Source organism: Treponema sp. J25, from assembly GCF_004343725.1.
Taxonomy (GTDB): Bacteria; Spirochaetota; Spirochaetia; order Treponematales; family Breznakiellaceae; genus J25.
The window spans coordinates 1-41707 of record NZ_PTQW01000028.1; the positions used below are offsets into that span (position 1 = coordinate 1).

The 41707-nt window shown below is 52.7% G+C and carries 32 protein-coding genes and 1 pseudogene; 13 read left to right on the plus strand and 20 right to left on the minus strand.

Annotated features, from left to right (window positions below; translation table 11 throughout):
• Window positions 1-418 precede the first annotated feature (418 nt).
• The 4 genes from C5O22_RS08775 to C5O22_RS08785 form a co-directional block, all read right to left on the minus strand.
• The gene (locus C5O22_RS08775; protein WP_132780996.1) at window positions 419-1864 is read right to left on the minus strand and encodes a GH39 family glycosyl hydrolase; all 1446 of its coding nucleotides are present in this window, start codon (window positions 1862-1864) and stop codon (window positions 419-421) included.
• Between the two features lie 96 nt (window positions 1865-1960).
• A complete protein-coding gene (locus tag C5O22_RS08780; RefSeq protein WP_132780998.1) occupies window positions 1961-2983 on the minus strand; it encodes an acetylxylan esterase in 1023 nt (340 codons plus the stop codon).
• 67 nt (window positions 2984-3050) lie between these two features.
• Window positions 3051-3323, minus strand: coding sequence for a DUF6171 family protein (locus C5O22_RS13815; protein ID WP_486389496.1), 273 nt, complete (start codon window positions 3321-3323; stop codon window positions 3051-3053).
• Window position 3324: 1 nt separating this feature from the next.
• On the minus strand, window positions 3325-4806 hold the full coding sequence (locus tag C5O22_RS08785) for an alpha-N-arabinofuranosidase (protein ID WP_132780999.1): 1482 nt from the start codon (window positions 4804-4806) through the stop codon (window positions 3325-3327).
• Window positions 4807-5090: 284 nt separating this feature from the next.
• On the opposite strand from C5O22_RS08785, the gene C5O22_RS08790 reads away from it, so the two are divergent.
• Entirely contained in the window at window positions 5091-6014 is a 924-nt protein-coding gene (locus C5O22_RS08790) for an ArsR/SmtB family transcription factor (RefSeq protein ID WP_132781001.1), read from the plus strand.
• 432 nt (window positions 6015-6446) lie between these two features.
• On the opposite strand, the gene C5O22_RS08795 is transcribed toward C5O22_RS08790, so the two are convergent.
• Window positions 6447-7820: a glycine--tRNA ligase gene (locus tag C5O22_RS08795; protein ID WP_207895370.1), complete on the minus strand. Its 1374-nt coding sequence runs from the start codon at window positions 7818-7820 to the stop codon at window positions 6447-6449.
• Window positions 7821-8031: 211 nt separating this feature from the next.
• Between C5O22_RS08795 and C5O22_RS08800 the strand changes: the two genes are divergently transcribed.
• Window positions 8032-8805 (plus strand): hypothetical protein, encoded by a 774-nt coding sequence (locus C5O22_RS08800; protein ID WP_132781003.1) that lies wholly within the window; start codon window positions 8032-8034, stop codon window positions 8803-8805.
• Between the two features lie 177 nt (window positions 8806-8982).
• Here the strand turns inward: C5O22_RS08800 and C5O22_RS08805 are convergent, their stop codons facing one another.
• From C5O22_RS08805 to C5O22_RS08815, 3 genes are read right to left on the minus strand one after another with little or no spacing between them, the layout of a single operon-like run.
• Window positions 8983-9858: an RluA family pseudouridine synthase gene (locus C5O22_RS08805; protein WP_243692916.1), complete on the minus strand. Its 876-nt coding sequence runs from the start codon at window positions 9856-9858 to the stop codon at window positions 8983-8985.
• Window positions 9855-10766 carry an HAD-IIB family hydrolase gene (locus C5O22_RS08810; RefSeq protein WP_132781005.1) on the minus strand — a complete coding sequence of 304 codons (912 nt, stop codon included), beginning with the start codon at window positions 10764-10766 and terminating at the stop codon, window positions 9855-9857. Before C5O22_RS08810 ends, C5O22_RS08805 begins: the two co-directional genes overlap by 4 nt.
• A gap of 10 nt (window positions 10767-10776) precedes the next feature.
• Window positions 10777-12045: a M48 family metallopeptidase gene (locus C5O22_RS08815; RefSeq protein WP_165910469.1), complete on the minus strand. Its 1269-nt coding sequence runs from the start codon at window positions 12043-12045 to the stop codon at window positions 10777-10779.
• 103 nt (window positions 12046-12148) lie between these two features.
• Here C5O22_RS08815 and C5O22_RS08820 point away from each other — a divergent pair, with 103 nt between their 5' ends.
• Window positions 12149-13042, plus strand: a complete 894-nt coding sequence (locus C5O22_RS08820; RefSeq protein ID WP_243692917.1) for a hypothetical protein — start codon at window positions 12149-12151, stop codon at window positions 13040-13042.
• Window positions 13043-13184: 142 nt separating this feature from the next.
• Here C5O22_RS08820 and ilvB read toward each other — a convergent pair whose 3' ends face one another.
• The 9 genes and pseudogenes from ilvB to C5O22_RS08865 form a co-directional block, all read right to left on the minus strand.
• A complete protein-coding gene (ilvB, locus tag C5O22_RS08825) occupies window positions 13185-14906 on the minus strand; it encodes a biosynthetic-type acetolactate synthase large subunit (RefSeq protein ID WP_132781009.1) in 1722 nt (573 codons plus the stop codon).
• A gap of 2 nt (window positions 14907-14908) precedes the next feature.
• Entirely contained in the window at window positions 14909-16651 is a 1743-nt protein-coding gene (gene ilvD / locus C5O22_RS08830; RefSeq protein WP_132781011.1) for a dihydroxy-acid dehydratase, read from the minus strand.
• A 36-nt stretch (window positions 16652-16687) separates the two neighbouring features.
• Window positions 16688-17836 (minus strand): 3-isopropylmalate dehydrogenase, encoded by a 1149-nt coding sequence (gene leuB, locus C5O22_RS08835; RefSeq protein WP_132781012.1) that lies wholly within the window; start codon window positions 17834-17836, stop codon window positions 16688-16690.
• Between the two features lie 20 nt (window positions 17837-17856).
• On the minus strand, window positions 17857-19539 hold the full coding sequence (cimA, locus tag C5O22_RS08840; RefSeq protein WP_132781014.1) for a citramalate synthase: 1683 nt from the start codon (window positions 19537-19539) through the stop codon (window positions 17857-17859).
• The gene (locus C5O22_RS08845) at window positions 19532-21094 is read right to left on the minus strand and encodes a 2-isopropylmalate synthase (RefSeq protein WP_132781016.1); all 1563 of its coding nucleotides are present in this window, start codon (window positions 21092-21094) and stop codon (window positions 19532-19534) included. Before C5O22_RS08845 ends, cimA begins: the two co-directional genes overlap by 8 nt.
• Before the next feature lie 14 nt (window positions 21095-21108).
• Window positions 21109-22110, minus strand: coding sequence for a ketol-acid reductoisomerase (gene ilvC, locus C5O22_RS08850; protein ID WP_132781018.1), 1002 nt, complete (start codon window positions 22108-22110; stop codon window positions 21109-21111).
• Between the two features lie 187 nt (window positions 22111-22297).
• Window positions 22298-22798, minus strand: a complete 501-nt coding sequence (gene ilvN, locus C5O22_RS08855; RefSeq protein ID WP_132781020.1) for an acetolactate synthase small subunit — start codon at window positions 22796-22798, stop codon at window positions 22298-22300.
• Window positions 22799-22817: 19 nt separating this feature from the next.
• On the minus strand, window positions 22818-24869 hold the full coding sequence (aroF, locus tag C5O22_RS08860; RefSeq protein WP_132781022.1) for a 3-deoxy-7-phosphoheptulonate synthase: 2052 nt from the start codon (window positions 24867-24869) through the stop codon (window positions 22818-22820).
• 298 nt (window positions 24870-25167) lie between these two features.
• A pseudogene (locus tag C5O22_RS08865) lies at window positions 25168-25583 on the minus strand (DDE-type integrase/transposase/recombinase); the annotation flags it as partial.
• 423 nt (window positions 25584-26006) lie between these two features.
• On the opposite strand from C5O22_RS08865, the gene C5O22_RS08870 reads away from it, so the two are divergent.
• The 7 genes from C5O22_RS08870 to C5O22_RS08900 are packed head-to-tail and all read left to right on the plus strand — an operon-like array spanning window position 26007 to window position 34236.
• Entirely contained in the window at window positions 26007-27416 is a 1410-nt protein-coding gene (locus C5O22_RS08870) for a PTS mannitol transporter subunit IIBC (protein WP_132781024.1), read from the plus strand.
• Window positions 27417-27460: 44 nt separating this feature from the next.
• Window positions 27461-29575 carry a BglG family transcription antiterminator gene (locus C5O22_RS08875; protein WP_132781026.1) on the plus strand — a complete coding sequence of 705 codons (2115 nt, stop codon included), beginning with the start codon at window positions 27461-27463 and terminating at the stop codon, window positions 29573-29575.
• The gene (locus tag C5O22_RS08880; RefSeq protein ID WP_132781028.1) at window positions 29553-29996 is read left to right on the plus strand and encodes a PTS mannitol transporter subunit IIA; all 444 of its coding nucleotides are present in this window, start codon (window positions 29553-29555) and stop codon (window positions 29994-29996) included. The genes C5O22_RS08875 and C5O22_RS08880 overlap by 23 nt, the downstream gene beginning before the upstream one ends.
• Window positions 29996-31717, plus strand: a complete 1722-nt coding sequence (gene ptsP, locus C5O22_RS08885; protein WP_132781030.1) for a phosphoenolpyruvate--protein phosphotransferase — start codon at window positions 29996-29998, stop codon at window positions 31715-31717. Before C5O22_RS08880 ends, ptsP begins: the two co-directional genes overlap by 1 nt.
• On the plus strand, window positions 31714-31983 hold the full coding sequence (locus tag C5O22_RS08890; RefSeq protein ID WP_132781032.1) for an HPr family phosphocarrier protein: 270 nt from the start codon (window positions 31714-31716) through the stop codon (window positions 31981-31983). Before ptsP ends, C5O22_RS08890 begins: the two co-directional genes overlap by 4 nt.
• A complete protein-coding gene (gene pfkB, locus C5O22_RS08895; RefSeq protein ID WP_132781034.1) occupies window positions 31976-32965 on the plus strand; it encodes a 1-phosphofructokinase in 990 nt (329 codons plus the stop codon). Before C5O22_RS08890 ends, pfkB begins: the two co-directional genes overlap by 8 nt.
• Before the next feature lie 8 nt (window positions 32966-32973).
• A complete protein-coding gene (locus tag C5O22_RS08900; RefSeq protein WP_132781036.1) occupies window positions 32974-34236 on the plus strand; it encodes a zinc-binding dehydrogenase in 1263 nt (420 codons plus the stop codon).
• Window positions 34237-34652: 416 nt separating this feature from the next.
• Here the strand turns inward: C5O22_RS08900 and C5O22_RS08905 are convergent, their stop codons facing one another.
• From C5O22_RS08905 to C5O22_RS08915, 3 genes are all read right to left on the minus strand, one after another.
• Window positions 34653-35330 carry a hypothetical protein gene (locus tag C5O22_RS08905; protein WP_132781037.1) on the minus strand — a complete coding sequence of 226 codons (678 nt, stop codon included), beginning with the start codon at window positions 35328-35330 and terminating at the stop codon, window positions 34653-34655.
• A 259-nt stretch (window positions 35331-35589) separates the two neighbouring features.
• Window positions 35590-37518, minus strand: a complete 1929-nt coding sequence (locus C5O22_RS08910; protein ID WP_132781039.1) for a histidine kinase dimerization/phosphoacceptor domain -containing protein — start codon at window positions 37516-37518, stop codon at window positions 35590-35592.
• Between the two features lie 20 nt (window positions 37519-37538).
• Window positions 37539-38444, minus strand: a complete 906-nt coding sequence (locus tag C5O22_RS08915) for a prenyltransferase (RefSeq protein WP_132781041.1) — start codon at window positions 38442-38444, stop codon at window positions 37539-37541.
• 65 nt (window positions 38445-38509) lie between these two features.
• Between C5O22_RS08915 and C5O22_RS08920 the strand changes: the two genes are divergently transcribed.
• From C5O22_RS08920 to C5O22_RS08930, 3 genes are read left to right on the plus strand one after another with little or no spacing between them, the layout of a single operon-like run.
• Window positions 38510-40216, plus strand: coding sequence for a cache domain-containing protein (locus C5O22_RS08920; protein ID WP_165910470.1), 1707 nt, complete (start codon window positions 38510-38512; stop codon window positions 40214-40216).
• Between the two features lie 33 nt (window positions 40217-40249).
• A complete protein-coding gene (locus C5O22_RS08925) occupies window positions 40250-40927 on the plus strand; it encodes a chromate transporter (protein WP_132781045.1) in 678 nt (225 codons plus the stop codon).
• Complete coding sequence (locus C5O22_RS08930) at window positions 40909-41421, plus strand: chromate transporter (protein WP_132781047.1); 513 nt, start codon at window positions 40909-40911, stop codon at window positions 41419-41421. Before C5O22_RS08925 ends, C5O22_RS08930 begins: the two co-directional genes overlap by 19 nt.
• Window positions 41422-41707: the final 286 nt, after the last annotated feature.

Here is a 41707-nt window from a genome sequence, read left to right on the forward strand (position 1 = left end):
CCGCAGCCTGGCCCCCCTTCCCTTTCGGCTGGCACCCCAACAGGAGTACCAGGCCCATACCCACCAGCACCAGCCCTAATCGCCAGCGCTGCCCTGCACTTCGTTTCATACATATCCTCCTTAAAAGTCTCTTTATATAGTATCCCGCCTTCTTCGCGAGGATTACTACCTGATGATACAAAACCATTTTTCTATCAATTTATTCGCTACATATTATTCTTCCCTGGTTTCCCTCAATTATACACCGGAGAATTTAAATCTGGCAAGTTTTTTTATCATAAAAAATGTAGTATATCAGAACAAAAAACATAAAACCCCCTAGAAAATTAGGGGGTAAATTAGGGCTATATTAAGTAATATGATGGAAAACAAGAGGAAAAATTCTTTACCCCCGAGGGGTAGAAAAACAGATAAACTACTATTTTTTTATCCGCAACGAAATAGCCACCACCGAATGGGGTGGTAAGGTCACTTTAAAAGTAAGATCACCCTTATTTTCCTGCCATGAAATAGATTCTTGGGATAGCGTCGAAGCATTTATAAGGGTTTGCACTTGTTCATCGGTGAGATACACGGGTTTCCCCATGGCTTCCCATGTTTTCCGAGGATTCCCATGGTTTTCATCGATCCGTTCTACAAGGATTTTTTCTATTTTTTGAACTCCTTTTATAGTGATAACAACTTTTTCTGATTCGATGGGAGAAAGGGGAATCTGATGATTTGTAAGAAGGATCATCAAACCTTCCTCGTTTTTTGTCGCCACCCAATCAACGGTGGAACTGGGACTCTGCACTTCCCCCCAAAGCCGGATTTTCCCAAGCCGAGAAAGGAACTGAAAGGCCCTATAGGAGGGCTTGGGGATCCCATGAATAGTCAACAGGCCAAAACCACCATGGAAGGGCAAAGAACTGAAACCACACTCTTCGAAGATATCGGAAAAAGTCCAGAAAGAATAACAGCCCAGGGGTAAATCCATTATGTCTATCAGGGTCTTTACAATAAAAGCCGCATTATAGGGAATGTCATGGTAGTAATCCCGAGGACTGGGCGAATTATTCCATTCGGTATAATACACCGTCAGGGGCGTCGCATCTTCCACTACCTTTTTGGCCCGCCAGGCCAGCTCTCCCCGTTGTGCTTTGGCCATGCGCTCTTCCATATTGGTCCCCAGACTAAAGGCCAAATCGGTAGGATAATGATGGGTGGAAATAAAATCGAGGGGCACATTTTTGGTTGCGCAAAAGGCTTTTAATTCAGGCACCCAGGCGTCAATGGCGGTAGCAGGCCCTCCCACCTTAAGTTGACTATCCACCTCTTTTATTGCCCGGGCCGCATATTCATAGAGCTTAAAATAGTCTTCCTGCGTACCGGTCCAGAACATATCCAGGTTTGGTTCGTTCCAGACCTCGAAAAACCAGGTCCGAACCTCTTCTTGTCCATAGCGTTCAACCAGATGTTGGGCCAGGGCCTTTATAAGGTGCCCCCATTCTTCATACGAACGGGGGGGAGTGATATTCCCTTTATAATGAAAGACCGTGGTAGAACCGGAAGCCAGGGCGCTTGGCATAAAACTCAGCTCTACAAAGGGCTTCATGCCTATGCTCAGCAAAAAATCAAAGATAGAATCGATGTTGAAAAACGAATATTCAAAGGTTCCCTCTTCGGTGCGGAGACAGACACTCATATCATCGTTTAAGAGTCCGTGGAAACGAACATAGGTAAAGCCCAGTTCTTCTCGGCACTTTTTTAACTGGGCCCGCCAATCTGCCCGGAGGGCCGTAGCCGCATGACAACTACCTACACAACTAAACCAAAACGGATGTAGTATCCCCTGTTTTTTATCAGCAAAGATAGTAAGATTCATGGATAGAGCCCTCCCTTAGGAAAATCTTTTCTTTTACGCTGCCGGGGAAGATCCCCGGCAATTTTTTAACTGTTTTTATATAGCTGGAGGAAATCTTTAGAGCCCCAGCATGAATTCCAAAATGCGATCGTGAAGTCCAGGAAGGTCCTCGTGACCAAAATCGGGGTAAAGGACCACCTGTTTTTTACTTTTTATCTTGTTATACGCCGCATACTGGGTAGAAGGCGGACAAATGGTGTCCATCAGACCTGTTCCCATAAGGACCTCTGCTTTAATACGCGGGGCAAGGTGCTGCACATCAATATACCCAAGGGAAGTAAATACGGCCTGTTCTTTTTCATGGCAGGGATCAAAACGCCGGAACCAGTCCCGCAGTTCCTGGTAGGCATCCTTCGCTAAATCCATCTGCCATACCCGCTGGTAATCCGTCAGGAAGGGATATACCGGCGCAGCCCGGGCGATCCGGGGTTCCAGGGCGGCGCAGGCAAGGGTTAAACCGCCTCCCTGGCTCCAGCCGGTGACCCCGATACGATCCGCATCCACCCATTCCAATGCCATGACCACCCGCACCAGCTGCACCGTATCAAGAAATTGGGACCGGTAATACAGTTTTTCAGGCCTTCCTTCCAGGGCATCGGTAAGCCCCCGCACAATATGGCCACTGAGTGTATTTCCGCGAACTCCCCCTACATCTTCTGATAAGCCCCCCTGGCCCCGACAATCGAGGGCCGCTACAGTAAAGCCCGCCGCTGCAAGCCCGAGGCGAGATTGCCAGTCCCCGCTGCTCCCTGAGTAACCATGGAACTGAACGATGGCGGGGCCCTTTTTGTTTGCCCCCTGCCGACGAAGCAGGGCGGTCCCCACCGGTTTTACCAGTTTAGCATACAGTCGGGCTCCGCCCACACCGGTAAACCAGAGGTCATAATATTCTGCAAAATCCGGTTCTGTTCCCAGGCCGTGGGGAGCTTTTAGAGAAGCGGGCTTAAGTTCGGGATTTGGGTTGGTAGCCGCAAGTTCCTGCAAGGCCCTGGTCCAGTAGTGATCAAAATCGGCCGGTTTTGGGTTTATACCCTGATACTTCTGCAGGGCTTCAAAGCTCATATCAAAGGTTAGTGGCATGATACATCCTCCTTAACCCCACCTTACCAGAGAAAGGGGGAATCAGTAAACAGAAAAGAAAACCGCCCTAAAAAAGCCCAGACCATTTATTTTCTCCCGGATAGGGACAGGAAGCGTCTTTCTTAAGCGCCCGAATATGCACAAAACAGCCACAATATCCACAGGTTTCAGAAGGAAGAAGCCCCTCGCAGGAGTTGCATACCCTAAGTCGCCCGGAATATGCCTTTTCGGAGCAGCATTCAGACGGCGACAATAGGGAACGGCTTTGTCTTACCAGGGCATCCCGCTCCTCTTTTGACATCCCCGTTTTTTCGCAGGATGGACAGAGGGGATCCCTCATTTCATTCGACCTCTACCTTCAGAAGCACCACCGAATGGGCGGGCAAAGAAACCGTCAGACTATTCCCGGAAAACCGTATATCCTTGTATTCAGTGGGAACCACCGCATTGGGTTGCTGGAAGGTGTTATGGGCCTGAAGAGATGGCGCCGTAAGGATGGTCCCCGTACAAAGCCGAAGCGGAGAGCTCTCCAGGGCGATCGTAAGCGGTACAGCCTCTTTTGCGTGGAGATTCGCCACCGTGATATGGATAGTCCCATCGTTCTGCTGGGAAGCGGAAACCGTGAGGGCCGGGACCTTCTCTCCATTCCATTCAAGTACCGGGCCTTCCACGTAACTATCAAGCAAGGTGGCTCCCTGGTGCACCTGATACATGTCGAACACATGATAGGTAGGCGTTTTTACGAGTTTTGCCCCTTCGGTAAGCAGTGGGGCCTGAAGGACGTTCACCAACTGGGCAATGTTGGCCATCTTTACCCGTCCTGCGTGGTTGTTAAAAATATTGAGATGAATTGCCGCAACCAGGGCATCCCGGAGCGTGTTTTGTTGATACAAGAAGCCCGGATTAGTTCCTGGTTCCACCTCATACCAGGTGCCCCATTCGTCTACAATAAGACCTACTTTCCCCTCTGGATCATACCGATCCATGATGGTACTGTGTCGCTGGACCAGTTGTTCCATGTAGAGGGCCTTTTGCATGGTTTCGTACCAGTCATCTTCAGAGAATTGGGTGGCCGAGTTCTTCTTAGCCCAACCTCCCGGTACGGTATAATAATGAAGGGAAAGGCCCTGCATAAAACGGCCCGCTTCCCGCATCAATACCTCTGTCCAGTGATAATCGTCTCCCGCCGGTCCACAGGCTATTTTGTAAATGGGGTTGGGCCCATACTGTCGAACGTAGGTTTGGTAACGTCGATAGAGGTCTGCATAGTATTCGGCGCGCATATTGCCACCACATCCCCAGTTTTCATTACCCACCCCAAAATAGGGAAGTCTCCAGGGCTTTTCTCGGCCATTTGAACGGCGCCAATTGGCCATCGGGGACTCCCCTTCAAAGGTGATATATTCTACCCATTCGGACATCTCCTGAACGGTGCCACTCCCCAGATTTCCACAAATATAGGGCTCACATTCCAGGAGTTCACAGAGTTCCAGAAACTCATGGGTACCAAAATGGTTATTCTCTACCACCCCACCCCAGTGGGTGTTTATCATCCGTTTTCGGTTTGCATAGGGTCCTATACCATCTTTCCAGTGGTATTCATCGGCAAAGCAGCCCCCCGGCCAGCGAAGTACCGGAATTTTAATTTTTTTAAGCGCCTCCAGCACATCCTTTCGATAACCCTGAATATTGGGGATAGCTGAATCTTCCCCAACCCACAACCCCTCGTAGATACAACGACCCAAATGCTCTGAGAAATGGCCATAGATTTCCCGGGCTATAGTAGGGCCTTTTTTGTGTGTAGATATAACAAGCTGAGCCATTTAAGGTACCCCTTTAACCATCAATAGCGTCGTACCGTCATACAGCGGCGCTAAATCATAAAAGTTATACACCCCTCTTCTTTAATTGTCAATCATACTTATCGTTCTATATCAATATAAATAATACAATATTCTTATGTGATTTAATAAAAAGGTGGCACAAAAAATTAGGGACCCTTTCCAGGCCCTTTTTTCTGAATTAAATTTTATTTCAGAGTATCCGAATATTCCTCTCGCCTTTCAAGCCCTTTTCATTATATCAAAATCTATGATATACTATGAAAATGGAACACAATGACCGATTTTTGATCCTGAACACCCGGGATGATCAGGAGATTATCGAAGCCCTGGGTTCGAGTATTCGTTTAAATATCTTGAATCTTCTTGTTCGGGAAACCCTTAACGTGAATGAAATCGCCCAGCGACTACAACTTCCCCAATCGACCGTGGCTACCAATATAGCGGTGTTGGAACGGGCTGGGCTCATCCATACCGAAGTTGTAAGCGCAAAAAAAGGAAATCAAAAACGGTGTTCCGCCGCCTTTGACGAAATTCTCATCCAACTCGTTCGAGATGAGCCCCCTGCAGAGGATACCATCGAAGTAGAAATGCCGATTGGCCTTTTTACCAATTTTCAGGTTTCAGCCCCCTGTGGGCTTTGTTCTACTACGGGAATTATCGGTTACCTGGATGTACCGGATTCATTCCTTAATCCTGACAGGATGAGTGCAGGTTTGCTCTGGTTCGAAACCGGTTTTGTAGAGTACCAGTTTCCCAATAATAGCCTGTACACCCATAAACCCCTCAAGGCCCTCGAGGTAAGCGCCGAGCTCTCTTCAGAGACTCCCGGTACTAACCCCAACTGGCTTTCCGACATTACCCTCTGGATAAATGGGATAGAAGTAGGCACCTGGACGAGCCCCGGTGATTTTGGGGATCGGCGAGGAAAATTCACCCCCGAATGGTGGAAGCTCGAAGGGTCCCAATATGGGCTCCTTAAGAAATGGCTTGTGACCGATGCGGGGTCCTTTGTCGATGGGGTCCAGGTTTCTTCTGTAACCCTCCCTGACTTACACCTAAAAGAACATCACTCTATCCGGGTCCGGCTTGGGGTTAAAGAAGATGCGGTTCACCCTGGCGGCATCAACATCTTTGGCCGAGGTTTTGGAAACTACAACCAGGCCATTATTCTGCGCCTTCATTTTTAGGGTTTTAGCGGAGGGGTGTGAATGTGGTGTAGGGGCAACGCTTTTATTTTGTAGAGAAACACCCTAGGAAAAATAAAAGGCCTTCATCTTAAGGAAGACCCCCGCCTCCCTAGAAATTCGGGGGCCTTACTATAGATAATTCATGATAGCTCCCATCATTGGGGGAGATTTTAGTAAAAAACTACGTTTACTCCAAATTAATAGGGTAACAATTTCTGCGCAGGTAAAAATGGGAAATATCAGCGTTATAGGATTTTCTTTTACAATGCGGTATAAGAGCTAACGATGGAATAGATGGCCGGGGGGGCCGGGGGCCGCGGAAGAGGGGGCGACAAAATGGGGAGGGGGCAATAGGCTGCAATCAGGGTGCCCCCGGAGAAGGGGGTGGGCCGGGACCGAGGCCCGGCCCAGGGGGAAGGCCTTCCCCCTCCCCTACTTTATCCGCTTATAGTTTTTTATTTCCTCTTTGATGCGCTGAACAAGGTCGGCGCGGCGGACCCGCACCTGCTCCATACTGTCCCGGAAACGGAGGGTCACCGTCTGGTCTTCTTTGGTCTGGTAGTCGATGGTGACGCAGAAGGGGGTGCCTACTTCGTCCTGGCGGCGATAGCGGCGGCCGATGGCGCCGGACTGGTCGTAGTCGGTGGCGAAATCCTCCCGTAATTCATTGCGGATTTCCTGGGCCAGTTCGGCCAGGCCGTCTTTTTTCATAAGGGGGAGCACTGCCACGGTGATGGGCGCCAGGTTCGGGTGGAAGCGGAGCACCGTCCGGATGTCGTCCGCGTCGCCGTTGTCGGCCACCTTTTCTTCGTCATAGGCGTCGCAGAGGAGCATGAGGAGGCTCCGGGTAAGGCCCGCGGAGGTTTCGATGATGTAGGGGATGTAGCGTTCGTTGTTATTATCCTGGTCGATGTACTTCAGGTCCTTGCCGCTGTACTGCATGTGGCGGGAAAGGTCGTAGTCGGAGCGGTTGTGGATGCCTTCCAGTTCTTTCCAGCCCATGGGGAAGAGGTACTCGATGTCGTAGGCGTCCTTGGCGTAGTGGGCCAGTTCTCCCGGTCCATGGCGGTGCCAGCGCAGGTGGTCCATCTTGACGCCCATCTTTTCGTAGTACTTCCAGCGCCGCTCCCGCCAAATCTGGAACCATTCTTCGTCCGTCCCGGGTTTTACGAAGAACTGCATTTCCATCTGTTCGAATTCGCAGGTCCGGAAAATAAAGTTTTTGGTGACGATTTCGTTGCGGAAGGCCTTACCGACCTGGGCAATGCCGAAGGGGATTTTCATCCGGTTACTCTGGATGATGTTTTTATAGTTTACGTAGATACCCTGGGCGGTTTCGGGCCGCAGGTAAATGACGCTGGAAGTATCTTCCACGGGTCCAATGTGGGTTTTGAACATCAGGTTAAACTTGCGGGTGTCGGTGAGTTCTCCGCCACATTCGGGGCATTCCTTTTTTGCAAGCTTATCGGGATCGATCTGGTCCGCCCGGAAACGGGCCTTACATTTTTTGCAATCCACCAGGGGATCGGTGAAATTTTCCACGTGCCCTGAGGCTTCCCATACCCGGGGGTGCATGAGGATCGCCGCATCGAGCCCCACGATGTCATCGTGAAGCTGGGTCATCTCTTTCCACCAATAGCGCTGGATGCGGTTCTTAAGTTCGATGCCGAGGGGTCCATAGTCCCAGGCGCCACTCTGTCCGCCATAGATTTCGGAAGATTGAAACACAAAACCACGTCGCTTGGCGAGGGACGTGATTTTTTCCATCGTTGCAGGTCCCTGGTACTCTTGCAATTCTTCTGCCATGAGCAACTCCTTGTATCATGCCGTCCGAATTAGGTGCCGCGGGATGCGACCCTACCGGATCGGGCGGGGTTTTTACCGCGGGATGCGGCCCACCCCTGTCTAGGGAAGCATGGTACCATAAAAAGCTTAGGGTTGGCGAGGGGCTAAAATCAGACTTCTGTTTCCCTGGGAACCCTCGACCAAAAGGGGCGTTCAGGTTATACTGCACATCATGATAGGGTTCTTACTAAAGAAGACTTTTTACGATTTGTGGGATAACCTTTTTCGGCTGGTGCTGGTAAATCTGGGCTTTATCCTTTCTGCGGCCATTCCCTTTGCGCTTCCGATGTTTCTGGAACATATGCCGATTCTGGGAATGGTGCTCCTGGTGGGGGGCATCCTCTGGCTTTGTATTTACCTGGCGGCCACGGCAATGGTGGTAAAAGAGATTTCGGACTACAAAAGTTTTGGATTCAGTGAGTTCTTTGCCGCCATTCCCCATGCGGTGGTGCCCGGGCTTGCCTTCGCGGGGCTGGGGGTACTTGTCTGGCTTCTCGGTTCCACGGCGATCCCTTTTTATTTAAAAATGGGAAACCTGTTGGGGCTTTTTGCCGCATCCCTCGTTTTCTGGACCCTGGTGGTGGTGATTCTGGCCCTGCAGTTCTTCCTGACTATCCAGGCTCGGCTGGATCGGCGCCTTTTAAAGGGGCTCAAAAAATCCTTCATCATCTTTTTTGACAATCCTGGGCTCTGCGTTTTTTCTTTTCTCCACAACATAGTAATCCTGGCGATTTCTTTCTTTCTTGCCTTTCTTGCCCCGGGGCCGGCGGGGATCCTTCTTTTTATGGACGAAGCCCTGAGGCTCAGGCTTCTTAAGTACGACTGGCTCGAAGCACACCCTGAGGCAGATCGCAAGAAGATCCCCTGGGATGAGCTTTTAGAAGAGGAACGGGAAAAAACGGGAACCCGCTCTCTGCGAAGCTTTATTTTCCCGTGGAAGGATTAGGTAGGCACCTAAAAAGGGGATACTCCTAAAGGGAAGAAAGCCAGGCATCCGTAGAGGATCTTCTTAATTAGAGGGGAGGCCTTGCTTCACGGCGGGCCCTCAGGGGAGAGGGAGTTTTCTTCTCTTCTACCCGTTTTCTATCCGCCGTGGCCCCGCCCATCCTCTTACTCTTGGCTCTCACAAAAACAGAGGACCTTTATATTCCCTTAACAGGGCCCGCCTGAACTCTGCAGGGGGTGGCACAGAAAATTCCATGGGGGCATGGGTTACAGGATGATAAAAAGAAAGGAGCTCTGCGTGGAGCAAGAGCCGTTCCTTACCAGGGCTCGGGCGATACCCAGGCTCTTTTGTTCTCCTATATCGGTTATCCTGATGAATGTCCTGGGGGGACCCAGGGTAACGGTCGGAAACGAGGCCCGACCTTCGAGGGGTCTGCTCTTGAGGGCGATTTCCGTACTTTGTGTCTCCCACCACAGGATAGCCGATAGCCGCAAGGTGCACCCGAATCTGGTTCTTCCTTCCTGTTTCTAATTCCAGAGAAAGGAGCGTCCTGCGAGGTCCCCGCTGGAGTACTCTCCAGTGGGTCACCGCCTGCAGCCCCCGCCCCGGCGGAGCTACCACCATTCGACCGTTGCGGTCCTCCATAAGGGGTAGGTCGATAGTTCCTTCTTCGCCCTGGACAACCCCTTCTACCACCGCCACATACTGACGACGAATCACCAGTTCATCCCAATGTTCCATAAGGGTCTTTTTTGTTGCCGCCGATTTGGCGAACACCATGACCCCCGACGTGTCCCGGTCGAGCCGGTGGACCACCGCAACCTGCTGCATCTTGCCCCGGCGGCGCAGGTATTCATTCAGGATCCAGTAGGCTGTCCGGTCCCGCTGTCCGCCGGCGGCTACCGAAAGGAGCCCTGCGGGCTTATCTACCACAAGGATAGCATCATCTTCGTACAGGATTTTCATCCCCAGGGGCAGCTTCCAGGACCGGGTTTTCTCTGACGCGGGCCGGCGGGGCCGGTGTGGGTTTTCTCCCCCTTCTGTGTTTTTCATAGCCCTTCCCTGCGAGGACCTCCCCGGGAATCCTCATGGACAGTGCCAGCGGAATTGCCGATGGAGTTTCTGATGGGACTGCCGCCGGTTGAACTTCCACTGCCACGGCGGAGACTAAGGAGCTGTTCGGCGATTTCGGCAAACCCGTCGCCGCCGTCCCGGTTTGCCACAAAGGCGGGCCCGTGTTTTATAAGATGGGTATAGTTTCTGATATTTGCCACCGCGCAGGAAAGGGGAAAGGCGGCAAACATGGGCTCGTCGTTGGGGGAGTCTCCCACAAAGATCACCTCTTCCTTCCCCTCTGCCGGATCCCAGCCGAACCGTTCGCGCAGAAAATCCCGGGCCATAGAAAGCTTGTCGTAGTTACCCATCCACATATTTACATGGATTGAGGAAACCTTGGCATGGGCGCCATGGGACCTCGCAAGCTCCGCCACCCGGACCGCCGTGTCTAAAGGGAGAACCGGCTCTTCTTCGGCAAAATCCACGGCTATGTCAAAGAGCCTGAAGGGCTGGTCCTTGGCAACCCTGAGCCGTGCATCAATCTGAAGAACTTCCGTGAGTATGTCCTTTAACCGGGGGTCGCTGTTCCGCACCGCATGAGGATGGAAGTACTGCTTAAGTACCGGAAGGCCCTCACCGCCTGTGGTGGCTTCCTCCCAGAATACCAGGGCGCCGTTCTCGCCCACCACCGCATCCACCGGCCACTGGCGGGCAATCAGGTCGCACCACCCCGCGGGGCGGCCCGTGACGGGGATACACCGGAGACCGGCACTGTGGAGGTCCCAAAGGGCCCGATATGCCTCAGGCACTAACTTTCCCTCTTTGGTAAGGGTATCATCGATATCCATGAGAACATATTTTACTCCCCGGGCCTGGGTATCCGTAAGTTCCTGTATAGGACGCATGGTGATTCCTTCAAGTTGTTATTTCTTCAAAGGGGTGGCTTTTTGTGGCTTTTTCCACCGCCGCAAGGCGCTGGAGCACCGGCGGATGGCTATAATGAAACAGCACATACCAGGGATGCGGATAAAGGTCCGAGAGGTTCTGCACAAAGAGCTTTTTAAGCGCCCGGCTGTACCACAACGGCGCGGTATGGGCGACCGCAAAGGCATCGGCCTCATACTCAAAACGACGGCTTATGGCAAGAAGGATAAGGTTTTCCACCACCGTGATAGGGGTATACAGGATAAAAAAGGCAAACAAATTCAGGTGAACCCCATAGGCTGTCGCCCCTAAGGCCAAGGAAAGGGATTCGGAAGTAAGTACCAGCGACAGCACCGTGAGGGTAATACAAATAGAAAGGCCTGAAAAAAAGAGATTCCGGCGGACATGGCCTTTTTTATAGTGACCAATCTCGTGGGCCAGAATGGAAAGAATTTCCTCTGTATCATGTTGTTCAAGAAGGGTGTCAAAAAGAACTATCTTTTTAAAACGGCCAAGTCCTGAAAAATAGGCATTGCTTTTACGGCTTCGCTTAGAGGCATTCATCACATAGATACCACCGAGGGGAAAGTCCGTCTTAGTCGCCAGGTCGGTAATAGCTTCTGTAAGGGGGCCCTCCGGGAGGGGACTAAGCTTATTAAAAAGTGGAACAATCAGGGTGGTATACAAAGAAGAAATGAGTAACACCAGGGCCCAGAGGGCAAGACCAAAAACTACAGGAAAGAGGGGGCCCAGATGTTCAAAGGTAACATAAAAGAGATACCACACAAGGCTCCCGAAAAGAGCGGTTAGTAACAATCCCTTAAGTTCATCGGCAACGAAGGTCCCCCATCGCTTGGTATTAAACCCATAGCGGGCTTCGATGGAAAAATCAAAATAGGCCTTAAAAGGAAGCCCCAGAACCCAAGAAAACAGGTAGAGAACTCCAAAAAAGAGGAGCCCCCGCCAGAAGGGAGTAACCGCCAGGGTGGTAATCCAGCCATCAAGCCAGCCGGGCCCTCGGAACAGTAAGAACAAAAGCAGCACGATGAACGACACAAGACCTTCTGCCAGCTGGAACAATTCCTTTTCTCGATTATAGGAAAGAAGGCGGTGATATTGTTCCCTATCGATAAAGCCCTCAAAGGTATTTGGAATCTCCGGTCGAGGATACCGCAGATTGAGCCCATCCACCACAAAGGAAAGACCGTTAAAGGCCCCATATACCAGAATAAGCACATAAAACCAGAGTTGTGTTTCCATACCCCCCATAGTATCACTTTTTTCTTTTTTCGGTGAGCCCTTTGTGTTTTTTACCAATAGGCTCTCCCTTAAATAAGAGGAGTTGTGATACAATAAAGCCGATATGATGATAACAGTGCATCCTTCTGTATGGCGTATAGAAGATCCGGAAACAAAAAAACAGTACCGGCTTATGTTAATGTTTGAAGACGATGGGACCCTGGTCATTGCCGAAACCTCACAGGAAACACCCCAGATTCTGCATCGGCAACAACTGAGTACATTTCCTTCGGATAAGGTGGTTCAGGATATTATCGCCGAGGTTCTCCATATCTCTCAGCCGCGGGTTGTTCCTATTAATCCTCATGTAGAACTTGATGACTCCGCCCTCCAGGGGCTCAAGAAAATGCCCGTGGACATCTTCAATAATGATTACCTGGATGAAATGAAGCCGAGGGCTCTGGTTCTTTGTACCGACCTTCGTAATTTTAGCCGCTTTCTCCGGGATTATGAGGAAAGCCGGGTATTCAAGCTTATTAAGGAATTTACCTCTAACTTTCTCTCCTGTGTGAACCAGTTTGGGTATGGCTGTTCTTACTATAAACTTCTGGGGGATGGGGCCCTCATCATCTGGGATGAAACTACCGAAGACACCATCCGGGAAGCCCTTATGGTGTTTGACACCTACGTGGAATTTCTTGAAACCGACCTTTTCTGTGAACATCCTCAGCTTGGCTTAGGAGGGTCCCTCGTTTCAGAAACCCTGTATAAATACGAGATCTCCGCCGAAGCTTCCCAGCTTAAGTATCGGGATTATGTGGGCTACGGGATAAACCTGGCATGCCGCATCCAGGCCTTAGCAGAAAAGAACCAACTGGTTATCAATAAAAGCCTGGCCCAATCGGGGCTCATCCCCTATACCGAAATAACCCATCCCGCAATCCTGGAAGAACTAAGGCGTCTCAAAGGGCTAAAAGAAGAGGACCAAGAGATTGTTTATTGTTATCGGAAAGAATAGGAGTTAATACGCTTTTTTTGAAAATTTTTCTCCCTATGGTCAGCCTGCCGTAAGACAGGGTTACTTACCGGAAGAAAGCGTATCATAATCACAAAAAAAAGGCCCCGACCTTTGTCGGAGCCTTCTGCAATTTTACCTTCTTTTACAGGATTTGTTCGTCGATAGCCTTGCCACCAGGCACCATGGGGAGCACCTGTTCATCCATGTCGATAATTGCTTCAATCAAGGCGGTATGGCCATCACTGATATTCTTGAGAGCCTTTTCCAGGGCTGCCACAAAAGATTTTTCATCCTCTGCTCGGTATCCATGGGCGCTATACGCCTCGGCAAGTTTCACAAAGTCCGGTGGCCTATCCAGGGTGGTCTCGGCATACCGTTCATCATAAAAGAGGGTTTGCCACTGACGCACCATCCCTAACACCCGGTTATTCAAAATCACTATGAGGATAGGTAAGTGATAGTTAGCACTGGTTGCAAGTTCCCCACAGTTCATACGGAAGGACCCATCGCCCGTAAAGAGGACCACCGACCGATCCGGATGGGCCCGCTTCGCACCCAGTGCAAGTCCCATGCCACACCCCATAGTTCCAAGGCCCCCTGAGGTAAGGAAAGAACGGGATTTATTTATAGGATAGAATTGGGCCGCCCACATTTGATGCTGACCCACATCGGTGGCAACGATAACCTCGGGACCCAGGCGACGGGCAACCTCTTCCATAATAAACCGTGGGTGCAGCGGAACAGGTCGACTATGGGCTTCGGGAACTATCTTTTTGAGCTCCGCCACATCCCCGTTCCAGTCACTTTCCATTCTTTCAGGTAACTGTTCTAGAAGACTCTGTAACACCACCTTTACGTCCCCAATAATCCATTGCTCGGAACGGATATTCTTGTTGATTTCCGCAGGATCGATATCAATGTGAAGAATTTTTGCAGAGGGGGCAAATTTATCGGCCCGGCTTACCACCCGATCGGAGAAGCGGGCCCCGATGGCGATAACCAGGTCTGCCTTCTGGATCGCCTTATTGCTGGCCACGCTTCCGTGCATGCCGATCATACCCGTATTCAGGGGATGATCGTGGGGAATGGCCCCCTTTCCCATAAGGCTTAAGGCCACCGGTGCATTCAGCCGTTCCACAAAGGCCCGCAATTCTGTGGCCGCATCGGCGATATGCACCCCTCCGCCAGCATAGATAAAGGGCCGCTTCGCCTGGGTAATAAGCTGTACCGCCGCCGTTATGTCTTCTTCGGTAAAGGTCGATCGCTTTGACCGTGCCGAGAGGCGGGCGGCCCGGGCCAGGGCAACGGGGCTCTGGTGTTCTTCGGGAACATGCTGAGAGCGGGGGGTCCACTCGCAGACCGCGGCGGTAACGTCCTTAGGGATATCGATTAACACTGGCCCGGGCCGCCCCGAGGCCGCCACGATAAAGGCTTCCCGCACCACTTCGGCCAGGTCCCGCACATCCTTGACAATCCAGTTGTGCTTGGTAATGGGCATGGTGATGCCCGCAATATCCACCTCCTGGAAACTATCTTTGCCCAAAAGATTGGTGGCCACGTTGCCGGTAATCGCCACAATAGGAACCGAATCCATGTAGGCCGTGGCAATGCCGGTTACCAGATTGGTAGCCCCCGGCCCAGAGGTAGCAATACAGACCCCCACTTTACCGGTGGAGCGGGCATACCCATCCGCCGCATGGGCCGCGTGCTGTTCATGGCTTGTCAGCACATGGCGGATCCGATCCCGATGTTTGTACAGTTCATCGTAGATAAAAAGAACAGCTCCGCCGGGATACCCAAAGACGGTATCCACCCCCTGTTCTATCAAAGATTCTATTAAAATCCGGGCACCTGTGTATTGCATGGCTACTCTCCTTTGAATATGGCCCCCTGGGCCGCAGAACTCACCTGGCGGGCATAGCGAGCCAGGTATCCATGGTTCACCTTTGGCGGCGGGGCCTTCCATTCCTTTCGTCGCCGTTCAATTTCCACCTCATCCACTAAGAGATCGAGCCGGCCCGCCTCAATATCAATCTGAATAGAATCCCCCTCCTGGATAAGGGCGATGAGTCCCCCTTCGGCGGCTTCCGGCGATACGTGTCCTATGGCGGCCCCCTTCGTGGCCCCCGAGAAACGACCATCGGTGATAAGGGCCACCGATGCATCAAGTCCCCGGCCAGCCAGGGCGGCAGTTGGGGCAAGCATCTCCTTCATCCCGGGGCCGCCTTTGGGCCCTTCGTAACGGATTACCACCACATCCCCTTCTTTAATTTTGCCCGCCATAATTGCCTCGAAGGCCGCTTCTTCCGAATCAAAAACCCGGGCCGGCCCGCGATGGCGCATCATGTGGGGGGCCACCGCACTCTTTTTAACAATGGCCCCATCGGGGGCAAGGTTGCCTCGCAGAGCCATAAGCCCACCGGTGGGTGAATAGGGATTCTCTATGGGACGAATCACCGCGGGGTTGCGATTATAGGCGGTGCGAATCGCATCCGCGATGGTACCATAGACGGTCTTTGCAGAGGTATCTATCAGGTTTTTCTTCGCCAGTTCCTTCAGAACCGCCTGTACTCCACCAGCCGCATAAAGGTCTTCAATATGGGTTTGGCTTGCCGGAGCAAGTCGACAGAGGTTTGGGGTTACCGCACTCACCTCGTTCAATATATCCAGGGTAAGCCGTACCCCCGCTTCGTGGGCAATGGCTGGCAGATGGAGGGCCGTATTGGTTGAACACCCCAGGGCCATATCCAGGGCCAGGGCGTTGCGGAAGGCCTGTTCTGTCATGATGTCCCGGGGTTTCAGGTTCTGTTCAAGGACCTTCATCACCAGCATGCCCGCCTGCTTGGCAAGACGGATGCGTTCGGCGTACACCGCGGGGATTGTCCCGTTGCCGGGGAGTCCCATTCCCAAGGCTTCGGTAACACAGTTCATGGAGTTGGCCGTAAACATACCCGCGCAGGACCCACAGCCGGGGCAGGCATTATTTTCCAGTTCCAGGAGTTCCGCTTCGCTCATCCGGCCGGCCCCTACGGCTCCCACCGCCTCAAATACCGTGGTAAGGCTTACGGGCCGTCCGGGATTGGCCTGGGCCTCAGGTCCTCCCGCGTTTCCACCAGAAGGGGCTGACGTCGTGGCTGTTCCAGAGGGTACCGGGCCATAGGAGCGGCCCGCTAACATGGGCCCACCGGACACAAAGACCGCGGGGATATTGAGCCGGGCCGCGGCCATGAGCATGCCCGGTACAATCTTGTCGCAGTTGGGGATGTACACCACCGCATCAAAGGCGTGGGCCATTACCATACATTCAATCGAATCAGCAATGAGTTCCCGGGTAACCAGGGAATAACGCATCCCCTCGTGGCCCATGGCGATTCCGTCACAGACCCCGATAACCGGGAACTCGATAGGTACACCCCCGGCCATACGGATCCCATCGGCTACCGCCCGGGCTACCTTGTCTAGATGAATGTGGCCCGGTACGATTTCACTCCGCGCTACCGCTACACCGATGAGGGGCCGCTGTAGTTCTTCATCAATAAATCCCATGGATTTAAACAGGGACCGGTGGGGCGCACGGGCTACCCCTTTCTTTACGGAATCGCTTCTCATAGTGCTTCTCCTTCGTATGCCGGCCTGGGCCGGTTTTTACACAGAAACCGCTTCCAGGGCTTCCAGCACCGCCTTGCCCATGGCAACGGTTCCCACAATCTTCTCCTTTGTTAAACCTGCCCCTTTGGAGGCAATGTCCTTCGTTCGATATCCCCTATCCAGGGTAAGCTCCACCGCCTTTTCGATAGCCTGGGCCTCTTTCTCAAGCCCAAAGGAATAACGTAAGAGGAGCGCCGCCGATAAAATGGTGGCAAGGGGATTGGCCACATCCTGACCGGCAATATCCGGCGCCGAACCATGGATGGGTTCGTAGAGTCCCATGGTTACGGGTTTTCCATTTTTCACGTTACTTGTATCGGGGTCTCCCAGGCTTGCGGAGGGAAGCATGCCGATAGAACCGGTAAGGACGCTGGCCTCATCGGAAAGGATGTCCCCAAAGAGATTGCTCGTCACAATCACATCGAATTGCCCCGGCGCCCGAACAAGCTGCATGGCACAGTTATCCACATACATGTAGGTGGTTTCGATATCGGGATACTCGGGGGCTACTCTGGCGGCCACTTCCCGCCAGAGCCGGCTCGATTCAAGGACGTTCGCCTTATCCACCACACAGAGCTTCTTCCGCCGTACCGCCGCGGCCCGATAGCCCGCCCGCAGCACCCGTTCAATCTCTGTTTTGGAATAGGTTTCCGTATCAAAGGCAGATTCGCCATCGCTGCTGCGCCCCCGCTCGCCAAAGTAGAGGCCCCCCGTCAGTTCCCGCACAATCAAGAGGTCAAAGGTGGCCTTTCCTTCGGGATGACTTGCGGTAAGAACATCTTCCTTTATCGGGCAGGCCTCTTTGAGCTGAGGCAAAAGCCGGGCAGGCCTGAGGTTGGCGTACACCCCCAGCCCCGCCCGTAGGCCCAAGAGGGCCCGTTCAGGCCGGAGATGTCCCGGCAGGGTTTCCCATTTGGGGCCACCAACCGCCCCCAAAAGCACCGCATCGCAGGATTTAGCCGCTTCCAGGGTGTCCGCCGGTAAGGGCTCTCCCGTGGCATCGATGGCACAACCGCCCGCTAAAAGTTCTACATAATTAAAGGTGTGTCCAAAGCGGTCTCCCACCGCATCAAGGACTTCCACCGCCTGGTGGACTACATCCGGTCCAATGCCATCCCCCGGTACCAGGGCTATTGAATAGGTCATCGTTATTCCTCCTCAGTAGCTTACAAATACGCCTTAAAGCGACGCTCAATATCATGGATGAGCTTATATTCGATAGCATCCACCAGGGCACTGCGGCTTGCTTCGATAATGTCCGCCGAGACCCCAACGGTCGTCCAGGTTTCCTGGCCATCGGTAGACTCGATAAGGACCCGCACCTTGGCGGCAGTGGCGTCCTTGCCATCGATAACCCGAACCTTATAATCTGATAGCCGCACCCGCCCCAGTTCAGGGTAGAACCGGGCCAGGGCTCGCCGGAGGGCTCCGTCCAGGGCATTCACGGGACCATCCCCCTCGGCGGCAGCGATTTCGATGGTTCCATCAACCTGGACTTTTACCCAGGCGTTGGCGCAGGTGGTTGCATCCGCGCTGGGATGTTCGCTTACCACCCGATATTTCTCTATAGAAAAGAGGGGCTTATACTTTCCCAGTTCCCGGCGCACCAACAGCTCAAAGCTTGCGTCGGCCCCTTCAAACTGCCAGCCCTCTGCTTCCAGGGCCTTAAGCCGGGCGGCCACCGCCGCCGTCACCGGATGTTCCTTGGTGATGCTGGGATCGATCCGTTTGGCCCGCTCGGCAATGGCTGAACGGCCCCCTACCTCGCTCATCAGGAAGCGCCGGTCGTTCCCTACCAGGGCAGGATCCACATGTTCAAAGGAACGGCGCACCTTGAGGATCCCATCGGCATGCATCCCCGCCTTATGGGCAAAGGCCCGGCTCCCCACATAGGGCATGCTTTCGGGGACCGCCACGTTGGCAATCTCCGCTACCCGGCGGGTAAGCTCCGAAATTCGGGGGAGTTTTCCCTCCGGGAGGCACCGGTAGCCAAGTTTTATCTCTAGGCTGGGGATAATTGCCGCCAGGGCCGCATTGCCACAGCGCTCCCCAAAGCCCACCAGGGTCCCCTGGACGTGGCGGGCCCCAGACATTACCGCCATCACCGAATTAGCCGTGGCCATTCCCGCATCGTCATGGCAGTGGATACCCACGAGGTACCCCGCCGCTTCTGTTGCGGCGAGTCCCTTGCCAGGACCGGCACAGAATTCTTTGTAGGCCGGGCCCCCTACTTCCTCAATCAGATTGATAACCTGGCGTACCCCTTCCTGAATCCGATCGGGGAAACTCCCGCCGTTGGTATCACAGAGCACCAGCCGATCCGCCCCGGCTTCCAGGGCTGTTTTAAGAGTAAGAAGGGCATACTCAGGATTAGCCTGCCAGCCATCGAAATAGTGTTCCGCATCGTAAATCAGGATCTTGCCCTGCTGTTTAAAAAAATCGATGGTCTCCCGGATCATGGCCAGGTTTTCTTCTAGGCTTACCCGGAGCACCTCGGTGACATGGAGGTCCCAGCTCTTCCCAAACAGCACCACCGCATCCGTTTCTGCCTGCAAAAGGCTCCGTACATTGGGGTCTTCCTGGGGGGTCACGCCTTTTTTACGGGTAGCCCCAAAGGCACAAAGCCGGGCGTTCTGGAGCGAAAGGCTCCGGGCAATCCGAAAGAACTCCATATCCTTGGGATTACTCCCCGGATTCCCTGCTTCAATCCAGGTAACCCCCAGTTCATCCAGGGCCTGCGTAACGGCAAGTTTATCCTGTACCGAAAAGGCAATACCCTCACCCTGGGCCCCATCCCGGAGGGTGGTATCAAATATTTCTACTGTCCGTTGAAGGTCCTGTTTAGACACCCTGGCTTACCTCCCGTTTTGTTCCATTCCCGTTGGCCACTGCCGCGAGTTCCCATTCCATGGCATTGATAGCCGCAATGTAGGCCTTAATCGCCGCCTCGATGATGTCCGTCGAAATTCCCCGACCGTTCCAGCGCCGCCCCTCGTAGGCGATCTTCACCGTGGCCTCTCCCTGGGCATCCTCTCCACCGGTGACTGCCCCCAGTTCAAAGGCCTCCAGATCCGGTTCTTTCCCAATGATATGATCGATGGCCTTAAAGGCCGCATCGATGGGTCCATCCCCTACGGCGGCATACTCATGGATGGTTCCATCCTTATGGGCAAGCCGGATGGTACTGGTGGCACTCATGGTAGAACCGGAATTCACCACCCACCGATCGAGCCGATAGGTTTCCGGCACCGTGGCGGTGGTTCCCGCAATAAGGGCTTCTATATCCCGGTCACTGACGACCTTTTTCTTGTCCGCCAGTATTTTGAACTGCTGGAAGGCCTCTTCTATGGCCTGGGGTTCCAGGGTAAAGCCCAGGTCTTTTATGCGCTCCTCAAAGGCATGGCGCCCTGAATGTTTACCCAACACCATACGGTTCCGGGGAATACCAATCGATTCGGGGGTCATGATCTCGTAGGTAGCCCGATTGGCAAGTACCCCATGTTGATGAATACCCGCCTCATGGGCAAAGGCGTTCTCCCCAACAATGGCCTTATTCGGCTGAACCCGGACGCCGGTTACCTGGGATACGAGGCGACTGGTGGCATAAATTTGAGTGGTATCTACCCGACAGGTAAGATCAAACAGATCTTTCCGGGTCCGCAGGGCCATGACGATTTCTTCCAGGGAGGCATTCCCTGCCCGTTCGCCCAGGCCGTTTATGGTACACTCTACCTGGTCAGCCCCATGGACCAGGGCAGCAAGGCTATTGGCCACTGCAAGGCCGAGGTCATTATGGCAATGGACCGAGACTTTTACCCGATCGATATTGGGGGTGTGTTCTTTTACATATTGAACCAGGCGGCCAAATTCTTCGGGAATGGCGTAGCCCACCGTATCAGGGATATTCACCACCGTGGCTCCCGCATCGATGACCGCCGCAAAGACCTTACACAAGAAGTCTGGATCACTCCGGGAGGCATCTTCGGCAGAAAATTCCACATCCGAACAATACCGCTTTGCGTATCGCACCGCCGCTACGGCCCGTTCCAGTACCTGATCGGGGGACATCTTAAGTTTGTACTCCATATGAATCGGAGAAGTGGCAATAAACGTATGAATCCGGGGAGCTGCGGCCTTTGCAAGGGCTTCCCATCCCGCATCAATATCCTTGTCCAGGGCCCGGCATAAACCGGCCACAACACTGTTTTTTACTACCCCAGCCACGGCCTTCACCGCCGCGAGGTCACCCGGACTTGCCGCGGGGAAACCTGCTTCCATCACATCCACCCCCAGCTTTTCGAGTTGCCGGGCGACTTCTACCTTCTCCTGAAGATTCATACTACATCCGGGGGCCTGTTCACCATCCCGGAGGGTTGTGTCAAAAATCTGTATGGTACGGGCCATAGGGCACCTCCTCGCTATACTTCTGATTTGGGGAGCCAGCTCATCATAGAGCGGAGCTCCTTACCCACCTTTTCGATGGGGTGGCGGGCTTCGATTTCCCGCATTTTGTTAAAGAAGGGTCGATTGGTCTGGTTTTCCAGGATCCAATTCTTGGCAAAGGTTCCATTCTGGATATCCTTCAGAACCTGCCGCATGGTGTTCTTTGTTTCTTCGGTGATAATCTTGGGACCGGTGACATAGTCCCCGTATTCGGCGGTGTCCGAGATGGAGTAGCGCATGAACGAAAGCCCACCCCGATTCACCAGGTCGATGATGAGCTTCATCTCATGCATACACTCAAAGTAGGCACTTTCCGGTTGATACCCTGCCTCCACGAGGACCTCAAACCCCGCCTTCATGAGGGCCGAAACACCTCCACAGAGAACCGCCTGTTCCCCAAAGAGGTCCGTTTCTGTTTCTTCTTTAAAGGTGGTTTCCAGAACCCCTGCCCGGGCGCCTCCAATGGCCGCGGCCCATGCCAGGGCAATCCGCTTGGCATCGCCGGTGGCATCCTGGTGCACCGCCACAAGGCAGGGCACCCCGGCGCCAGCCACGTACTGTTCCCGAACCGTATGACCCGGCCCCTTCGGGGCAATCATCACCACATTCACATCCTTGGGTGGGACAATCTGGCCAAAGTGGATGTTAAAACCGTGGGCAAAGGCCAGGGTTTTTCCAGGCTTCAGAGCCGGGGCGATGGATTCCTGGTACAGTTTGGCCTGTTTTTCATCATTAATAAGGATCATGATGAAGTCCGCCTTTTCGGCCGCTTCCCGGGCGGTATACACCTTGAATCCCGCCTGCTCGGCCCGGCTCCAGGATTTTGAACCTTCGTACAGGCCCACAATCACGTTAAGTCCCGAGTCTTTTGCATTAAGGGCATGGGCATGTCCCTGAGATCCATACCCAATCACCGCCGCCACCTTGCCCTTTAGGGCACCTAGGTCGCAATCCTTTTCATAGTACAATACTGCCATACACTACTCCTTTCGTGTGTAATATGAGATAGGGCCGGCATCTTTTCAGTGGCATCACAGGGATTTCAGTATTGCTGAAACCGATGCTTAAGGAGTCCTGACCGGAACTTTTTTCGATTTCCGGTTTCGAAGCTCCCGTAGCAACCGGCCCATCTACTGGCCCTGTTCCACAGGAAAATACCGTGCCTTAAATGCTAATGCTTAGTACTAGGTTTCCACGCTCCAGGGCTACTAGACCGGTGCGGGCTAGTTCTAGAATGCCGTAGGGGCGTACGAGGAGAAGGAGGCCTTCCAGCTTGTCAGAATCGCCGGTTACCTCGAGGGTAATTGTGGAGGGAGATACATCTATAATTCGAGCTCTAAAAATAGTGGCGATTTCGATAACCGCCGGCCGGGTGTGTTCATCGGCCTTAACTTTTACTAACATCAGTTCCCGTCGGATACAGGACTCTGGCGCCAGTTCCCGAACGGAAATCACATCCACCAGCTTACTCAGCTGTTTCACGATCTGATCGAGGATCTGTTCGTCCCCGCTCACCGCGATGGTCATGCGAGACACCGATGGATCATCGGTTTCGCCCACCGTGAGGCCGTCGATATTAAAACCACGACGGCTAAAGAGCCCTGCCACTCGACTCAGGGTACCTGAGCGGTTTTCCACCAGGGCCGACACCACGTGCCGTTTCATGCCTACCCCCGCTAGGAGCCTACAAAGAGGCCCGGTATGCTCCGAGGAACCGGAAGTCCTCGGTCTTCGTCTTTAAGTCTTCCATGGCCGCATCGAAGATCCCCTCTTCCTGCGGAATAGAGACATCCACATAAAACAGATATCGCCAGGGTTTCCCGGGAATAGGCCGGGACTCTAGCTTTGTCATATTGATTCCCCGTTCACTGAGTACCTTAAGGCACTGGAACAGGGAGCCCGGTTCGTTTGGTGTGGAAAACACTAATGAGGCCTTGTTGGGCAATCCCGAACCCAGGCTCGGAGGAATAAGGGCCGCTATCTCTGCCAGGGAAGGAACCGCCGTCTCGCTCCAGGCGCCCCTCTTACCGATAATCATAAACCGGGTGTAATTTAAGGGATTAGTTTCTATCCCTTCTTTTAAGATTTTAAGCCCATAGATGTGGGCTGCAGCCTCTCCCGCGATGGCCGCCACATCGATCCGCTGTTCCCGAGCCAGGGATGCCACAGAAGTTCCCGTATCGTTACAGGGCTCCAGGGTCCATTCAGGATGTTGCTCCAGAAAATCCCGACACTGGGCAAAGCCCTGGGGATGGCTTCGAACAATCCGAATCGTTTCAAGTCGGGCATCCGGATGAGCAATAAGACAGTGAACAATCCGGAGCTTTATTTCCCCCACCATGGTGATATCAGGGTACCGTAAAAAAAGGTCGTAGTTTTCGTGGACCGAACCGGCAAGGCTGTTTTCTACGGGCACCATGCCATAGCGGGCTGAGCCATCCAGCACCGCATTAAACACCGCCTGAAAGGACGACACTGGCAGACGGGGCACATCTTCGCCAAAGGCGCGGAAAATAGCCTGTTCCGCAAAGGCCCCACTCTCCCCTGAAAAGGCCACCACCGGCAGGGCCGATTCCTTTTCTCCCGCCCCAAAGGAAGCGGGACCAACTTTTTCTTCCCGCGGTTCCGCCCGCGAGGAGGCTTCTTGGGGAGTCCCCTTCTCTCCTGCCGCAGTAAATCCCTTACCCCATCGCCGGGACAATAGAGGTGCCGGCAGGGGGGTACGGAGCAACTCCTTCCCTACCACCGGCGCCAGGGCCTCGATATCCCGCATCAGTTTTTCAAACTGTTCAGGATAAAGGGATTGGGGTCCATCCGAGAGGGCCTCTTCGGGCCGGGGATGCACCTCAATGGTAAGACCATTGGCCCCCGCCGCAATGGCCGCTAAGGCCACGGGGCTTACCTTGGCTCGGATTCCCACGGCGTGGCTGGGATCTACAATAATGGGAAGGTGCGATAATTTACGTACCACCGGGATAGCCGAAATATCCAGGGTATTCCGTGTATAGGTTTCAAAGGTGCGGATACCCCGCTCACAGAGAATCACATCCTTTGTACCTGAGGCAAGGAGATACTCCGCCGAAAGGAGCCATTCTTCTATCGTAGCCGAAGGGCCTCGCTTCAAGAGCACCGGCTTTCCGAGGGATCCTACTTTTTTAAGGAGTTCAAAGTTCTGCATGTTCCGGGCCCCAATCTGGAACATATCCACCAGATCCTGCATTTGGACCGCTAATTCGGGAGACACCACCTCGGTAACGATGGGCATACCGTACACATCCCCGGCCTCCCGCATGTATTCCAGGCCCTTCATTCCCAAACCTTGAAAGGCGTAGGGACTTGTCCGGGGTTTGTAGGCCCCACCCCGGAGCATCACCGCCCCCGACTCGCGGACCAGGGCGGCGGTTTCCAGGATCTGCTCCCGACTTTCCACCGCGCAGGGACCGGCGATCACCGTAATCCGGCTTCCCCCAATGGTTACGGGCCCCACTGTCACAATCGTATCTTCCGGATGGGTTTCCCGGGAGGCCAGTTCATAGGGCTTTGAGGTCTGGGCCACCCGTTCTACTCCCGGCAGCAGGGAAAGTTCCCGGAGGTCCACCTGACCTTTTCCCGTGGCCCCGATAATATCATCATCCCCAAAAACCTGTTCCCGCACAGAAAAACCCCGTTCACTTAAGAAGGAGCGAATCCGCTCCCGATCCCGGGAAGAGCAGGTTTTTGAGAGTACCACCACCATGGTTACGAATCCTCCGTAGTGTATCCATGATAGCCATTCCCGCGTACTTTGACAAGAGTTTTTTGCAAGAATATACAGGATTTAAAATATTTTTTGCATATTTTTTAAGTATTGCAGCGGCTACAGCATTGTTAAAAAACAATGGGAGAAAAAATGTCATCTCCCTAAAAACGCAGCCCCCGCGCTCTGCCAGAATAGAAGTCACCTACATTATGTGTTTTAGGAGGTGACGTATGGCTCGGTATAGTGCGCAGTTTCGGGATATGGTACTTAAAAAACTCCTGCCACCAGAGAGCCGAACGGTGCAGTTGAAGCGTTCGACAAAACCATTTGTCTGCGGATGGCGAACCTGGGTCCGACGGTGTTCAATATCGTTCAGGGCAAGATACAGTTCATAGGGGTGGGCCTCTGTCCCGCAGTACTCACGGCTGTTGTCTGTAAGAATCGCTTTGACGGCGAGCCCGTTGGTCTGGTAGAAAGGCAGCACCTCGTTATGTACCACCGCCACCGCAGCCTCCGGTTGCTTGGTCGTGTGCAAAAAGCCAAAGACATAGCTCCCATAGGTGCCCACCACGGTATGCAGGTACACCTGCCCAACCCCCTTCAGGGTCCCTACGAAAAAGTATCCTGACACAGTAATGGCCCCGTGCTCTCCACATGCTGCTCCTTGAAACTCGGATTCAGCTTCTCTATGTAGGCTATTTGATCGGCGGAAGGTCATTAGTTTTTTAATGTTCCAGTTTTTGCAGAACTTTCGCAGGATCTTCCTTGTTTCCGTTAATTCGGCGAGTATAACTTGCCACTAACGCTCGGGGTATTGTTCTCTATTCTTATCTTCAGTCATCGAGATTATCATCTCCCTCACTTTGTAAAGATGGGATTTCGCGGGGGGACTATCCAGAATACCGGGCCTATCGGGAATTTTTGGATCTATGGGGCGTGGGCCACACCTTTTTAGAACTGGAACTTTCTCGTTTGGGGCTTTGGGGAGGGATTGAGCGGGAAAACACTAAAAGACAAGGGCGAATCGGCTTACTCAAATTAGGATTGTCCATAATATTCTTGTCTTCTACTCATTATCTTGCAGTTCCCTCGTGACAGAAGGTGGATATACTGGCCCCATTGGAGGTTCAGAACATGAGTGATTTTGTACAAGGTGCTACACAGACCGGCGCCCGCATGCATATCCAGCGAACCGGCCGTTTCTTAAGCGGAATGGTAATGCCCAACATTGGGGCCTTTATCACCTGGGGTCTTATTACTGCGCTCTTTATTCCGACGGGCTGGATCCCTAACGAGTCTTTTGCAAAGCTGGTCGGCCCCATGATTACCTACCTTTTGCCCCTGCTCATCGGCTATACGGGCGGAAAAATGGTTTATGATGTCCGGGGTGGTGTTATCGGCGCTGCGGCAGTCATGGGCATTATTGTTGGTTCCAGCATTCCCATGTTCCTTGGTGCCATGATTGTCGGACCTATCGCGGCCTGGTGCATGAAAAAAGTGGATGCCCTCTTTGAAGGCAAAATCCCTGTGGGCTTTGAGATGCTGGTGAACAACTTCTCCATGGGTATTTTGGGCACCATTTTAGCCCTGCTGGCTTACCTGGTCATTGCTCCTGCGGTCATGTTTATCTCGAATGCGCTGGCCGCCGGCGTTAGGTCCATCGTATCCTTGGATTTACTCCCCCTGGCAAACATTTTTATTGAACCTGGCAAGGTGCTTTTCTTGAACAATGCGATTAACCACGGGGTGCTTGCGCCAATTGGTGTACAGCAAGCTACAGAGGCGGGAAAATCTATCATCTTTATGCTGGAATCCAATCCCGGTCCGGGCCTTGGAATTTTGGTTGCATACTGGCTTGCAGGCAAGGGTATGGCAAAAGAGTCAGCCCCTGGTGCCATTATCATCCATTTCTTGGGCGGTATCCACGAGATTTATTTCCCCTATATACTGATGAATCCGAAACTGATCCTCGCGGCAATCGCTGGCGGTATGACAGGTACCTTTACCTTCTCCATCCTCGGCGCAGGCCTTGTGGCAACCCCCTCTCCGGGTTCTATTTTCGCCTATCTGGCTATGACCCCCAAAGGCGGCCTCTTCCCCATGCTGACCGGGGTACTGCTTTCTTCTGTAGCTTCATTCGTAGTGGCCTATCTGCTCCTTAAGTTTACCAAGCAGAACGAAGCTGAAAATGGTCTAGAACAAGCTGCTGCTCAGACTGCAGCTCTCAAGGGTTCCAAGCTCAAGGTCGATGTGGTATCTTCCAAAAAGACTGTAAAGAAAATCGTTTTTGCCTGCGACGCTGGTATGGGATCCAGCGCCATGGGTGCAAGCATACTCAGATCGAAAATACAGAAGGCGGGACTGCAGATTTCTGTTACCAATTGCGCGATTAATGATCTTCCGAAAGATGCGGATATCGTCATAACCCATGAATCTTTAACTGAACGGGCTCGTGCAACCCTGCCGAATGCAACGCACATTTCGATCGATGACTTTTTAAAGAGTCCTGAATACGATGTACTCGTGGAAAAACTAAAAGCATAATAAGGTTATACAAGGTTGATGAGCGAGAAGGGTAGGTTGGTACGATGAATCTTACAACACGGCAAAGAAAGATTCTTCAGATTCTTGTTGATGAACAGCGGGAGGTTACCCTTGCCCATATTGCCGATGCAGTACAGGTCAGTATTAAAACGGTGCACCGGGAACTGGTGCACCTTGCCCGAAGCCTTGAACGGGATTATGGCCTCATGCTCAATGCGAGGCCGGGACTAGGCATAAAGCTTACAGGGGATACAGAAAAACTTGTCCGGTGCCGGCAGGATCTGCTTGCAACCGTGCCGAGCGATACCTCCCCTGAGGAACGGCAGCGGATGTTGTGCTTTTTACTCCTTGAAACAGACGAAGCGATGAAACTTTCTGCCCTGGCGGATGAGCTCTACAGCTCCGTTCCGGTGGTGCGTCATGATTTGGATGTACTCCAGTCCTGGTTCGCATTGCAGGGCCTGCAGCTCACCCTTCGCAAGGGAATGGGGCTCAAGCTGGAAGGCAGCGAAACGCAAAAGCGGGAAGCCCTGGTCCTTTTATTGTGGGAGCAGTTTGGCGAAGGAGGCCTCCTCTCGCTGCTCCGTTCCGAAGCGGCCGTCTCTTCCTTATGTATGGAGGAGGCCGAATTACTGGCTCTCCGGATTGTGCCACTCCAGTATATCCGTTACGCTGAACATATTCTGGCAGGGCTTTCCCGGGATCTTTTGCCTGACCTGGCGCCCCAGGATTATTTGCAGCTTGTGCTTGTACTTGCAGTAGCAGCGGTGAGAAAACGGTCCGGATATTCACTTCCTCAGGCTTTTCAAGCAGCCTCGGACCAGAGCCTTGCCGTTGATCCGGAAGTACGGCGTATAGCCATGGCTGCCGTAAGCGGAGTCTTCTCCCATTTTTCAGTACCGGTAGACCCTGAGGAAATACACATGGTGGAACGCTTTCTTCGGGGAGCCCGGCATGAGCGTCTCGGGAAAGAACTCCTGGCGGATAATTTGCAGGTACTGCCAGAAATAAATCTTCTCATTCAAAAATGCGGTAAAAGACTGGGCCAGAATTTAAATGCTGACCGGGTTCTTCGGGACGGGCTCATGGCCCATTGGGTTCCCGCCCTCTACCGGCTCCAACATAGATTACCGATTAAAAATCCCTTGCTGTCCCGGATCAGGCAAGAATACGGAGAACTCTTCACCGTTCTGCAGGATTTACTCAAGGAACTATTCCCGACCCTTTCTGTTCCGGACGACGAGGTGGGGTATTTAGTACTTCACTTTGGTTCTGCCCTTTCCCGAATGGAACGGGAACGCCGGCGGTATCGGGCCCTGGTTGTCTGTTCCGCCGGTATCGGTAGTGCCAATATGCTCGCGAGCCGGCTGCGGGAAAAAATACCCGAAATTGAGCTCGTCGCCAATGTGTCCTGGTTTGATATTCAGACCATGCCGCTTGAAGGCTGGGACATTCTGATTTCTACTATCCCTTTGCCGCTTCCTCTGGAGCGTTATATTCTGGTAGATCCTCTCCTTTCTGACGAAGGGGTCCAAAAAATCCGTTCATTTTTAAATAGCAACCTCACGAACGGGAGCCCTGAACGGCAACAGGAGACTCAGAACGGGGCTACTGTATTATCTCTTGATGTAAGCAAGACTGCCCTTTCTCTGCAGAATACTATCCAGGACCTAATTGAACATATTTCTGTTTTTTCATCCTGTACTTATGGCTCAGATTGGGAAAATATTCTTAAAAGATTGATTGAAATAGCGGCCCGCAAAGGATTTATCTCAGATAGTGATGCGGCCTATGAAGCCCTTTTGCGCAGATCTGCGGACCATGGAATTCTCCTGCCGGGCAGTCGCTGTCTCTTTCTCCATGCCCGCGGGGCTGCGATTATTGCTCCCTTTTTTTCTGTACACCGGCTTTCAGAGCCCCTGTTAACAGCCCCTGCATTATGGCCTGTTTCTCCCCAAACAATTTTACTCATGCTGGCACCCCAGAATGTTAAAGAAGGGGACCTCTCGTTATTAAATGAAATCAGCGTTTCGCTTTTGGATCCCGATGTGCTTGCGCTGCTGGAATCCGGATCGGAACAGGAAATACGCACCTACTACCAACAATTATACAATACGGACCAAGGAGGCATACACCATGTCCGGAACCATGCTGACTGAAAAAACAATAAAGCTGAATGCAGCATTCAGCACCAAGGAAGAGGCTATCCGCGCCTGCGGTGAACTGCTGTTGCAGGCCGGTTATATAGAACCTGGTTATATTGATGCAATGATCCAGCGGGACAGTATTTCCACAACCTATGTGGGAAATGGGGTCGCGGTGCCCCATGGAACTGAAGCCGCTAAGCCGCTCGTGAAAAAGACCGGCCTTGCGGTGGTACAGGTTCCCGGCGGTGTGGACTTTGGCAAGGGCCGGATTGCTAAACTGCTCATTGCTGTTGCTGCTATCGGGAATGAGCATATCGACCTCCTTACCAATATTGCCCAGATTTGTATTGACGACGCACAGCTGCAAAAATTGCTTTCTGCCCGGACAGCCAAAGAGATACTGGACGTGGTCGGAACGGTGGAGAAGCGATAATGACCTACCGATTGCAGGGAATTCCCGCATCGACGGGAATCGCCATAGGCCCATTGGTTCGTTACCGGGAACAAGCAGCTCAGCGCTCCGCCCCGGGCTGCGATGCCGCAGCAGTGATACCGGACCAAGAATGGGCGCTGTTTTCGAAGGCCCTGGAACGCTCCCGCGAACAGGTGACTCTGTTACGAGACAAGACCGCTGCCGAGCTGGGCCAGGAAAAGGCCGAAATATTTGCGAGCCATCTTTCTATATTAAAGGATCCGGAATTCCTTGGAGAGGTCCGCCGGAAAATTTTTGATGAACACAAGGATGCGGCGGCTGCGGTCCGAGAAACGGGCCTTATGTTTATGGAGCTTCTGCGTCAGCTTGAGGATGAACTTTTTACCGGCCGTATCCGCGATATTGAGGACATAGTTTCTCGGATTGTACAGAATATGCAGGGAACAGGGGAAGAGTCTATCAAGCTGGTAGAGCCTTCGGTGCTTGCCGCGGTGGATTTAACTCCTTCCCAGACTGCACAGATGGACCGGAGCATGGTGCTCGGCTTTGTGACCGAAGGTGGGAGCGCCGTTTCCCATTCGAGCATACTGGCCCGGTCCTTAGGTCTCCCCGCGGTGGTGGGCATTGGTCCGCTTCCTGAAGTTGTGGACGGCACCACCGTTATTGTGGACGGAAACTCCGGTATGGTCATTCTGAACCCGGATAGCGGTGTCCTCTCGGAATATGAAGAAAAACGAAAAGCCTATGAGGCAGAACTGCAGCTTGTTAAAGCCTTTGCAGATAAACCTTCGCTTACCAAGGATGGCTTAAAAATAGAAATTGCCGCCAATATCGGAAGCATTAAGGACCTGGAGGGAGCGATTCGGAACGGCGCCGACGGCATAGGGCTATTCCGCACCGAATTCATGTTTATGGACCGGACCGCCATGCCCTCGGAGGACGAACAGTTTGAGGTCTACAAACATGTACTGGAAAGGATGAAGGGAAAACCCGTGGTTATCCGGACACTGGATGTGGGTGGGGACAAGCAGATCCCCTATATCCACCTGGAACCGGAGACTAATCCCTTTTTAGGCCTCAGGGCCATTCGGCTCTGCCTTGAAAAGGAAGACCTGCTGAGAACCCAGATCAGGGCGCTCCTTCGGGCAAGCGTTTTTGGAACCTTGAGGATTCTGCTTCCTATGGTGGCCACCCTGGAAGAACTCAGGCGGGCAAAGACTATCATTATCGAAGAAGAAGCGAACCTAAAAAAGCGGAATATTCCCGTTTCCGAGACCTGGGAACTGGGCATAATGATCGAGATCCCTTCCGCTGCCCTTTTGGCGGATCATTTTGCCCCCGAAGTGGACTTCTTTAGTGTGGGTACCAATGACCTTACCCAGTATACCATGGCGGCCGACCGGATGAATCGGTCTGTGGCGTATCTCAATCGGGGCCTGTCGCCGGCAGTGCTGCGTCTGGTTGACATGGCAAGTCGATCTGCTAAGGCCCATGGTATCTGGATCGGTGTCTGCGGCGAGCTTGCGGGAGACCCAGAAGCCTTTGCCCTCTTTGTGGGTCTTGGTATTACCGAACTCAGCATGGGTGCCGCATCGGTGCCCCGGATCCGGTCCCGGCTCGCTGCCCTGGTAAGCACAGAAGCAGCCCAATGGGCAGAACGGGCGCTCCGTCTGGAAAGCGCCGAAGCAATTCATCAATATATTTCAGGAGTAATAGGGTGAACGAAAAAACCTATACCATCATTAACCCCACGGGGTTCCACACAAGGCCTGCCCGGCTCTTTGTGGACACGGCTAACGAACAATTCCCCGATACAACCGTTACGGTAATCAAAGGCGAAAAGGTCATTAACGGGAAAAGCATGCTCCATATGCTGACCCTGGGGGTAAAATACCAGGAACAGGTAACCTTGCAGGTCTCAGGGGGCAACGAAGAAGAGGCACAGCGGGTGCTGGGAGCTTTTTTTGAGGCAATTCACAATGAGTAGGTCTATCAGGACGCTCACCCTGAATCCCGCGGTGGACCGGACTGTCCTTATCGAAGACTTTTCGGTAAACCAGGTGAACCGGATACAGGCATCCCGGCTCGATGCGGGGGGCAAGGGGATAAATGTCTCAAAATCGATACATGCCTTTGGGGGGGCAAGCTGCGCCTACGGAGTTGCCGCGGGCAGCGCGGGCCGCTTTATCGCCAGCTACCTGACCGATCTGGGAATAGAACATCAATTCGTATGGGTTGATGGAGAGACGAGGACCAACATAAAGATTGTGGACCCCCGGAACAGGACCCATACAGATATTAACGACCAGGGGCCGGAGCTTACCGGTGCGGCCTTGGCTGAACTTGAATCGCTGCTTTTTGCAGGGGCCGATAGAGAAACGATTCTTGTTTTTTCTGGCAGCATTGGGCGGGGCACCCCGGCTGATATCTATAAAAAGTGGATTCAAAAAGCCCGCAGTATAGGCTACCGCACCATACTGGATGCGGACGGGGAAGCCCTCAGGCTCGGGATAGAGGCTGGGCCGACCCTGGTAAAGCCTAATATCCACGAACTGGAGCGGCTTGTGGGGCGACCTTTTCAGGAGCCTGCGGCGCAAGCTCTGCATGACATTGCGGCGGCGGCCCTGCGCCTCCTTGACTCGGGAACAGAAACGGTGGTGGTGTCCCTCGGCGCCGAGGGTGCCCTGTTTGTAAACCGCCAGGAGGCCCTCTATGCAAAGGGGCTTCCAGTGGAGGCTAAAAGTACCGTGGGCGCCGGGGACGCCATGGTAGCGGCCCTGGCCATGAGCCTTGAGCGGCATGCGCCGCTTGAGCGGCATGAGGCGCTGGACCAGCATATGCCGCTCAGTGCCATGGTCGCTGCTGCGATAGGCGCAGGGGCCGCCGCCGTCGCCGCCGAAGGCACTGCATCCCCATCCCGCGCGGACCTGGAACATTATGCTTCGCAGGTGACCTACATTTCTTTATAGGAGTTGCTATGAAAACAAAGGCAGTACGGCTGTACGGCAAAATGGATCTGCGGCTTGAGGAGTTCGAGCTTCCTGAAATAAAGGATGATGAAATACTGGTAAAAATTATTTCCGATTCTATTTGTATGTCGACCTACAAGGCGGCTAAACTTGGCAGCGATCATAAACGGGTGCCCAAAAATATAGACAAGGAACCGGTCATTGTGGGCCATGAAACGGCGGGGATTATCGAAAAGGTGGGCAAAAAGTGGCAGGGGAAATATACCGTTGGGGCAAAGTTTGCCCTGCAGCCCGCTCTGAACTATAAGGGCAGCATGGATTCTCCGGGCTATTCCTATCGGTACTGCGGCGGCGATGCCACCTACGCCATTATGCCCCAGGAGGTGATGGAACTGGATTGTCTCCTCGATTACCGGGGAGAAGCCTTTTTTATGGCCTCCTTGGCGGAACCCATGTCCTGCATTATTGGGGCCTTTCATGCAAGCTACCATACCACCATGGGTAGCTATGAACACCGCATGGGTACCTTGCCCGGCGGCACCATGGCGATCCTGGCTGGGGCGGGGCCCATGGGGCTTGGGGCTGTGAGCTATGCCCTCCAGATGGAGCAGCATCCCCGGCGGCTCGTGGTAACCGATATTGATGAAGGCCGTCTTGCCCGTGCGGCGGCCCTGTTCCCGCCGGAAGAACAGAAACGGCGGGGTGTGGAACTTCTGTTCATCAATACGGCGGTCTTATCCGATCCTGTGGCACGTCTTATCGAGATAAACGGCGGCACGGGTTATGACGACGTCTTTGTGTTTGCGCCGGTGGCCCCCGTGGTAGAACAGGGAGACGCAATCCTTGGAAAGGATGGGTGTCTTAATTTCTTTGCAGGCCCGGTAGATACGGCCTTCAGCGCTAAGGTGAACTTCTACAATGTCCACTATGGGGCGACCCATATTGTGGGGACTACTGGCGGCAATACGGATGATATGCGGGAAGCCCTGCTTTTGTCCGAACAGGGGCGGATCAATCCGGCAGTCATGGTAACCCATGTGGGGGGGCTTGATAGTGCTGCGGAAGCGACGCTCCATTTGCCAGACAGGCCGGCGGGGAAAAAGCTCGTGTATACCCAAATAAGCATGCCCATGACTGCCATTGCGGACTTTGCGGAATTGGGCAAGACCGATGGCCGTTTTGCGCAGCTTGCAGCCTTATGCAACAAACATCGGGAGCTATGGAACGCAGAGGCGGAACGGTATCTCCTTGCAAATTGGCCTGCGATTTAGCTCACAAGCGGCCTTCTGTGGAGCCAACCCGCAGATAGCCGCTTTAAATTAAAAAAGTGGCAGCCTCTTGTTCCTTGCATTAAACTAAAAACAGTACCAACTAACCTGCAAGGAGAAGGTTATGCGTTGCAAAATTATTATTCCGTTCTGGTTGTTTCCTGTGCTTTCGTGTTCGGTCAATAAAAAGTTGTACTTGGGGCTACTTCATCTTAAGTTTCTATATGATATGATGCACTTGCTCCAGTCTACAAGGATGTGGGGCTGGAAGCTGAATGGAAAGAATTTCCCGGTTCACGGCTGCTTGCAGAAGTCCAAGCTGGTACTTTGGATGCCATGGTAGCTGCCAGCGGAACCATGGTAAAACAGTTTTCTGATACTTATATGGTTGTTTAACAGACATGGTACCCCCCTAGACATTAGGTAGCCCATTGAGCAAGTTCAGCTTTATACTGAACCAGTAGATTGTCAAGAATAACTGGTGGAAATACCACTGCCTCCTCCGGTAATGCTGGGTATGTCTCTCGTACCAAATTTAACGGTGTATTTCCCTTGTAGCGATTATACCGTGAGCAATTAAACCACTTTTGGTATTGGGCTGCCTTTTGCAAGAACTCCTGCTCGGAAGCAAAGGTCTCAGCCGCGTACAGTTCTTCCTCAATCCACCGATGGGAACTCTCCACATCACTTTGATAGGTCTTTGCTCCCGGTGGAATACGATGATGATGGGCTCCCCAGCATCGTTCGACGAGCTTGGTGAATATCGTGACCTTGTTGCTGTTCCACGGGGCGGTAAACTCCGTCCCGTTATCCGTTTGTACCACTGACCCCTCTAAACGAATCCCATATCGCTTGAAATGCTCATGAAGGGTAAGGAGAAACAGCGCTGCGTTGGTAACGCTTTTTTCTCGCCCATAGGCAATAAAGAGAGCCCCCGTACGCACACAGCGGGCCGTAAACTGGTATTTGGGGAGCTTATGGCGTCGGTATTCCTCATACAGCTCAGGGATGTCATCCAGGTACTTTACATCCACCTGGAGTTTCTCTAAGGCCTTCAGTCGCTGTTTCACCAGCCGTAAATCTCGTTTCTTCTCCACCACCTTCCGTTGCGGCCGTAATAATCCTTCAGCTCGGAGTATTTTCAGTACCGTCGGTTCCGCGCTCTGCCAGAATAGAAGTCACCTACATTATGTGTTTTAGGAGGTGACGTATGGCTCGGTATAGTGCGCAGTTTCGGGATATGGTACTTAAAAACTCCTGCCACCAGAGAGCCGAACGGCGGCGAAGGAACGAGGAGCGCGTAGTACTGAGGTGTGCAACACCCTGAGGGTAACATTCTGTTAAATTACAACCTTCTTAAAATATAATTTGAATTAAGGCTCCCCCCTGGTTCACTACCGCGAGAGTACCCCGCAGTTGTTGCACCAGGGCTTGTACCAGGGTAAGCCCTAAGGACTGGCTTTGGAGCGATGCCCAATTTTCAGGGAGCCCTGGCCCATCATCTCGAACCTCTAGACAGAAGCGACCTTCCCCTTTTCGATAAAAACTGAGACGGAACGTCCCCTCAGATCGCCCCTGGTAGGCATGCTTAAAGGCATTTGAGACGAGTTCATGCACAATCAGGCCCAGAGGAATGGCCGTATCGAGAGAAAGCTCCGCCGGTTGCAGATCCAGCGTACAATGCACCCGGTGGGCCACCTCGTAATAGGTTATGGAGAGCTCCGAAAAGACCTTGCTGAGGTATTCGGCGATATTCACCGCAGACAGCTGATCCGAATGATACAATACCTCATGCACCTGGGCCATGGTGCGGATCCGTTGCTGGGTTTCTTCCAGCCGTTCCATCAGTTCTGGATCTTCTATGGAATCCTTCTGCAACTGGAGCAGGCTGGAAATTATCTGCATATTATTCTTTACCCGATGATGAATTTCTTTCAGAAGGATTTCCTTTTCTCGTACCGAAAGGGTTAAGGCCTGTCTGACCTGATATTCTTCGGTTATATCCCGAATAATAAAGAGAACCTTCTCTTCTTCGCCAAGGCGTACCGCCCGGGCTTCAAAATGCTTTGGCCCCCCCAGAACGGTAAGGTCGTATTCCAGCACTACCACCTTTTTCGTTGCCAGGGCCTGCTGAATGGCGTTCTTTATAACGGCACAAAATTCAGGGGAGAATTCTGCTTCATCGATTGTTTTTCCTAACAATTGCGCCGGTTCCTTAAAAAGGAGATCTTTATTAGAGGTCATAATCTTAAGATACCGCCCGGTAGCATCCACGATAAGAAAAAGGTCCGGCAGGGCCTCGATAAAGGCCAGGGTCTCCCGCTGCATCGCAAGGAGGGCCCGATTTTTCTGAATCAGAAGGGTTGTTCGCCGGGCCACCTGTAAACGAAGAGTCCAGGTAAACACGAGGAGAACCAAGATAAGGACCCCACCGACAAGACCAATCCAAAAAAGGACCCACCAATTTACCGGAAGCCCCAGGGAAACTCCTTGCCAGCGCTCTTGTATTTCCCGATAGTGGGCCTCCGGAATAGCGAGGAACCCTTCAGTAAGGACCTGATAGAGATCTCGCCCATCAGGGAGGGGTTGTCGCTTCTTATGCACCGCCCGATGGAATTGGCCATGGGAAAGGGTAAAGCCTTCCCGAAAATCGTACTCCAGTTGATACTTATACAGGTAATAATGGGCTGGCGGATCATCCATAGCAAAAATACGCACATCACCCTGGGTTGCTGCCCGGATAATCGATTCATAACTGGGATACAAGCGCAAATCTCGTATTCCTGCCCGCTCCAATACACCGATAACCGCATCTCCTTCTTTTACAGCGATTCGAAACCCCCGGAGATCCTGTACGCCACCTATACCCGAAATATTCTTGTGATAGTACACAGAAACCGAAATATCCGCATAGGGGGGAAGGAAATCCCATTCCCATAGCCGTTCGGGGGTTTCAAATGCCGAATCAATAACATCGGCGTTCCCCTCATACATCACCTGAAGCGCCCGCGACCAGGACATCCCTTCAAATTGTACCTGGATACCGCTTATCTGTGACCAAATTTTCCATTGATCGGGAATGATCCCCTGCAAAACCCCTTCCTTGTTTCGAAAACAATACGGCGGGTAATCATCATCACAAACTACGCGAATAGTATAAGAAGGGGTTGTTCTTTTCTCAGAAAAAAAGGGAGAACTTTGCTGCTGCCCTCCCGCGACAAGGAACGAATAAGGCCAGAGGATTCCAAAAAACACTACCCCAAATACAGGGCCCCGAAAAAACATATCATAATTCTAAGCTATTTTTAGCTTTTTTGCCAAATCATTACAATAAAAATAAAAATGTACACCGCCGTCTGGTATAAAAAAACGCGGGAAATTCCTCCCATGATAGGGCCCTTGGTCTCATGACGATACCCCCATCGGTGCATACGCACAAATTCTCTTATAATAGCTATCGCCCCCGCCGCCACACCGAAAAGGCCCCATAGCGGCAGAAGTCCATTGATGCAATACAGGGCCAACAACCCCAGCGCCCCTATCACCTCTCCGTACACAAGCCAGGGCGCCCGTTGGGGTCCCAGGAGGATAGCCAGGGTTTTCCGCCCCGCCGTACGATCCCCCTGGATATCGCAGCTATTATTGGCCGAAAGGATCGCCCCAATGGTAAGACTTTGCGGAATTCCCATGAAAAAGGCCTCTACAGTGAGGGTTCCCGTAAAAATGTAATAACAAATCAGGAAAAACACCTCCCCTAGAAAGCCCCCCGCAAAGAATTCCCCCAGGGGAGTAAAAGAAATCGGCCGGGGCCCTCCGGAATAAAAAAAACCCACCAGCATACACACAAAGCCCGCTAGGATCACCAGGGGGCTGGTTAAAAAACCAATTATCAAGCCCAGAAGAGCGGCCACCGCAAAACAGGCAAGACTGATAAGAAGCGCCCAGCCCGGAGAGACCCCCTGATGCACGAGCACCTTTGCATCCTCCCGATTGAACCGGGGATCATCCACATTGTGGTACCAGTCAAAGTAGGTATTAAAACCGGTAGTCCCCATATCCACCGCCAGCGCCGCAAGCAGGGTAAGCACCGCCACCAGGGGAGAAACATTTCCACGAGTGGCAAGGGCATACCCCAGGGCAATAGAATACGTTGAAAGGCTTACAATCTTGGTTCGTAATTCCACAATCCCAGAAAATTGTTGAAAGGTCATAGAAGGAGTATAACAACAAATAAAAACATTTGCAGCAAAAGAGCCCACTTTATTATACTATGGATATGCATCTATCTATTCGAGCTTCGTTTCGGCTCATTATTCTGGTAACCATTTTTCCCATTTTTGTGATCCTCCTTATCAATGAGGTAGACCGCTACACCTATCTCAAAGAGAACACCCTTAAAGAACATGAGAAGATCCTTGATGTGCTCTCGGAAGTTCAAAAGGGTCTTACCGTGGAGATTGAACGGACCCTTGCCACCCTGAGCATGGTACCGGCGGTAAAGCAGATGCATTCTCAGGACGTGCTCGAGATCTTCACTTCTATCCTTACAAAGGATCCTAATATTTTCAATATAAATATCACCGATCCAAAAGGGAATGTGTTGATTTCAGCCCGCCTTCAAGCAGGAACAGACCTGAGCATGCGTCCTCATATTCAAGAAACCTTACAAACGAAAGCCTTTGCTATCGGTCCCTATGTTCGGTCCATCCTCGATGGAAGCAGCATTATAGGATACGCCTATCCCCTCCTGAATAACGCGGGGGATATCATTGGTATCCTTGCGGCAAGTCTTAACCTGGAACGATATCAGGAGATCCTTTCAAAAATTACTATTCCTGCCCACACAACAATCTATCTCATAGACAGGGATGGTATCTGTCTTTTTCAATTTCCGCGGGAACAGCAAGCAGAGGCGATAGGGCGTCCCATCGATCCTAAGGTGTGGAACCAACTCCAGTTTCCCCTCGAGCGGGGCACGTTCGAGATTATCACCGATTCTCTCCATCAAATGTGGTATGGCTACCAGAAACTATACGCCCCCGCCACCCAGCGGCCCTACATAACGGTGATGTACAGCTTTCCCATGAACTATGTAACGTCCGCCACCTTTGCGACCTTTATCCGGGAAACCCTGCTCATCCTGTTGATTATTCTCCTCAGTCTTGGGGGAGCCCAGGGATTATACGCCCTTCTCTTTGGGAAGAAGCTAAAATCAACCCTTGGGATGATCCGTTCTCTTGAACAGGGGGACTTTTCGGTCCCTATCCAGCCAGAACATCCCTTCACCGAATTCGGTCAGATTCAATACGCCCTGTACGAGATGGCACAGACCATCCAAAACCAAATCGAGGAGCTTCAGAAAAAAGAACAGCACCTTCACGCACTTATTCAAGAAAAATCTCTTTTGATGAGGGAGATGCACCATCGACTAAAAAACAACCTGCAGTTGATTCGGAGTCTCCTGATTCTTGAAGAAACTACGGATTGCGAAACCTTTCGGGAGAGCATGGTAAGCCGCCTTGATAGCATTGGAATGATTCACCAAATGCTGTACCAAAAGGAGGGCGAAAAGGAGATTGACCTCTATCGCTACATTCAGGAATTGATCAACCTGGTATCGGATCTTACTACCCCGGATCAACAACCAAAGATTATCCTCCAGGGAGAGTCCCTCATGGTTTCCCTCGATCAGGCGATTCCCCTGGGGCTCATTCTGAACGAACTTATAACAAATTCCTTAAAATACGGCAAAAAAGACCCTAAAGACCTGGAAATTCATCTTTCGATCGCCAAAACAGAAAATAATCTCCGCATAGAGTTTTCTGATAATGGTCCCGGATTTATCGAGCCCTCTGCGGAAACTCCTAAAAAAGGTTTTGGCCTTCAGCTTATAGAAACCCTGGCATCACAACTTAAAGGAACTCTTGCGTGGGAACATGAGAAAGGGACAAGGTGCATCCTCACGGTGCCCCTCTCCTCATAGACAGGCGAGCCTCATCGCTATATAACATATTCCATGAAAAAGCTCCTTTTCAAAAAGAAAAAAGACCAGGGGATCCCTTCCCAAGGGCTTTTGACTATTGAAGCTGTCCCCGATATTTCACCACAGGACAGGGGATCTACTTCTTCAACAAAAAAAATCCCCCCTCAGCCCCCTGCTACTCCCTGGAAACTTTTTCTCCTTTTTGCCCAGATTACCACCGTAACCCTCGGCGGGGGCTATGTTATTGTGCCTGTGATGGGGGGAGCTTTAGAAAAAAAAGGATGGATGGGTGAGGAACGATTTTATGACATCTTTGCTCGGGCCCAGCTATTCCCCGGGCCCTTTGCTCTTTCCACAGCCCTGTTGGTGGGCGCCGAGCTCTGTGGTTTTTGGGGGGCCTTTGCGGCCTTCTGGGCGGTGCTGCTCCCCCCCTTTGTGGTCATCGTGGGGGTAAGCAAACTCCTTTTAACCTACCAGGAGGTCCCCCAGGTTCAGGCCTTCCTCCAGGGAGCAGGGGCGGTGGTTCCTGGCGTCATAGCAGCCATGATCTGGAAAAACCTAAAACGGTTCCCCTGGCGCATCCACCGACTCATTGCCCTGGGCTCTCTTACGGTTCTGCTCATTCTGCTACCTGCATATAGTATATATCTTTTACTGGGGGCGCTCCCCCTTCTGTACTGGTGGGAGGGCCTATGGAAATCTTCGAAGTAGCCCTGACCTTTCTCCAGATAGGACTCATCTCCCTGGGCGGCGGCTGGTCCACCGTAGGCATCATCAGAAACGCGGTGGTCCCCCGCTGGATCGATGAAAAGGGCTTTCGGGAACTTATTGCCATTGCCCAGTCCACACCCGGTCCGGTAGCCCTTAACGCAGCCACCATGATTGGCTGGTACCACGGGGGGTGGTTGTCGGCCATCATCGCAACCCTCTCGGTAGTCACCATACCAGTACTGTTCGTTACCATCGTTCTGCTGCTTAGTCGGCGCTTCACCCTCGCATCCAGCCGCCTTAATCAAACCCTAAAAACCACAAGCCTTGCCATGATGCTCATGACGGGCTGGGTCCTCCGCCCCACAACTCTTGATCCCATCCTTTTAAGCTACGCCCTCATTACGTTCTGGGTCTCCGCCTTTACAAAAATCAATCCCCTCTGGGCCATCCTCGGCGCAGGGGTGGTAAATATTTTTGTGGGGTATCTACGGTAAGGGCGAGGCTTTCCCCGGCCAACCAGCGGCAACCCTACCATCCTCACCCTGCCCCTCTAGGGGGGCTCTAGAGGGGGAGCACCGTACCGCTCCCCTTTCAGCTTAATCCGCACCAAACCGCCACCCAGGCCGCCGCGGCTCCCCCCTCGCGCCTGCTTCCTTCGCCGCCTCGACATTTCCCCCCAGGCCGGGCGTCCCGCCCGGCCCATTGCTCAGCCCCACGGCTCAGGCGATCAGGCGCTCCCCCCCACTCCGGGCTCACCCCCGGCGGGGCCCTTCTCAGGGC

What these genes read in the sequence shown, in the direction of transcription:
- C5O22_RS08780 (WP_132780998.1), bottom strand. Translation starts at nt 2,983, where the DNA reads ATGCCACTAACCTTTGATATGAGCTTTGAAGCCCTGCAGAAGTATCAG.
- C5O22_RS08795 (WP_207895370.1), bottom strand. Translation starts at nt 7,820, where the DNA reads ATGGCAGAAGAATTGCAAGAGTACCAGGGACCTGCAACGATGGAAAAA.
- C5O22_RS08845 (WP_132781016.1), bottom strand. Translation starts at nt 21,094, where the DNA reads ATGGCCCGTACCATACAGATTTTTGACACAACCCTCCGGGATGGTGAA.
- ptsP (WP_132781030.1), top strand. Translation starts at nt 29,996, where the DNA reads ATGACCTACCGATTGCAGGGAATTCCCGCATCGACGGGAATCGCCATA.
- ilvD (WP_132781011.1), bottom strand. Translation starts at nt 16,651, where the DNA reads ATGAGAAGCGATTCCGTAAAGAAAGGGGTAGCCCGTGCGCCCCACCGG.
- C5O22_RS08880 (WP_132781028.1), top strand. Translation starts at nt 29,553, where the DNA reads ATGTCCGGAACCATGCTGACTGAAAAAACAATAAAGCTGAATGCAGCA.
- C5O22_RS08875 (WP_132781026.1), top strand. Translation starts at nt 27,461, where the DNA reads ATGAATCTTACAACACGGCAAAGAAAGATTCTTCAGATTCTTGTTGAT.
- C5O22_RS08790 (WP_132781001.1), top strand. Translation starts at nt 5,091, where the DNA reads ATGGAACACAATGACCGATTTTTGATCCTGAACACCCGGGATGATCAG.
- C5O22_RS08870 (WP_132781024.1), top strand. Translation starts at nt 26,007, where the DNA reads ATGAGTGATTTTGTACAAGGTGCTACACAGACCGGCGCCCGCATGCAT.
- pfkB (WP_132781034.1), top strand. Translation starts at nt 31,976, where the DNA reads ATGAGTAGGTCTATCAGGACGCTCACCCTGAATCCCGCGGTGGACCGG.
- C5O22_RS08805 (WP_243692916.1), bottom strand. Translation starts at nt 9,858, where the DNA reads ATGAAAAACACAGAAGGGGGAGAAAACCCACACCGGCCCCGCCGGCCC.
- C5O22_RS08815 (WP_165910469.1), bottom strand. Translation starts at nt 12,045, where the DNA reads ATGGAAACACAACTCTGGTTTTATGTGCTTATTCTGGTATATGGGGCC.
- C5O22_RS08915 (WP_132781041.1), bottom strand. Translation starts at nt 38,444, where the DNA reads ATGACCTTTCAACAATTTTCTGGGATTGTGGAATTACGAACCAAGATT.
- C5O22_RS13815 (WP_486389496.1), bottom strand. Translation starts at nt 3,323, where the DNA reads ATGAGGGATCCCCTCTGTCCATCCTGCGAAAAAACGGGGATGTCAAAA.
- leuB (WP_132781012.1), bottom strand. Translation starts at nt 17,836, where the DNA reads ATGACCTATTCAATAGCCCTGGTACCGGGGGATGGCATTGGACCGGAT.
- C5O22_RS08810 (WP_132781005.1), bottom strand. Translation starts at nt 10,766, where the DNA reads ATGCGTCCTATACAGGAACTTACGGATACCCAGGCCCGGGGAGTAAAA.
- C5O22_RS08820 (WP_243692917.1), top strand. Translation starts at nt 12,149, where the DNA reads ATGATGATAACAGTGCATCCTTCTGTATGGCGTATAGAAGATCCGGAA.
- C5O22_RS08775 (WP_132780996.1), bottom strand. Translation starts at nt 1,864, where the DNA reads ATGAATCTTACTATCTTTGCTGATAAAAAACAGGGGATACTACATCCG.
- ilvB (WP_132781009.1), bottom strand. Translation starts at nt 14,906, where the DNA reads ATGCAATACACAGGTGCCCGGATTTTAATAGAATCTTTGATAGAACAG.
- ilvC (WP_132781018.1), bottom strand. Translation starts at nt 22,110, where the DNA reads ATGGCAGTATTGTACTATGAAAAGGATTGCGACCTAGGTGCCCTAAAG.
- ilvN (WP_132781020.1), bottom strand. Translation starts at nt 22,798, where the DNA reads ATGAAACGGCACGTGGTGTCGGCCCTGGTGGAAAACCGCTCAGGTACC.
- C5O22_RS08785 (WP_132780999.1), bottom strand. Translation starts at nt 4,806, where the DNA reads ATGGCTCAGCTTGTTATATCTACACACAAAAAAGGCCCTACTATAGCC.
- C5O22_RS08925 (WP_132781045.1), top strand. Translation starts at nt 40,250, where the DNA reads ATGAAAAAGCTCCTTTTCAAAAAGAAAAAAGACCAGGGGATCCCTTCC.
- C5O22_RS08900 (WP_132781036.1), top strand. Translation starts at nt 32,974, where the DNA reads ATGAAAACAAAGGCAGTACGGCTGTACGGCAAAATGGATCTGCGGCTT.
- C5O22_RS08800 (WP_132781003.1), top strand. Translation starts at nt 8,032, where the DNA reads ATGATAGGGTTCTTACTAAAGAAGACTTTTTACGATTTGTGGGATAAC.
- aroF (WP_132781022.1), bottom strand. Translation starts at nt 24,869, where the DNA reads ATGGTGGTGGTACTCTCAAAAACCTGCTCTTCCCGGGATCGGGAGCGG.
- C5O22_RS08910 (WP_132781039.1), bottom strand. Translation starts at nt 37,518, where the DNA reads ATGTTTTTTCGGGGCCCTGTATTTGGGGTAGTGTTTTTTGGAATCCTC.
- C5O22_RS08930 (WP_132781047.1), top strand. Translation starts at nt 40,909, where the DNA reads ATGGAAATCTTCGAAGTAGCCCTGACCTTTCTCCAGATAGGACTCATC.
- C5O22_RS08920 (WP_165910470.1), top strand. Translation starts at nt 38,510, where the DNA reads ATGCATCTATCTATTCGAGCTTCGTTTCGGCTCATTATTCTGGTAACC.